Here is a 57,671-nt window from a genome sequence, read left to right on the forward strand (position 1 = left end):
CTGTCTATCCGGATCAGGGACGAATAATTTCCTCCCCATAGCTGACCTTCCCGGTCCTCCGCCAGGCACTGCATGTTTACCAGGCTGCTGTCGAAAAGCACAAACTGGTTTTCCCGGGGACTAAAACGATACAAAGTGCCGTTGTTGGTGGTGCTGGCCCATAGCTGTTGCTGACGGTCTTCATATACCAGCCACACATTGTTTTCGGCAGTATGGGTATACGGATTAAAACATACGTAATGTTCAAATTTCCCGGTAGCAGTACGATACCGGTTTACCCCGCCAAACCAGGTAGATATCCACAAGTCGTGGCGAACATCATGAATGATGGAGGTAATAAAATTGCTGCTGATGCTTTGTGGCTGCTGTGCATCGTGACTATAGGAGGTAATGGCCCCTGTTTCCCGGTTCCAGTATTTCAATCCCCCTCCATCGGTGCCTATCCAGATATTTTTGGCATCTTCTTCACAAAAGGAAAAAATGAAGTTATCGATGGCCCTGGCATCGGGATTCCTGTTTAATACATTTAGTTCAAATGGGTTACGCCTCGATTCCAGGATATTGATGCCCCCCCGCAAGGTGCCTATCCATTTGCGCCCTTCGCGGTCTTCATAAATGGAATAAACGGAGTTGCTGCTCAGCTGTGCAGGGCTGCCGGGATGGGTAAACGGACGGGCCGGAACATCCGCGCCAGATATCAGGTAGATGCCATTTCCATCAGAAGCACACCAGGTCAGTCCCATTCTGTCGGTATACAACACTACAATCTTACTGTTTTCCGGTAAGGCATTGCCCGAAAATTTTCCGGTAGCGGGAATATACCGGAATACACCGGTATCCGTACCCAGCAACAGGTTGCCGGATTGGTCTACATTAAGGCAATTAGCCCGGGGGATCTCCCTGGAAATAATATGTAGGGTCTGTTGACTGGCTTCATACCTGCACAGGCCAATATTCTGTACAAATACCCAGGCCGATTTACCGGTAAGTTTTATGCCGGTTACTTCATAGTTGGTAAGCGTAGTACCATCACTGGGCAAAGGTACCTGCCGGCCCTCGTGGAGGGTATTGTCAAATACAAGTAAGCCGTTTTTTTCGGTACCGATTAAGGTAAGCCCGTTTTCATCCGACTTAATGACGTGTATGTTTTCATTGGCTTTGCGTAGCGTGCGGCTATTTACCGGCCGGTACACAGGCATGGTAAATTTTTCGGTGGCAGGATTAAAAACGCTGACACCCCGCCTGCCGCCCACCCAAAGCTGGTGATGACTATCGTCGGCCAGGGTATAAATACCATTGTCGGCCAGGGAGGTACTATCTCCCACTTTGTTCCGGTAAATTTTAAACCTGTATCCATCATACCTGTTCAGCCCATCATAAGTGCCAAACCACATAAACCCTTTGTGGTCCTGGTATACAGAGGTGACAGCATTGTTGGATAGCCCATCTTCTATCCCGAGATACCTGATTGGATAACCTATGGCAAACGTGGTACTGGCGATCACCATCAGCAATAAAATAAAGCAACATTTCCTCACATCACACATAGGCTTATTTTAACGGCCATAAAGCTATTGAAAAAGACAGGGATTTTTTTGATTTTAACCACTAAATTTGAATGAAACCAACTACCCATGCCCATACAGCAAGCCGCACAACGCGGCGGAACACCAGCTGCAACAAATCCCGGGATTTACTAACTCAGTTCAGCGATAGTGGTGTTCATACGTTTTACCCGCGCGGCCCATACTTTCCATAGCAGGACGCCCTGTATGGCAACAATGCCGGCAATAGCCGCCAATGCAGCGTAGCGGGCATTATCCCATTGAATGCCTGCACCCAGGAAGAAAGAAAATATACCTGCCATCGCCAGTATTTTAGAAGAGATGGAGATCACTGCATACTGCTTTATCTGCAACGATTTCTTCCGCAGGTTATCTAATAAATTTTCCCCCAATACGGGACGTTTGGATAGCGTATAGCCAACAACGTTATGTACCAGGAGTAATAGCACTGCCGCTACCAGCAACAGGTTCAGGAAAAGCGGCTTTTTGTGGCCGTCAAAGAAATCGTAATACGCCAGCAGGAAGGCGCTGTAGCCCACTATCTCTATGGTGAGTTGCTTACGGATACTCCTGAGCACCGGGAATGTTTTCTTTTCAGCCAGCGCCTGTATTTCCAGGATGTTTTTGTTGGGGGTGGGTGTATTATCCCAGTAAGATTTAATGTGATCCATATGTTTATAAGTTTAAGAGGCTTTTGATTTTGTTTTTAATCCGGTTAAGCTTTACGCCTACATAATTCTCTTCTATCCCAATAATACCGGCGATCTCCTGGTAGCTCATCTCTTCCAGGTACAGGGCAATAATGGCCTTTTCTGCATCGCTGAGCTGTTTGAGCACCGCAAAAAACAATTCCTGTTGTTCGTTATCCCTATGATCGGCAGGTTGGGCTATTTCAGGAAAGGTATCGGTATAGGTAACGGGCAGACTTTTCTTACGGAAGCTGGCCAACGCCGTATTCAAGGCAATACGGTATATCCAGGTGCTGATTTTGGCGTTGCCTTTAAATGAGGGAAACGATTTCCACAACTGGTAAATCATCTCCTGGAAAAGATCTTCCCGGTCTTCGGGAGTATCCCGGTACAGGCGGCAGAGCTTATGCAGCATTCCCTGGTGTTGTGTAATGGTAGCAAGAAAGGCCTGTTTATCCATGAAACTGATTTTATGGAGTTAGTTGCAGTCCGGGTTAAAAACTTACAGTCTTACCAGATTACTTTATTCACCGTAGCCCAGTTGCGGGTGGTGCAGGGTACCCCCAGCTTTTTCTCCAGCCGGGCTACCACATCGAGGGGCTTGGTTTCCAGGTCTTTCCGGATCATGGTATATACTTCCGTGCCATGCATATGAAGCGTTTCGGCGGCCGATTGCAGTGAGGCGATGACTTCCGCCGCATGAGGACCCGCCGGCGCCGACAGGAAAGTAATGTACACCTGTAGCTTTTTATCGGGCACTACGCCGGGAAAAGGGGTATGAGCCACCACCGCCTCCAGCTCGGTTACCGACCGTATAATGACCGGCACTTCAAAACCGTAGGTACGAAGGAGCAATTGCTCCATTTTTTTGGATAAAGTAGTTGCCTTGCCGCTGGCTGTAAACATGATATTACCGCTTTGAATATAGGTGCTTACATTTTTATAGCCGGCTGTGGTGAGCTGCTGGCGCAGATCTTCCATTTTAATGATACGCTTGCCTACATTAACGGCCCTTAAAAATGCGACATACCTGGTCATATGGTTTTCAACTTTACTTTGTAAGTTTGTTGCATCATGCACTATCTACAAATCATTCGTAAGTTATATAACTTACCGGAAGCCGACAACCACGGTTATCCTGAATCTGCGCTGGCAGCCCTGGAAGAACGTTTACAGATCCGTATCCCGGCTATCCTCCGGGAATATTATCTCTCCCTGGGTGCTAACAGGCAAATCAATGATAGCTTTAACCGCCTGACTGCCTTCAACGAGATGGGCTTTTCGGAAGATGAACACCTGGTATTTTATGAAGAAAATCAGGGCGTGGTGTTATGGGGATTGTCCAAAACGGAATTGGCGGCCGGTAACCCACCGGTATATGGCACCTACGACAGCGCGCGGAAGGACTGGTTTGTGGATTCAGATACTACAGAAAATTTCCTGTTATCGATGGCCTGGTGGAATGGCGCTTTAGGGGGACTTACCCACACCGCATTTACCGACCTGGAAGAAGATCTTACCCCGAAGCATATAGCGGCAGTAACCGGCAACTGGCAGGAGCAAACAGGGATTTCCCACCAGCTGCTACGCTTCTTTACCAACGACTATGAAGATATTGTTGTATTCACTACGGAACAGGATGGTACGGTAAATGGGATCTACGCAGGTACCAACAATGAACAGCGGTATCAGCATATACTGCACACTCTTCACCTGGAATGGTGCTATCGTACCGACCGGGATGCGTAAATAACGCGGCTATACAGCCACACGGCGCCCACCAGTCCATAGAAAACGCCGCCTAATAAGGTGGCAAGGTAATCGAGCCGGTAGCAGTAAATATAATGCAGGTGTTCATTGGTTACCAGCACGATGGTACTCAACAGGCCTACTGTTAGCCAGAAGCCGGCAATTTGCGGCCAACTGGCGGTATCAGTATACGGTTCCGGTGATATTTTCAGGAAAACGAGCAGCAATATCAGCAAGCCCGCCATAGAAGTAAGGTATTGCATCCCATACCAGGTTTGGATAGTATGTCCGAATACAGTGATATTTTGTTGAAGAAAAAACCACCACCGCACAAAAAATCCATGTTCATGGGTAAAGGCGTCCAGGAAAAAATGAGTCAGTACCCCCAGTACGACAGAATAGATCACCACAAAATAATGTTGCCGGAAATAGCGGTGCCAGTTGAAACCCTGGAAGGGCAACAGCCTGCTGCTGATCCATTGCGGCAGGTAAGGCAGTAAAACCTGCTTCACCCTGTGATGATAGAGGTACGACAGCAGCAGCGCTAACGGTATATCATATACGAAAACTCCCCACCATAAATGTCCAAGATTGAAGTAGGGATTGAGAAAAATAAAATATAAAAAATCCGGTACCATACTGCCGACAATTAAACCGGTAGCAGACAAGTATTTGCGGGGGGCATAGGTAAGGGGGGCCACTATCGCCGCATGTGATATCGTAAAAGGCATCTTTAATGGTAATTGGATATAAATTTAATTAAACTATAATAAATAATCGCCGCATGATAAAGAAATGTTAATGTTACAATTGTCCATCATTTCCTGTAAAATGTCCAACGTTTTCCATGTGATAACACGTATTTTTATTTAGTCTTTGAAAACATAAAAACAATGTGCTATGACAAAATGGAAAATTGATGAATCACACAGCGAAATAGGATTCAAAGTTAAACACCTCATGATTACGAATGTGAGTGGATATTTTACCCGTTTTACCGGAAATATGCTGACCAGTAGTGATGACTTTCATGATGCTACTATTTCCTTCGAAGCGGCGGCTGATAGTATTGATACACAAAACAGGCAAAGGGATGAACACCTGAGAAACGGCGAATTCTTTGATGCGGCCAACCATCCCAAGATCAGCTTCGTTTCCAAAAAAGTAAAAAAGGTAGACGACGAGCAATATAAATTGTTGGGTGAGCTCACCATTAAAGGGGAAACCCATCCCATTGAACTGGACGTAGTACATGCCGGAACTACCGTAGATCCTTATGGTCAAACCAAAGCCGGCTTTGCGCTCAAAGGACGTCTTCACCGTGCTGATTATGGTCTTCGCTGGAATGCTACGACCGAAGCAGGCGGTATCGTACTCAGCGATGAAGTGAAGTTGAATATGGAAGTGCAGCTGATTAAAGAAGCATAATATAAGAAAGCATAAAGACAAAAGCTATTGTAGCGGGTGATCTTGGCGGATATTTAAAAATCGCGCTTTTCATCTGCTATAATAGCTTTTTGCTTTATGCTTTGCGCTTTATCCTATCTTTGTGCCCATGAAATTTGAACAATACAATATTTCTACTGAAATAAAGGACAGTCTGAAGGAAATGGGCTTTAAAAAGCCTACAGATATACAGTTTAAGGCCATTCCCTCCATTCTGAACGGGGATGACGTGATGGCGATCGCCCAAACCGGCACTGGTAAAACGGCAGCTTTTGCCATTCCTATCCTGCACCGGCTCCAGCAGCAGGACCGGCGCCACCGCAAGGCCCCTTACGAGGTGAAATGCCTGGTAATGGTACCTACCCGTGAGCTGGCTATCCAGATTGCAGAAGTGTTCCAGGGCATTGCGCAATATACAGATCTCCGTATCCTGGCGCTGGTAGGAGGTGTAGACCAGGGCCCGCAGATAAAAATGCTGGAGAAAGGCGTAGATGTACTTATTGCTACCCCCGGCCGTATGTTCGACCAGATTAATCAGGGACATATAGACCTGAGCCACACTCAAACACTGGTACTGGATGAAGCGGACCACATGCTCGACCTGGGCTTTATCCGGGATATCCGCGATGTGATCAAACATATTCCCCGCGAACACCAAACTCTTTTCTTTTCGGCTACCCTCAACAAGGATATCAAGGACCTGGCTTATTCTGTAGTGAATAATCCTATTCGCATACAGATATCTCCCAAAGACCCGGTATCCAAAAATGTAAGTCACGCTGTAGCCTACGTGGAAATGGACGATAAACGCTTCTTCCTGGAAAGACTGATCAAAGAATTTCCGGAAAGTAAGATCCTGGTATTTGTACGCACCAAAGTGCGGGCAGAACGTGTAATGGCGGCCATGACCCGCATTGGCATCAAATCCATCACCATGCATGGCGGCAAGGAACAGGACGATCGCCTCGACGTAATGGCTGCCTTCAAATCGGGCGATGTCAAGGTATTGATTACCACAGATGTAAATGCAAGAGGTATCGATATCCCCAATGTGGATTATGTGGTGAATTACGATCTGCCGGATGTAGCGGAAAACTATGTTCACCGTGTAGGCCGTACCGGGCGAGGTGTACAGAAAGGACAGGCAGTGTCTTTCTGCAGCACAGAAGAAAAACCTATGCTGGAAACTATCCAGAAATTTTTAGGGAAGAATATTACGGAGATGACCATCAACAAAGACGATTACCGTGAAACAATCAGCTTCTCCGAAGATATCCCCAACGATAACTGGCAACTGTTGCTCGATCAGCATAACAAGGAAATGGAAGAGTTAGAGAAAAAGGTGAAGAAGCGCGCTGCAGCTACAGCGAAGAAGAAGGCGAAGAAGAAATAATTTATTCGGGAGATAAAAGGCGAGAGAGGATGCGTAGCATCCTCTTTTTTATTTAGATTACAGGGTATAACATTGCACAATGGATTATAAAGAATTTATAGCGTCTGATGCTAACATAATGTTGGGAAAACCTATTGTAAAAGGAACCAGAATTCCAGTTGCATTGGTTTTACAAAAGTTATCGGAAGGAGCTATGATTCAGGATTTGCTCAGCGCTTATCCCGGACTAACTTATATGTCAATAAGTGCTGTATTGGCTTATGCCTTCGATGCCGTAGCTAACGGAAATATTATATCCTCAACGTGATATAACAACAATGCCGGCATTTCGCCGGCATCATTCCCCAATATATTTACAATCTCTTTTATTGTTTTACCGCTTCTACGTTCACAGTAATGTCAACAGTAGGTGCTACTGCATATACACCAGAAGGTAATTTATCCGCATACTTTACACCGAAGTCCAAACGATTGATGGTAGTTTTAGCGGTGAAGCCAGCTCTTCTCAGGCCCCATGGATCTTTAATTACACCATTGTAGGTAACGTCGAAGGTTACACGTTTAGTCGTATTTCGGATGGTCAGATCAGCCAGCAGTAAGTATTTGTTACCTGCTACTTTTTTCAGGGATACACTTTTTAAAGTGATGGCAGGATATTCAGCTACGTTAAAGAAGTCGTCTGTTTTCAGGTGGCCATCACGTTGATCTACACCAGTGGAAATGCTGCTGGCATCTACGGTGAAATCTACTTTTCCATTCTGGAAGTTAGTGCTGTCGGTAGTTTCAATGGTACCATTGAATTTGTTGAAATGACCCTGCACATAGCTCAGTCCTAAGTGTTTTACACCAAAGATGATGCTGGTGTGTGCCGGATCGGCGTTCCATTTTACCTGTGCAAAAGAAGCGATGCTGGCTAACACGAGGAGAGCCGTGAAAAAGAAACCTTTCTTCATGATTTGTTTGTTTTAAAAAATATTATAATGATGTTTTATTTTGAAAGTTGACGGTCTGCTGACCAGCGTCCGGCGCCTTTAATGATTAAGGCCAGGTTGATGCCGATAACCAGTAAGTGGTATTCAAATCCTTCCCCTGCTTGTGTACCGGTCCAGTTCATAAAGAACCCGTTGGCATGGTGCATATTAAGAGCCACCAGCATAATAACGGTTAACATAGCTGCCCATATACGGGTGGTGAAACCCAGTAATATCAACAGGGAACCAATACTCTCTGTGAAAATCACCAGGAAGGCCAGGATGGAGGGCGTACCGGAAGAAGTGAAATAGTTCATGGTAGCTTTAAATCCATAACCCCCAAACATACCCAGCAGCTTTTGAGCGCCATGTGGTAACATTACCAGTGCTACGGTAATGCGTATGATGAATGATACAAGGTTGTCGTCTGTTTGCAATAATCGTTTGAACATAAATGTAGGTTTAAAATTATCGTTGGTACTTTTATTGTATATACAACTGTTAGGACAAAAAAAATCAACTTCTCAGTTTATCCAATAATTCACTGAGGAGAATGGCTTCTTCTTTCGTGATTTTCTTTGTCAGTTCTTTGTGGCTCTTGTCCATCAAGGGGTCCAGCTCTTTTAATAAGTCCAGGCCCTTTTCTGTTACCTCGATTTCCACTTTCCGGCGATTGCTATCGCATTGCTTACGGGTCAGCAGGCCTTTCTGGCGTAGCTTCTCTACCAATCTTGTCGCATTGCTCATCCTATCCATCATACGCTCCTGTATGTCCAGCAAATTCAATGGCCTGGGATGGCTCCCACGAAGGATTCTTAATACATTAAACTGCTGAGGGGATAAGTCAAACTGCTTCAATATATGGGATGTCGCCACTTCCAGCCAACTACCCGTGAATATGATGTTCAGCATAGCATGTTGGTATTCATCCTTGAATTTTGTTTGTTTCAGTTCTTCCTCCAGTTTCATAATTACATTTACAACTGTTGTTTATACAACAAAGGTAGGTGTATTTTTTATTTCTCCAAATTTTTTTCACGCCAGGACGCAAAGAAGGGAAGACGCAGCGCACTTTAAATAATCTCCTTTGCGTCTTCCCTTCTTTGCGCCTTTGCGTGAAAAGCGTTCTTAGCTATTCAAACCGCCATCTATCGTGAGCGCAGATCCATTAATATAGCTGCTTTCCGGACCGGCCAGGAAGCTCACCAGGTCAGCTACATCTTCTGCCTTTCCATAATGCCCCAACGCAATGTGCTGGCGCTGGAAATCCGCATGCGGACCGTCCGCCGGGTTCATATCGGTATCTACGGGACCTGGCTGCACCAGGTTAGTGGTAATACCACGGGTACCCAGGTCGCGGGCTAACCCCTTATTGAAGGAGATCAACGCCGATTTGCTCATGCTGTACAGCGTACCATGCGGACCTACTACCCGGTCGGCCATACAGCTGCCAATGGTAATAATCCGGCTACCCGCGCTCATGTGCGGCAATGCGGCCTGGGTACCTACAAATACGGCACGGGTATTTACCCCCATTACATGTTCATAGTCTTCCAGGGTGTATTCGGTAAATGCTTTCATGACAGCAGTACCGGCATTATTAACAAGTATGTCGATACGACCGTGTTGCGCCACAGTTTCATTGACAGACGCGATCACCGCTGCGGGGTCGGCGCTGTCGGCCGCCAGGGCGCTGGCCTTTTCTCCTTTCGCCGTCACTTCCGCTACCAACGCTGCCGCCGCAGCTGCTCCTTTTACATAGGTAAAAACGACAGTGGCGCCTTCTGCTGCTAAACGCTTTACAATGGCGGCACCCATACCACGACTTCCTCCTGTAACCAGGGCTATTTTATTTTCCAGACGTTTCATAAAAAATATTTTATGACAGCAAAGCTAGCCTGGTCGCCGGTTGTAAAGAAGAGGGGCGTTAATTGTTAACTACTAACCTCTATGTTAGTTTTGTGCCTGCAGGTATCTTTCCCGAAGTATTTGCAGGTGATGCAGCTGGTGCCCTACGGTGGCAAATCCCAGTGCAAGTACCGACATTTCCGTTTTCCAGCTCATACCGGTTTGTTTCAGCACCTCATCGGAAAAGCTCTTGAACAGCGCGATGCTGGCCATACGCACAGCCTTTAACTCCTCCAGTACTTCCGCTACACTACGATGACTGGTGGCTGCATGCGCGGCATATTCATCCTGGTCCATGCCCGGTGGTACCTGCTTGTCGCCCCGTGCAAACATCAGGGCACGGAAGGTAAACACCCGTTCTGTATCGGTAATATGTTGCAATACTTCTTTAACGGTCCATTTGCCTGGTCCATAGGCATAGTTGCCCACAGGCTCCAGCTGGGCTGCATCGAGGGCCGCTAAGTCTTTTAATGCCTGGTCCAGTGCGGTGTTAAGGTCTGTGTCCGGCACCAGGGAAATATACCGGGTATAGTAACCAGGATCAGGGGAGATGGCATCTTTCTTCATCGGTGGTATTTTATAGGGTCAAGATACAAACAATTTTTACAGCCACCCGTGGCACTGGATGGGTATGTAATGTTATTATTATATTTAATATATTTGTGTATAACATATCCTGACTACCGATCACCTACAACTACCCTACTATGAAATATTTGCTATTATGGGCATTAATAGGGCTTTCCGTTACTACGCACGCGCAAACGCCGGAAGCAGCCAATACCGCGCCCGGGCAATGGGATGCCAGCTGGATTAGTCCCGTTACCAACACACCCCACGCCTACGGCGTATATCTTTTCCGTAAACAGTTTTCACTGCTGAATTATTCAGGCCCTTTTATTATTCATTTGTCGGCCGACAACTACTACCGTCTATATGTAAATGGGCGTTTCGCCGGCATGGGACCCGCCCGGTCCGACCTGGCCAACTGGTACTATGAAACGATGGATATCAGCCCTTACCTGAAATATGGCGACAACAGCCTGGCGATAGAGGTCATCAACTACGGTCCCGCAAGGCCACAGGGGCAATTTACGAAGGGCACCGCCCTGCTCGTGCAGGGACATCGTTCCCGGGAGGCCGCCATTATCAACACAGGCACTACTCCATGGCGGGTAACGGAAGACGAAGCCTTTAACTTGTTGCCGGTGAAGCCCGGCGCCCGCTTCTATGGAGCGTTCCCGGGCGACAGCATCGTGGCGCAGTATCATCCCTGGGGATGGGAACAAACAGCGTATAAAGATAGTAGCTGGGAAAAAGCGGTCATCGTGGCCGCCACGGTGCCGCAAGGCAGCAGCGCAGGAAACGGACGCCTGCTTACTCCCCGGCCCCTGGGGCCACTCTTCCAGGAGCGGCAAAACTTTTCCCGGCTGGTATCCCAACAAGGAACAGCCGCTGACGCCAGCTTTTTAAAAGGCACCGGCGCGATCACAATTCCGGCTAAACGAAAAGTTTCTTTACTCCTCGATGCGGGACAACCCACCACCGGCTTTCCGGAAATGTTGATCAGTGGTGGGCTCGATGCCACTATTCATATCACTTATAAAGCGATAGCGGACGGTAATGCAACGGTAAGGGATATCATTCGTCCTGATGGCGGAAACCGGCGCCGGATCAGCGCTTCCGGTTACCGCAGCTTTCGTTATGTGCAGCTGGATATTGAAACCGGCAAAGCCCCGCTTACCCTGCACGACTACTTTAACGTATATACGCAGTATGGCTTATCTGATAAATCTGCTTTTGCAGCCAACGCTGTGGCAGACTCACTGTGGAACAGCAGTAAGCGTATAACGTTGCTGGGTGCGCAGGACAACCTCTATAACGATCCCTTCCAGGAACAATTACAATATATTCAGGATGCACAAATACAGGGGCTGGCACTGGCATTTTTTTCCGGAGATCATCAGCTGTGGAGAAACGCCTTGCTGCAAACAGACCAGTCGCGCATTCCGGAAGGGCTGGTACGTACCCGTTACCCGTCAGACGACCGACAGGTAACGGTAACGGCCGCACTCTCCTGGATAGGCGCTATACAAGACTACCTTTTATACAAATCAGATAAGGCGCTGGCCAGGCAGGTATATCCGGGTATTAAGAGTATCCTCGACTGGGTAGACCGCTACCCCGATGCCAGTACCGGCCTGCCGGGCTATATGCCCTATAAAGACAGCCTGCCGCTTTGTCCGTTGACAGCGCAATACCTGTATGCATTAAGACAGGCGGCCCTCATTGCCGGCTACTGCGATAAGCCGGGCGACTCCCTGTCCTGGTCACGCAATGCCGACAAGCTCCGGGAAGTATTATACCAGCAATGCTATGATGCCGACAAGGGATGGTATGCTGAAATGCCCGGGGGGAAAAGCTATTCCCGCTACACCAATGCCATGCTCGTGCTGGCGCAGGCCGTGCCGCCAAGGCAGGTAAAGAGTATTATGCAACGTTTATTAAAAGAAGCGCCGTCGCCACAGGAATCCTGGCGGGAGAAATACTATATTTTTAAAGCCATGCAGGAAACCGGTGTTACGGCTACTTTCCCGGCAGAGTTACAGGTGTTGTTGCCGCTACAGGAACAACAATACCAGTCGGCCTGTGCAGTCACCAATATTTTCCTGCTGGGTATTATGGCGGGTATACAGTCAACCAGCTATGGTTGTAAAACCGTATTAATAGCGCCAGATCCTGGAGAATCAGCCTATGTAAAGGCTACCATGGCGCATCCGGATGGCGGCCTGTTAGAAGTAGACCTGGCATTTAAGAATAATCGTGTAACCGGCAACGTTAAGCTGCCTTTCGGGATTACAGGAAAGTTCCGTTGGAGAAACAAAGAAATTACCCTGCATGGAGGCCCCCAGGATATTAGCCTATAACAAGGGAAGTATAAAAACAGGAGGGCGGTGAATTTATTCACCGCCCTCCTGTTTTTATAAAGAGATATTTTCTCAGGCCCGGCCAGCCTTCATTTTCCACTTGCCGTAAAAGTAATTCATCAACAATGCACCAATGCAGATGAACAGACCGAAAAATTCACGGGTTTCTTCTATCCATGGTTTGGTAGCCTTCATTGTTTCAGCCAGGTTTTCTGCATGGTGTTTGGTAAACCAGTCCTCCACACCATTCTGATCAAAGAATTTATAGGTAGCATATGCCAGGTATACCAATATACCCGCTATATACCATTTTGGATAAAAACGTTGGCGGGCCGCCAGCCAGCAAAATACGGCGGCGTATAAATAGATAGGCATCCATACGTATGGATCGGGATCATTGTACTGTAAGCCGGCAAAGAGGACGAACATCAGGGAAAGGAAGATATTCAATGCTTTCATGACATAAAAATTAGGGCTTAAACATACACAAAAGAATTTCAAAAGTGTATTTCCTTGTATTATTTTATCTCCGCAGTGCGGAATAGTGGAAGAATGGCCTGCAAATTTGGCATTTTAAAAAAAATGTTAAAGTAGCATTTGTACAGACTGGAATAATGTTATATATTCGAAACTGATAACAGAATTCCACGTGAGAACCAAAATCTGAGCTAGAAAATGTTTGTAACAGTCGTCAAAGTTTCTCACACCCAGTAGTAATGTAGTCCAGTCACTAAACAACTTTAAACGAAGATTCACATGAAATAACCATCATTTGATCAGCGGTGTTTGTTTTAGTTAATCAATGCTTAACGGTTATAATTTAATTGTTGAACAGACACTTTATTTCTTATTCTGCTCCATGTAGCGCATCATGCATGGTTGCGGGGTAGTTAATGCTTTATATACATCTATAATCAATGACCTGTTATTGCTCATGCATAACGGGAAAGGGAGAAGTATGCAAGGTGGTGTCTGGTTAGCAGTGAAAGTATATACAAGAGGTACTCTTATTTTCTAACCATTTTTTCTTAAACGTTACCCTTAAATCACGTTATGAAAAAGCATTTTTACCAGGCCCTTGCCGCGCTATGCGGCATCCTGTTGCTGCTGGCCGGCGGCAACGTTTACGCACAAACAAAAATCACGGGAAAGGTGACAGACAAGGCATCCGGCAATGCGCTGCCCGGCGTCACCGTTTTTGTAAAAGGTACTAATCGGGGTACCGCTACAGATCCGGCAGGTACTTTCTCTATTCAGGCCAAATCAGGTGAAACACTCGTTTTCTCCTTCGTAGGGTACGATCCGCAGGAAGCCATTGTGGGCAGCGGACCAGTGAATGTACAACTCGGAGAAAAAGTGGGGTCACTGGAAGAAGTGGTAGTAACCGGTTATGCCAGCCAGAAAAAGAAAGATCTGACAGGCGCCGTTTCTATCGTAAAAGTAGAAAATCTCACCAAACAACCTACCTCGCAGATTGCCAGCCAGCTGCAGGGACAGGTATCCGGTGTAACCGTATTGGGCGGTGGTCAGCCTGGCCAGGAACCACAAGTGAAAATCAGGGGTATCAATACCTTTGGTAATAACACGCCGCTCTACATCATCGATGGAGTACCGGTGTCTAATCTCACCGACGTAAACCCTAATGATGTACAAACCATGCAGGTACTGAAAGATGCAGGCGCTGCCTCTATTTACGGTGCCCGCGCGGCCAACGGGGTGATCGTAATCACCACCAAAAGAGGTACCGGCAAAGTAAAGGTTTCTTATGATGGCTACTACGGCCGTCAGAAACCACAAGGCGGTAACGTATGGAACCTCCTCAATCCGCAGGAACAAGCCGATCTGAAATGGATGGCTATAAAAAATTCCCCCGGCAACCCTTTAACAGACGCGCAATACGGTAGCGGACCTACTCCTATACTACCAGATTATATTGCGCCGGTAGGCCTGAAAGAAGGCGATCCTGCTACAAATCCCAATTTATATTTCGTGAACCCGAACTATAAATCTGCAGCAGACCTGGCATCGTTTTATCGTATTACCAAAGCCAACAAACAAGGTACTGACTGGTTTCACGAAATATTTAAGCCGGCACCCATCACCAGCCACAATATCTCTGTTGGTGGTGGCAGCGATATTGGTAACTATTTCTTCTCCTTCTACTACTTCAATCAACAGGGTACACTTACCAATACTTATAACAAACGTTACGCGGTACGCGCCAACACCAACTTCAACGTAACCGATCATATCAGGGTAGGCGAAAACCTGGAATATTCCATTATCAACAACCCGCAGATTGGTACGCTGGTGGAAGGTAGCGGTATTGGTATGGCTTTCCGCGAACTGACCATCATCCCGGTGTATGATATCAAAGGAAATTATGCCGGATCCAGCGGAAAAGACCTGGGTAATGCCCGTAACCCGGTAGCTATACAGGATCGCTTCGGAAGAACCAAAGCACTCGCCAACCGCTTGCTGGGTAACGTGTATGCAGAGGCAGACATCCTCAAGAATTTCACGTTGAGAACCAGCTTCGGTGGTGAAATATATTCTTTTGATAACAACAGCTTTACTACTCCGGAATACGAAAACGCAGAAAATAATACCGTGAACCAGTATACAGAAACAACCGGCAACGGTTACGACTGGACCTGGACCAACACCCTGAGTTTTCATAAGAATTTCAATCAGCAGCATGATCTGAAAGTGATGATCGGTACAGAAGCGTACGATAACCATTTCCGTACACTGACCGGTACTACTACCGATTATTTTACCTTCGATCCCGACTTTACCAACCTGAGTACCGGTACTGGTACGCCTACCAATGGCAGCGGTTTTGGTACTGATGGATTATTCTCCCTGTTTGCCCGGGCCGACTACTCTTACAAAGACCGTTACCTCATCGGCGCTTTAATTCGCCGCGATGGTTCCAGTCGTTTCGGACCTTCTAACCGCTATGGTAACTTCCCTGCGGTGAGCCTTGCCTGGCGTATTTCACAGGAAGAATTCATGAAGAATGTTTCCTGGATTTCCGACCTGAAACTGCGCGGCGGCTACGGCATCATGGGTAACCAGATCAACGTAACCCCCAGCAACCAGTTTACCGCCTATGGCTTTGACAGAAGATCTTCCTTCTATGCCATTAATGGCGCTGCTACTACCAGCAAAGGCTTTATCAAAACACAACTTGGTAACCCCAACGCTAAATGGGAAAGCAATGTCAATGCTAACATCGGTGTAGATGCAACGCTGTTTAAAGGCAAACTGGAATTCACGGTTGATTACTACACCAAAGAAGTAAGGGATCTGCTGTATAATCCGGAGTTGGCCGGCGTATTCGGAGCGGCCACCACGCCGTATACCAACGTAGCAAAAATGAGGAACAAAGGATGGGACGCCTCCATCACCTCCAATACAGATCTGACCAGGGACCTGAAACTCACCGTTACCGGTACTTTAACTACGTATAACAACAAGATCCTGGCTATTTCTGAATCAGCTCCTTATTTCGACCTGGAAAGCCGCCGTTTCGGTTCTCCGATCATCCGCAATGCTATCGGACAGTCTATCAGCGAATTCTTCGGGTATAAAATTATTGGCTTCTGGAACAGTAAGGAAGAAGTAGATGCTGCCAACGCATCCGCTAAAGCTAAGTTCCCGGGCTTGAAAGAATACCAGATCGGCGCAGGTTTAGGTCGTTTTAAATATGCCGATGTAAATGGCGATGGCAAAGTAGACGCCAGCGACCGTACTTACCTGGGTAACCCCAATCCTAAATTTACTTATGGACTGAATATCGGTTTAACGTATAAACATTGGGATTTTAGCGCCTTCTTCTACGGCGTACAGGGAAATAAAATCTGGAACCAGGTGAAATGGTGGACAGACTTCTATCCTTCCTTTGTAAGTGCCAAGAGCAAAACAGCGCTGTATGATTCCTGGACGCCTACTCACCAGAATGCCAAGGCGCCTATCCAGGAAGTGGCTTCCTCTCCCAGTACTTCCGGTGCACCTAACTCTTATTTCGTGGAAAATGGCTCCTACCTGCGCGCTAAAAATATGCAGGTGGGATACACCTTGCCCACTTATTTGCTGCAGAGAGTAGGCATCTCCAAGTTCAGGGTATATGCCCAGGCGGCCAACCTCTTTACCATCACCAAATATTCCGGTATAGATCCCGAAGTAGCTGGAAATACACAGTCATTCGGATTGGATGAAGGCGCGTATCCTAATCAGCGTCAATACCTGGTGGGCGTAAACGTTACCTTCTGATCCTTTTGTTGAACTGTAAAAATGAAACAAATGAAAACATTAAGATATTCAAGTGTCGTTATAGTAGCGCTGGCAGGCTTGCTGACAGCCTGTTCAAAGAGCTTCCTGGAACGTGCGCCACAGGGTACGCTCACAGAAGAAATTGTGGCTAATAAAGATGGGGTAAACTTTTTGCTGATTGGCGCTTATGCCGTACTCGACGGACAAGGCAATGGCGCTGCCGTAGCCGGTGGTAACCCCTGGGAAGCATCACCTACCAACTGGATTTATGGTAGCGTGGTAGGCGGCGATGCACATAAAGGCAGTAACGCCGGCGACCAGGAGCCTATCAACGATATCGCTAAAAGTACTTACAATGCCAGTAACAGCTTTTTTAATACCAAGTGGAAAGCCGTGTACGAAGGCGTAAGCCGTTGTAACCTTACCCTGCAGAAAATGAAGCAGGCTACCGATATGACACCTGCCCAAAAGACCCAGGTGGAAGCGGAAGCACGTTTCCTGCGCGGACATTACTACTTTGAATTGAAGAAGTTCTTCAATAACGTGCCTTATGTTACGGATACTTCTGCTGATGTGAGGGTATCTAACGACAAGGATATATGGCCTTTCATTGAGGCTGACTTCAAATTTGCGGTAGACAACCTTCCGGGCGATTACGTGGCCAGCGGAGAAGTAACCCGGGCCAATAAATCGGCTGCGCAGGCTTATCTCGGTAAAACTTATTTATACGAGAAAAAATATGCGGAGGCCTTTACCCTGTTAGCTACCGTGGTGTCCTCCGGGAAAACCAGTGCAGGCGTGCCTTACCGGCTCTCTAACCGTTTTGAAGACAACTTTGATGCATCCAAAAAATTAAATAACCCGGAAGCAGTGTTTTATATCGAAATGACGGCTAACGATGGTACCAATACCATTGCTAACGCCAACTCCGGTGAAATGCTCAACTTCCCCTACGATCCAAGCCCATTCGGCTGCTGCGGATTCTTCCAGCCTTCCCAGGACCTGGTGAACTCTTATCGCGTAGATGCCAGCGGCCTTCCTTACCTGGATGATTATAACGATCACCCGGTAAAGTCTGATAAAGGGATTACCAGTTCCCAGGCTTTTGTACCAGATGCTGACCCGCTGGATCCCCGTCTCGACTGGACGGTAGGCCGTCGTGGCGTGCCTTACCACGACTGGGGAAATCACCCCGGCGCTATCTGGCAGCGTGACCAGGGCTATGGTGGTCCTTATTCTCCCAAGAAAATGGTATACTGGAAGAAAGACCAGGACAAATACCACGATGCACACACCTGGGCGCCAGGTTCCGCTATCAACGTAAACCTGATCCGTTTTGCGGATGTAGTGCTCATGTATGCAGAAGCCGCGGCACAAACCGGCAACCTGCAGATAGCTACGGATATGGTGAATAAAGTGCGCGACCGGATGAAGGATAATCCAACGGAATGGCTGCATAAGTGGGATGATGCTACTAAGCAATTCGTGCCTGGCGTAATGGCCGCCAATTATAAAATAGGTGATTACCCGCTATTCGGTTCCACTGCCTACGCGTTAAAAGCTATTTATTTTGAACGCAAGCTGGAACTGGCAACCGAAGGGCACCGCTTCTTCGATATTTCCCGCTGGGGTATTGCAGACCAGGTACTTACCGCCTATTATACTTACGAAACCACTAAGGCTGGCTTTCCTGATCTGATCGGGGCCCAGTTTACCAAAGGAAAGAATGAGTACTTCCCGGTGCCGCAACGTCAGATAGATTTGACGCTGCAAAACGGGCAGCCGGTGCTGAAACAAAATGCCGGCTACTAACAAGGATTTTGGTCACCTGATATGATTTGCGGATCTCCCTTTTTTGATTTTCCGGAAGATGGATAACTGACAGGTATTCCTTCTCCCAAAATCAAAAAAACAGGAGGTCCGTAAATATTTTATATTGTGATAGCTTGAAAAAAGAACCCATGCCCAATCAACCAAATAAATGGACGCGGATTTCAGCGGCCTTATTCCTGCTCCTGTCCGGCGGGTTGTTGCAAAGTGGATGTCATACCCCCACTCCGGAAGAAAAAGGAAAAAAACTGGCTGATAAGTATTGCTCCGGATGCCATTTACCGGTGTCTCCCGACTTGTTGGATAAAGCTACCTGGACCCAGCATGTATTGCCTGCAATGGCCCTTAAATTGGGAATCAGGGTATGGAGTGGCAATCACTATTATCCCCCAATGCCGGGCGAAAAACCGGCACTTATTTCTATTAAGGAATGGACAGCGCTGGTGGCCTACTATCAGGCACAGGCGCCGGAAAAGTTGATGCCCGCCAAACCGCCGGTACCTCTGCAACACGACTGGTCCATTTTTTCTTTGCAAACACCGGTAATGAAAGATAGCCTGGAGCCCGCTGCCACTACAATGGTGGCGTTTTTGCCCGATGGAAACGGTTTACTCACCAGCGACGGCAATAATAACACCCTTACACGGTGGAACCGCAACCGCCAGGTGGTAAATACCTGGAAGCTGCCTTCTCCGGCTGTAAATGTTTTGTTTACCAAAGACAGCAGCGGGCAGCAGGCCGGTATTTTAACCGAAATAGGCAACATGCGTGCTGTGGATGTGCCCGCTGGTATCGTGACCCGATTATCCCTTGATGATCCGCATAGCCAGCAAAAAGATCTCATGCCTTTTCTGAAACGTCCGGTACAAACCCTCACCGCCGATTTTGATAAAGATGGCCTGGAAGATATGCTGGTATGTGCTTTCGGGCATAACCAGGGGGGACTGTATTGGCTGAAACAGTTGCCGGACCATACGTTTAAAAACCTCCCTATATGGGAGGTGCCAGGCGCCTTACAGGCAATAACAGGCGATTTTAACCGTGACGGCTATACGGATATCATGGCATTGTTTGCTGCCGGCGATGAGGGGATCTGGTTATTTGAAAATGATAAGAAAGGCGGATTCACTTCGAAAAACCTCCTGAGATTCCCGCCCCTGAACGGTTCTACCAGTTTCCAACTGACGGATTTTAACGGCGATGGACAACCTGATATACTATATACCTGTGGAGACAATGCCGATTTTTCGATGGTGCTTAAACCTTACCACGGTTTATACGTCTATCTTAATGAAGGGAATAATAAATACAGGGAAACCTGGCATTACCCGGTGAATGGATGCACAAAAGCTGTAGCAGCAGACTTCAATCACGATGGGAAAATGGACATCGCTGCCATCGCCTTTTTTGCTGACTTTCAAAACAATCCGGCGGAGAAATTTATCTTCTTTGAAGGAGGGAATAAACCGCTTTCATTTACACCGCATGCACCTCCAATTGAAAAAGAAGGAAGGTGGATTTGTATGGATGTAAAAGACAGCGATGGAGATGGTGACCTGGACATTGTACTAGGAAACTATGCGAGAGGGTTTATCATACTTGATGACTATAAGCCCGACTGGAAGGAATATCAGCCGTTTATTGTATTGCAGAACAATTCTAAGCGATAAAATGGAACGTAAAAAACGTTTGTTTATTTGGAATGAAAGCAGAAATATGTATCTTACGGCCATATTTTATTGCAACGTGTATTAATCTTTTTTTTTCAAATCATTACTGTGGAGAACACTACCCATCATATGTTTTTGATTATTAATGCACAATCGTTCATAAACAACGTTTTCCCAAAATATACCTTATTGCACCGTGAATAACATACGTGTTCCGGTGACACAAAGAGATCCTGATGCATAATCAGGTTTTAGAATGGCGGAAGGAGAGGCAGTAATGCCTCTCTTTTATTTTATACTATTCACTGTACGATCCCTCCATCGCCCTATTTTGCCATCTATCATAAAAAAACAACCGAATGCAGAAAATCCCATTATTCCGGGGTAATTTTATTCTGAAATCAGGATTATTGTTTTAAACAGGATATGTCAGTGGCTGAATATGTATATGACCAGGATAAAGTGAACACGCTGCTTAGCACGATCATCAGGAATAACGGGAACGAAAAAGCCAACAACTGGCTACAGCAGCGCCTGGAGCTGCAACAACAAACCGGCGCTATCCCTGCTTTTAATCAAACTTTTACGGCTATTCCACGTTTCACTGGGAAAGGAATTATTACGCTTTCACCTGCAGAAGAAGCAGCGTTGGAGGCACTGGTACCTTCTTTTTTCGTACATGGGTGGACGTTAGACCGGCTGACGAGGGTCTGGTGGTTGTTGCAATTGCCGGTATCTGATAAAGCAGTTTACCTGGATACCCTGGAAAAATTGTTTAACGCCGCGGAAATGAATGAGCTGGCAGCCTTATATAGCGCGCTTCCCCTGTTACCGTGGCCGGAAGAATGGATAGGACGCACTTCTGAAGGCATCCGGTCTAATATTGGCCTGGTACAGGAAGCCATTATGCTGCATAATCCCTGGCCCGCCCGTTACCTGCCCGAACCCGCCTGGAATCAGCTGGTAATGAAAGCCATCTTTACCGACAAACCATTGCATCTCATCACCGGGCTCGATGAAAGAGCCAATATAGCACTGGTAAATATCCTGACAGACTTTGCCCACGAACGCTGGGCCGCCGGCAGAAACGCCGACCCAATGCAATGGCGATTGCTGATAAAATTTGTGACCGCAGATAATTTCCCGGATATTAGCCGCATCTGGCACTCGTTGAACAGTGTGGAAAGAGAAGCGGCCGCCCTGGTTTGCGCACAATGCAATTATGCGCCCGCAAAAGAGCTGCTGGCACAATCACCCGCGTTAACCGCTGCCATCGGGGATGGTAGTCTCACCTGGGATACATTGGCAGAGAAAATAGTAAAATGATAACATCACTAAATTGATTTGATATGTGTGGCATTCATGATTTAACAGAGAAAGATCTCCAACCGCTCACCTATACACCCGCTTATCTTAATAAAATAAAAGGCATGCGCTTCTTTGATCCGCATGTACATATGACCGCCCGTACTACCGACGATTACCAGGCTATGGCCGATGCCGGCGTGGTAGCCATCATTGAACCGGCCTTCTGGCTCGGACAACCCCGTACCGGTGTAGATACTTTCCGCGACTACTTCAGCAGCCTGCTGGGCTGGGAGCGTTTCCGCGCCTCCCAATTTGGCATTAAGCACTATTGTACTATCGGGCTCAATTCCAAAGAAGCCAACAATGAAAAACTGGCGGAAGCTGTGATGGAAATCCTGCCCCAGTTTATTTATAAAGAAGGCGTAGTAGGCGTAGGCGAAATCGGTTTCGATGACCAGACTCCCCTCGAAGAAAAATATTACCGTGCCCAACTTGAACTGGCTAAGGAGGCCGGTTTACCTGTACAAATACACACGCCTCACCGTGATAAGAAAAAAGGCACCCAAAGAAGCATGGATATCGCACTGGAGCATGGACTGGAGCCTCACATGATCATTGTAGATCATAACAACGAGGAAACCGTGAAAGAAGTGCTGGATCGCGGCTTCTGGGCTGCATTTACCATCTATCCCTTCACTAAAATGGGGAATGAACGCATGGTAGCCGTAGTAAAACAGTATGGAAGTGAACGTATTATGGTCAATTCCGCTGCCGACTGGGGTATCAGCGATCCGTTAGCCGTTCCCAAAACCGCCGCTTTAATGCACGAAAGTGGTATTGACATGAATGATATTCATTTGGTAACTTACACCAATGCTGTAAAAGCCTTTGCGCAGAGCGGACAAATTGACGAAGCTGACTTTGACAACACAAAAAATGTGGATCAAAGTGAGAAGTTTAATGGTAGCTCTGTATTGCGCGGCGGTCAGCAACCTCGAATCGATAAAAACACAACCATCATCCGGTAATGTCTGGCAGCTTTGTTCCTGCTGGCAATAAACCATGAAAACCTGAGTACACGGTGAGTTATATTGTTAGCAAATTGATAGGATACCTGCGCCTGATGCGACCCGCCAATATCGTTACTGCCATCGCAGACATACTGGCCGGGGTAGCTATTTCAGGTTATTGTATAAATGTTTCACTCAATAATGTTACGCTCGATGGCATATTACCTGTAATATGCCTTTGCTTGGCCACCATTGGACTATACGGCGGTGGCGTAGTATTTAACGACGTATTTGATGCCAGCCTGGATAGCGTGGAACGCCCCGAAAGGCCCATTCCTAGCGGATTAATCGCTAATAGCCAGGCAGTTATACTGGGTAGCTACCTGCTGTTGGTAGGGATCCTGGCGGCATTTTCGGTAGGAGGCCTTACCGGCTTCCCCGGATGGCTGGCGATTGGAGTAGCTGCCAGCGCCCTCGTATACGATAAATGGGGAAAACATCATCACTTCCTCGGCCCCTTTAATATGGGCCTTTGCCGCGGACTCAATCTACTGCTGGGTATCAGTATCGTACCTGATGCACTGGCCTCCTGGTGGTGGATGGGATTTATCCCCATTGCCTACATCGCAGCAGTTACCAATATCAGCAGGGGAGAAGTACACGGCGGCAGCGTTAAAAGTCTGCGCCTCACTGCTTGCTGTTATGCTGCTGTATACATCGCCATGGCCGTATTGGCCTTTTTACATCATCACATCTGGACGGCCCTTCCCTTTATTATTCTCTTCGCATGTATGATCAACATCCCACTTTTCAGGGCAATGAAAAACCCTGTCGGTCCCAATATTGGTAAGGCCGTAAAGGGAGGTATCATTGCATTGATTGCCATGAATGCCGCATGGGTGGCCGCTTTTGATACACTGTCGTTTGCATTGGTGGTCCTGCTGCTGTTACCTGTTTCTATGGTATTGGGTAAAATGTTTGCTGTTACCTGACACCAGCAGTTATTCAATGATACCGCGCTTGAGCGCTTCTTTTACCAGTCCCGCTGTATTTTTTACAGCCAGCTTCTGTGTAAGATTCAGCCGGTGCGTTTCTACTGTACGCAGGCTGATAAACAAGGTGGCCGCTATTTCCTGGTTGGAATATTCTTCTGCAATCAGTTTCAGGATTTCCACTTCCCGGCGTGTAAGCGGGATATCGTATCCCGACCGCTTTTGGCCGGTGAGCATTTCGTTCAGCAACTGGCGCCGGATAATATCATCCAGGAACTGATCTCCGGCATATACGGTTTCTATAGCAGTGATCAGTTTCTCCGGATTGGTATTTTTTAACAGGTAGCCCATAGCGCCATTGCGGAGCATTTGCTTTACGTAATGCGATTCCATAAAACTGCTGAGCGCAATTACTTTGATGCCAGGATAATTTTTTCGTACCTGCTTGCATAGCTCCATTCCGTCCAGGTCGGGCATCTGGATATCGAGCAGTAATACATCCGGTTGTACTGCAGGCAAGGCTGTCATCAGCGTGGTAGAAACATGGCTTTCATATACTACCTGTACCTGGCTATAAGGCGCCAGCATGGCCTTTATTCCGTTGATGACCAACAGGTGGTCGTCTGTTATGGCTACTTTGATCGGCATATAGCATGAATTAAAATGAAAGCTGCATTTCCATAGGTTGCATTACCCCTACATTGAACTCCATGTACGCAGTAGTGCCACAACCCGGAGAGGCCGTAATAGTGAGCTGTCCATCTAAGGACCTGACTCTTTCTTCCAGGCTGTTCAGTCCAATGCCGGTATGTTCCCCGGGAGTATTTTTAAAGCCAATGCCATTGTCTTCTACTGTAATGCTAACATATCCGCCGTGTTGGGTGATTTGTACCAGCGCCGTGGTGGCATAGGCATGTTTGATAATGTTATTCACCAGTTCCTGTACGATACGGTATACGGATAGTTCAAAGTTATTACGAAACCGGGGTAGTTCGCCGGAAGTATAAAAGCTGATTTGCAGTTTCCGTGAGTGGCTCACATTACGGCAGAAAAATTCCAAAGCAGCTGAAAGGCCTTTACGGGCAAGGATCTCCGGCGTCATGTTATGCGCTGTTTTCCGCACTTCTCCTATGGCATCATCCAGCATGCGCATGGCATGATTGAATCCCTTTTCCTGTTGCAGGGAAAGATCCGACTGCAAAGCGCGGAAATGCATTTTCACGGCGGATAACAGTCCCCCAACCCCGTCGTGCAGGTCTTTGGATAAGCGGGTACGTTCTTTTTCTTCTCCCTGTATCAGGGCTTGTAGCACCTGCCTGTTTTTTTCCAGCTCCAGGTTTTGCAACAGCTTCGCCTGTATATGTTGCCGCTGGCTCGATTTCTTCCATATTACAAAAGACAGGATCAGCCATACCAGCAGGTTAGCCAGGAAAATGGCCGTCCACATATTGCCATCGGCCATGGGATGCTTCCAGGGCAGCAATTGCGCCATCAATGCCTGATCTGGCCACAAGATAAAAACACTAACAAGAAATAATATTCTCAACATCTCAGATGTACTTTGGCAACCACCGGGTTGCTATGTTTAATAATACAATGTTCGTAGGTCAACAAATACAATGAATAAGCCCGGCAGGTGATAACATAGCTATCTCCAGCCACTCCAGTGCGTGACAACTGCTCAGCATGCAACAAAAGATGTGAAAAACAACCGATGTTACAGGGTTAACTACCAGGCAAACAATGCCTCATTTTTTGGTCAAACAATATTTTTCTTCCACTGTATAGGAAGCTTCATTTCTACAGCGATATAAAGGTCAATATTTCTGTTTTAATACACAATAGGCAACGGGATGAGTGGATGCGTTTGTGGACCAATAACAGGTAGCGATGTGCTGAAACTGTTTGTAGTAAAGGGTTTGTAGACAAACGGTTTATGTCAGTAGAACTACGCAATTTATAAATTAATGGTTTTTACCGTCTGTAGCTCCCCGGAAAAAAGATTCCTTTGTGTTCCGATAAATGATTCTACAGGCTAACCCCAAAAAAATAGGCTCCGCTCCCGGAGCCTTATTCTTTGTAAAAAATCACAATTTTCTATGTACTTTTAAAGGCTATAGTTTTTTTAAGTTAGATGATGCGGATTAAGCCATGGAATATATTCAACAAAATTTCAATGTCAACTTTTCTTACGGAGTGTTCTTCAGCAGTCATTTATTCGATCCTGCCAATAACTGTTTAGCGACTTTCCTGGAGTCGAAAGCGGAAGATGCTTATGTAAAGAAATTACTTGTAGTGCTCGATGGGGGTGTAGCGGCACATCACCCACAGCTAACCCAACAAATCCAACAATATTTCCGGCAGGTAAAAGGCTTTCAGCTGGCCCCGGAAATTATTACCCTGGCAGGCGGCGAGTCGGTGAAAAACGACCTGCCTTTGCTTTTTAGCCTGGTAGATGCCATCGACAAGTATGGTATTGATCGCCACTCCTATGTGATTGGCATCGGCGGTGGTTCCCTCCTGGATATGGTGGGATTTGCAGCCGCCATTTCCCATCGCGGAGTAAAACATATCAGGATCCCTACCACGGTGTTATCACAAAATGATTCCGGTGTAGGCGTAAAGAACGGCGTTAATTATAAGGGCAAGAAAAATTTCCTCGGCTCCTTTGCACCGCCGGCGGCAGTGTTTAATGATCCCGTATTTTTAACCACCCTCGATGCACGCGACTGGTGCTCCGGTATGGTAGAAGCAGTGAAGGTGGCACTTATCAAGGATGCGGCTTTCTTCGAACGGATAGAAGCAACTGCTGTAGCAATGACTGCCGGAGATATGCCCGCCATGCAGGAATTGATTTATCGTTGCGCGGAATTACACATACAACATATTGGCGGCGCCGGCGATCCGTTTGAAAGCGGCTCTTCCCGCCCGCTTGATTTCGGTCACTGGAGCGCACATAAACTGGAACAACTCACCAACTTTGAGCTACGCCATGGAGAAGCCGTATCTATCGGTATCGCCCTCGATAGCGTATATTCGTTCCTGTTAGGATGGTTGTCAGCACCAGACATGCAGCGCATTTTAACGGTGTTGAAAAATATGCATCTGCCGGTATGGCATCCACTATTGGAAAAGCAAGGCGACAAAGACTCTCCCGTGATAGCAGGACTGGAAGAATTCCGGGAACACCTGGGAGGACGCTTAACCATTTCCCTGCTCCGCGCTATCGGTAAAGGAGAAGAAGTACACCAGATGAACCTTGATTTGCTATACCAGGCAGTGGATATCTGCAAAAATAATCAGTGATGAAAACAGCGATTGGCCATCTTACCTACTGTACAAACATTCATCCCGGCGAAAGCTGGGGGGATCATTTTGCGCAACTGAAAAAATTTATACCTGCTATCAAGCAACAGGTATCCCCGGATCAGCCCTTCGGCATTGGGCTGCGACTGGCCAATACCGCCAGCCTGGAACTCAGCAAGGAAGAACACCTGAAAGTATTTCAGCAATGGCTGCAAGAAAATGATTGCTATGTATTTACGATGAATGGATTCCCCTATGGCGGATTTCATAACGTAGTGGTAAAAGACCAGGTACATGCACCCGACTGGACCAACGCCGACCGCGTAGCCTATACCATTCGCCTGTTCCGCATATTGGCGGCCTTATTGCCCGCCGGCATGGAAGGAGGTGTATCTACCAACCCACTCACTTATAAGTTCTGGTGCAATCGCTGTGAGGAAGAAAAGAATTCCTTCACCGAGAGCGCTACGTTAAATATGTTGCTGGTATTAGAACAGCTGGTACGTATTCACCGCAGCGGCGGGCCGCTGATGCACCTCGACGTGGAGCCAGAACCAGATGGACTGATGGAAAATACCAGTGAATATATCAGCTGGTATTTTGAAGAATTGTTACCCGCAGGTATTCCGTTTATTAAAGAGAAGTTTGACGTGGATGACCAGGAAGCAGCAGACATCATTAAAAACCATATCCAGCTGTGCTACGACGTTTGTCATTTTGCGCTGGTATATGAAGCGCCGCAGCGGGTGTTGGAAAGGCTGAGCCACTATGGTCTGAAAGTAGGTAAACTGCAGATCAGCGCAGCACTGAAAGCCGATATGCCGACAAACCCGGCCGCCAGGAAAGAAGTGACCGATGCATTCCGCCGGTTCAACGAGCCGGTATACCTGCACCAGGTGATTGCCCGGAAAAAAGATGGTAACTTTATCCACTATCCTGATTTGCCGCAAGCCCTGGCGGACGAGGATAACCCGGACGTAACAGAATGGCGCTCTCATTTTCATGTGCCTGTATTCCTCGATCAATTCGGCATACTGCAATCTACACAGGAAGATATTAAACAGGTATTGGCGTTACAACGGCAACAACCGTTTACCGCACACCTGGAAGTAGAAACATACACCTGGGATGTGCTGCCTCCTGAATTAAAACAGGAAATGTCGCTGTCGGTTTCGAGGGAGCTCAACTGGATCAAAGCACAGGCGTAACAACGGCAGGAAGCCGCTAAAAACTTGCTTTTCTGCCACCTGAATTATAGCTTTATACCGGAATTGTAACGGCGATCGTATTTATGAGAAAGACAGTAGTTATTGATGTAGTAGGGCTCTCCTCTTCTTTGCTGGAGCACCTGCCTTTTATAAAGGCTTACACACAGCAGCGGCACCTGGCCACGGTGATGCCGATGTTACCGGCGGTTACCACGTCGGTACAAAGCACCTATCTTACCGGCCAATGGCCCAGCGAACATGGTATTGTAGGCAATGGCTGGTACGACAGAACAGATGCGGAAGTAAAATTCTGGAAACAATCCAATAAACTGGTAGATGCCCCAAAAATATGGGACCGCGCCCGTAAACTGGATCCTTCCTTTACCTGTTCGCAAATGTGCTGGTGGTACAACATGTACGCCAATGTGGACTACTCCCTCACACCGCGTCCCAACTACCTGTCCGATGGCCGTAAAGTACCGGATTGCTACACTACTCCCGCTACACTCCGGGATTACCTGACCGAACAACTCGGCAAATTTCCCCTGTTTAATTACTGGGGCCCTACCGCCAGCATTAAATCCAGTCAGTGGATCGCAGATGCCACTATCCTGACCGATAAACTATATAACCCAACTCTCACCTTCGTATACCTGCCTCACCTGGACTACTGTTTACAGAAGTTTGGGCAAGACCCGGTGCGCAACGCAAAAGAGCTGAGCGAAATTGACGGGGTAGTGAAGCAGTTGATCACCTACTACCAACAACAAAACTGTGATCCGATTGTATTATCAGAGTATGGGATCACCAATGTGAATAACCCTGTTCATCTCAACAGGATCCTCCGGGAGCAGGGACTGCTGGCCCTGCGGGTGGAAAATGGGCTGGAGCTGCTGGATGCAGGTGCTTCCAAAGCTTTTGCGGTAGCAGATCACCAGATCGCGCATATTTATATCAACGATCCTTCCTGTTACAAGCAGGTGCGTAATATCCTGGAGAATGTACCTGGCGTGCAACTGGTACTGGACCGGGAGGGTAAACGGCAACACCACCTGAGTCATGCCCGCGCAGGCGACCTGGTGGCGGTAGCAGATGCTAACAGCTGGTTTACTTACTACTACTGGTTGGATGATAAAAAGGCGCCGGATTTTGCCCGATTGGTCGAAATCTTCCGAAAACCGGGGTATGATCCGGTAGAAATGTTTATGGATCCCGCAGATCCGTTCATTAAACTGAAGGCGGCGGGCAAACTGTTGAAGAAGAAACTGGGCTTCCGTTACCTGATGAACGTTATTCCGCTGGATGCTACGTTGATCAAAGGTTCTCACGGCAGGCAGGAAGAAAACCCGGATTATCACCCCGTGGTGATCAGCCCTGAACCGGCTTCCAAATCCCAATTACAGGCAATTGACGTATATGACGTAATATGGAACCAATTGACCGGTAAATAATCACTTATGTATAAATATGGTTGTGCCCTGATGCTGATGCTGCTCTTGTCGGTAAACTTGCTAGCGCAGGATAGTGCCTGGCTGGAATCGTTTAACCGGGAGCGTATTCATACCACCAAAACGGCCATGGTTGTGCTGGGAGGATGGTCGGTGGCCAATATCGCCACAGGACTGGCAGGTATGGGGCAAGCCGGAGGGGAAGCAAAATATTTCCACCAGATGAATGTTATCTGGAATGCCGTGAACCTGGGTATCGCTGCTGCAGGTTATTTTGGCAACCGCAAACTCAATCCCGCCAGCTATAACATGCAAGGCAGTATCCGCGAGCAAAATAAGATTGAAAAGATTTACCTCGTCAATGGCGCCCTCGACCTGGCCTACATCATGGGAGGACTCTACGCCCGGGAATACGGGAAAAACCAAACAGGGAAAGAGCAGGACCGCTGGAAGGGATACGGCTCTTCTATCCTCTTGCAGGGAGGGTTCCTGTTGTTGTATGATATCGTGAATATCAGTATCCATCACCGCCATGGCAAAGCCCTCAACAAAAAGTTTGATGGTATGCAGCTGTCCTTTGCCCCTGGCCGTATCAGCGCCGGCCTCACCTTCTAATACGTTCATCACAAAATATATGACTGGGAAGTTTATTCTGCTATATTTATGCAACCGATTGTATGTTTAAAATACCGTTAATAAAAACGCGTAAATAACAGGAACGTTATGAAAAGAAGAGATTTTCTAAAAACCGGCACCATGGCCGGTTTAGGAGCAGGATTAACCATTCTCAATTTCCCTGTTTTCGGGAAAAATGCCCCCAGCAATAAGTTGGTGCTGGGTGTAATGGGTGTTAATTCCAGGGGAAACTGGCTGGCCCAATGCGCGGCCAAGTTACCCGGTGCGGAAATTGGCTACATCTGCGATGTGGAAGACGGCGCCATCGCCAAAGGCCTCAAAGCCATTGCAGGCGCCCAGCAGAGGCAACCTACTGTGATCAAGGACATCCGCAAATTGTTGGAGCGCAAAGATTTTGATGCACTGTTTGTGGCCACCCCCGACCACTGGCATGCACCAGCGGCTATCATGGCCACAGCAGCCGGTAAGCACGTATATGTGGAAAAACCCTGTGCCCACAATCCTCATGAGGGAGAGCTGCTCACTGCAGCCGCCAAAAAGTATAACCGGCTGGTGCAAATGGGCAACCAGCGTCGTTCCTGGCCCAACCTACAACAGGCCGTAAAGGAAGTAAAAGAACAGAAAGTGCTGGGAAAAGTATATTATGGAAAAGGGTGGTATGTGAATAACCGTGCACCTATTGGCATTGGTAAGAAGATATCTGTACCGGCTACACTGGATTGGGATTTATGGCAGGGGCCCGCTCCCCGCCGCGACTACCTGGATAATATCGTTCACTATAACTGGCATTGGCGCTGGAACTGGGGCACCTCCGAAACCTGCAACAATGCCACTCATGAACTGGACTGCCTGCGCTGGTTTATGGACGTGGAATTCCCCACCAAAGTTACCTCTGCCGGCGGGCGCTATGCTTATCCGCCGGACGATTGGGAAACGCCCGATACACAGGTACTGCAATTCGAATTTGAAGGGAATAAGGCCATCACCTGGGAAGGCCGTAGCTGTAGCCCGTTTGAACTGGAAGCAGCAGGCCGCGGATTTGCCCTGTTTGGCGAAAACGGAAGCCTGTATAATTCGGGTGGCGACAACTATAAACTGATCGATCCTAAAGGAAAGGTGATTAAAGAAGTGAAACAATCTGCCAACCCCAACCAGAGCGTAACCAACACTGTAAGTCCCGCGGGTGAATTTTACGACGCCGTGCATATCAACAACTTCCTGGAAAGCATACGGGGCAATGCTACCCTGAATTCCGAGATTAATATCGGCTATCGAAGCACCCTGCTTTGTTTGCTGGGCAATATTGCACAACGCAGCGGACGCATATTGCATACCGACCCCACCAACGGCCATATCCTCAACGATCAGGAGGCCATGCAGATGTGGGAAAGAACCTATGAAAAAGGTTGGGCGCCCAAAGTATAAAACCGTTTTTATAAGAGGAATTCTGAGAAAAGGCAAAGGGCCGGATTTTTAAAAAATATCTCCGGAGGCTAACAACCTATACTCAGAATTCCTATCTTTACATATCTTGAAACCCTTTCTCCTATTAGGTTTATAGACTAGCAATAAATATAATAAGTTGTTATCTCCCATAACTTTTAGTTATCGCCTTTATTTGTTTATGGAATGTGGTTCCCCTAATTTTGATTACCTGTAATTTTTAATAACCAACCACACCAACCTGGTATATTCCCCCGGAGGGGATGATCGCATGGAGTTTTTACAACAATCTCAGTACCTGCCAGTATTACTGATAGGCTTAATAGTAGGTTATTTATCCGGTTTATTGGGTAAAGGAGGTAGTGCTATCAGTACGCCTGCTTTGCAAATATTTGCCGGGGTAAACCCCTTCTTTGCGCTGGCATCTCCATTGCCGGCATCTATTACCAGCACGCTATCAGCCACAGCAGTTTATAGTAAAGAGAAATTGTTTAACCGCCGGGTAATCCTGCTGGGCGCTGCTTTTGGCGTTCCGGCTACCATTTTGGGTTCCTGGTTGAGTAGTTATTTGCCGGGGAAGTCGCTAATGATCATGACTGCCCTCTTTATCATGATTACGGGCTTATCGCTGTTGTATTCCTTTTTGCGGAAGAAACCTGTTAATGAAACCCGCCTGGAAAGTGGCGAGGTGCCGGGAGGTAAACTGGTAGCCGCTGCCTTGTTTATTGGCTTCCTATCAGGCCTGCTGGCCAATGCCGGCGGGATATTATTCAGCTCTTTTTTTATAAAGCAATTGAAGATGCCCATTAAGCAGGCGCTGGCATGCGCAGTGGTATTATCGGCGGTATTGTCGATACCTGGCGCAATTACACACTGGTGCCTGGGGCATATAGACTGGAATATTGCTTTGCTGTTATCACTCACCGCATTTCCTGCTTCTTACCTTGGGGCTAAAACGGCCGTGAAAATGAAAACACCGGTGCTGGAAAAATTATTTGCACTTACCCTGGTCGTATTCGGTGTATACGACATATTCTTTACGATCTGGAAATAATCAGGCGTGGGCCTTCATTTTATGGATTGCTTCCTGTTCGAAGGGAGGCAGCGAATTTACAATCAGCTCATATGCATTCTGCAGGAAGGTCTCCAGTTCGGGTTCCGGCAGCATATCTTCCTGGCTTAATTGTACCCAATGGTAGCGCGCCAGGTGAGGTGCAGGCACAATTCCGGGCCGGGATATCAACTGGTGGAACTGCGATTGACTGCATTTGAAAGACACCCGGTGAGGAGGGTCGAGGGAAAGCATACAAAATAATTTCTCGCCTACATAGAAGCGCAGCTCGTTGTCCCACTTTTTTTCAGTGATGACCGCCGGGAGGGACCGGCACAAATCCATAGTATGATCAAACATAACAGCAGGTTTTTAAAGCATATTATTTAAAGCCGTTTTTTTAGAACGACTCATACCGACAACAAATAGCACACATTAACATATTAAAATATGACGTATGCGTGGCTAACATAACAACTAAGCTGTAAATAGTGATTGAAATTGCCTTATAAAAATAGGAAATAAAACGCAAAATACGGTGTTAAAAAAGTATTGCCGTGGTTGCTGGGAATGCCAGAACTAGTTACCATGCCTCATTCAGTACCGGTTGCCCATAATTTATTAATCAAAATTTAATTCCCCCGGAGCCGGCGAGCTAAATTCCCTTAGGCCTTTAGCCTTTGTGGCTTTGAGAAAGAAAAAAAAGTATCTTGCCCCTGGATTAATACTTTTTACAGCACATGATACTGGACTTACTGTCGAATGCTCCTCTTTACTACCGCTTGGGCGTTAAATTTATCAAGGCTTTTGAATACCTGGCACAAACCGACCTGGCGGCACTTGATAAAGGAAAATATGAAATAGATGGCAGCAATATTTTCGCAATCGTCAACGAATACGATACGGTGGATACGGTTACTGAACAGATGGAATCGCACAAGCAGTATATCGATATCCAGTACATGGTATCCGGGTCGGAGCTGATAGGGCACGACTTTCTGAAAGACCAGCAGCCTTCCAAAGCGTATGATGAGGCGTCAGACTACCAGTTATTTGCGGAAGATCCTATGTTTTTCTCGAGGCTGGAAAAAGGTATGTTTGCTATTTTCTTTCCTACAGATTTACATATGCCTAATATCAGGGTAAGTACACCTGCACCAGTAAAAAAAGTTGTGGTAAAGATAGCCGTTAACTTATAGTATATTGTTTCCGGCATCCTGGTCGGCGGTGTTCAGGATGCCCGTAATGCACACGACTTTGTTTTCCACTTATGAAATAGCAGTGACCGATGAACAGTGATCGATCAACACCATCTTCCGGACAAATTCCAGCCGATTTGCCGGCAGCCGATGCTGCTGCAAATGCGCTGCTGTGGAGTCGTGTACGGGATAGCCAGCAGGAGGCACTGGTACTGCTGTATGAACGACTGTATTTTTACCTGGTTAATTACGGCATCCGCATCTGTGGCGATATAGAAATTACGAAAGACGCCATTAATGACCTGTTTCTCGAAATATGGGATCAACGCCACAAGCAACCGGAAGTGGCCAATGTAAAATCCTATTTACTCACCTGGCTACGCCGTCGCATTTTTGCAGATATCCGCCATAGCAAAAAAACAACCGAAGCCGCCGGGGCCTGGTCAGATACGGCTACCCCACATGAATTATCGTATGAGGAATGTATTGTAGCCATCCAGACATCCGATGAAATAAAGCAAAAAATCAGGCGCGCCATGGCAGCACTCACCCCCCGGCAAAAAGAACTGATTCAGCTCAGGTACTTCGATGGCCTTAGTATGGAGGAAGTGAGCCAACGTACCGGTATTAGCGCCAAAACCGCCTATAACACCCTGGGCAGCGCCCTGAAATGCCTCTCAGCAGAACTTTCCGTCCTGGTTATTTTGCTCTGGATGCTTTATAAATAGCCATTTTCCCCCTATTCTTTTCCCTCTCAAAAAAAAACTAAAAAAAGTTGGCTTTTTCTTGGGAATAAATCACCATTTCTTACACTAGTTATTACTAAGCGTCACAATGAACCATCAATTTAATGTTGCCGAAGACTTTCTGTTGGACGATTCTTTCCTTCGTTTCTGCATCGGGATTAATGAAAACGATGTAGCCTACTGGGAGAAATGGATCTCCGAAAACCCGGACAAACGCCCCGTGTTTGACCAGGCATGCAGGATGTTTGCCATTATCAATGGGCAACAGGGGAAGTTGGATGTAGAAGTGAACAAGTTCAGAACCCTGTTGCAACAGCATATCGATACTACTGCCCCAGAGGCGGCTCCTAACTCTTCCATCCGTTATATGACCCGCTGGCGCGCTGCTGCAGCCATTTTATTGCTGGCAGCAGGAAGCGCTGCGTGGTTTTACTATGGCGGTAAAAAGACGTCGACCTCCACGCCCGCTGCCATTGCACAAAATGATGTGCTGCCGGGTGGCGCCAAAGCCAGCCTGGTATTGGGAGATGGTACCTCCGTGTCGCTCGACTCCCTGAATGAGCAGGGCCTGAAAGAAAAAGATGGTACCCGGATTGGCAACAACAACGGAAAGCTCGTATACGATGTATCCGGCACTTCTGGCGACAAAGTTACTTTCAATACCCTGTCGACTCCCCGTGGTGGCGAATACCAGCTGGTATTACCCGATGGCTCTAAAGTATGGCTGAATGCCGCTTCTTCCCTGCGCTTTCCTACCCGGTTTATAGGCGCCGACAGAACGGTGGTGCTAACAGGAGAAGCCTACTTTGAAGTAGCTGCCAATGCAACGCAACCCTTTCAGGTTCAATTAAATAATGGGCTGAAGGTGGCAGTATTAGGCACCGCATTTAATGTAATGGCCTACGACGACGAAAAAACGGTGAACACCACCCTGGTAAGCGGAAAAGTAAAAGTAAACCAGCAAAATGGTAATAGTGTATTGCTCCAGCCGTCAGAGCAGGCGGTACTCACCAAAAATAACCAGCAACTCCAGGTCAGCGAAGCAGATATAGATAAAGCGATATCATGGAAAATGGGAACGTTCGAATTTGATGATGATGATTTAGCGTCCGTTATGAGACAGCTATCGCGCTGGTACGATGTGAATGTAAAATTTACCGGACCGGTACCGGATAAGCATTATACCGGGTCAATACGTAAACAGGCCACGTTATCCCAGGCATTACAAATTCTGAAAACTGCCGGGGTACAATTTAACATTGAAGGAAAACAAATCATCGTTGAAGCAAAATAATAGCAAAACTTAAGGATGTAACAACCAAGATCGTCGTGTAATAATGCAACAAACAAAAAAACCGGAAACGCGGCAACGTTCCCGGTAGGATTGTTTGGCGGGCGCTTACACGCTTATTTGACCTAAACAGCAACGCTCACCTAAAACTTAACAAATCTATGCTATTTAGACATGTTGGCAAACACCCCGGAAATTCGGTGTTCGCGCAAATGCTGAAAGTTATGAAACTAGCTGCTTTTTTGCTGCTGGTACTGGCTATGCAGGTAAGTGCAACCGGTTACTCGCAAAAACTAACCCTTAACATGCGCAATGTGTCGCTGTCTAAGGTGTTTAAGGAAATCCGGAAACAAACCGGGTATACCTTCTTTTATAACACAGAGATGCTGGAACAGACCGACAAGGTATCTGTGGCGGTGGTGCAGGCTGACCTGGAGTACGTATTGGGCAAGTGTTTGCTCAATAAGAAGCTCAATTACAGCATCGTAGACAACACCATTATTCTTTCTGTAAAACCTACTCCACAAACGGAAGAAGTGATCCCGCCGGTAGCTAATATCTCCGTGTTTGGTAAAATCACAGATGCCACCACCCACGAGCCGCTCAGTGGCGCCTCTGTAAAGCTGAAAGGAACTACTAAAGGCGCCAGCTCCGATGGTAAAGGGAACTATACCCTGCAGCTGCCCGACAACGGCGGCGTGCTGGTAGTCACCTATATCGGGTATGAGCCGGTGGAAAAAACGGTTACCACTGCCGGTCAGCTGGATATTGCCCTGAAACCCAAGGCAGTGCAAACTGAAGAACTGGTCGTAGTAGGTTATGGTACCCAGAAAAGAAAAGACGTTACCGGTGCTGTTTCTTCAGTAAGAGTGAGCAACATCAGCGCCAACGTATCCAAAAATATCAGTTCTGCGATCCAGGGCCGTGTAGCCGGCGTTTCGGTAGAATCTTCCAGCGGCGCCCCCGGTGCTGGTATGATCATTACCATCCGTGGTATGAGCACCCTGGGTAACAATACCCCCCTCTATGTTGTAGACGGTGTGTTTGTAAGCAATATTGATGGTGTAAGCCCCAACGATGTAGAATCTATCGAAATCCTGAAAGACGCAGCTACCGCCAGTATCTACGGTTCCCGCGCTGCCAACGGCGTAGTGATTATCACTACGAAAGGTGGCCGTAAAGAAACTGCCCCCAAACTGAGCATCGATACCTGGTTCGGTGTTCAATCTATACCTAAGAGAATGAACTTACTCAATGGCCAGCAATGGACTGACCTGATGAGCAAATATGTTACCGGTATCCCCGCTTATGCTGGTGTAAACACCAACTGGCAGGATGCGATCTTCAGACAGGGACTGCTGACCCGTACCAATGTGAACTTCAGCGGTGGTTCCCAGAACTTTACCTACGATTTATCCGGTGGTTACCTGAAAGAAGATGGTACTATTATCCACACCAATTATAATGCAGCTAACTTCAGAGTAAAAACGGAGTACGATAAAGGCCGGTTCAGGATAGGCGAAACCGTTATGATTAAGAGAGGTAATACCCTTACCAATCCCGGTGGTGGCGACCAGGTACACAGTATCGTTGGTAGCTCCCTCATGATGCCGGCCACGGTACCTGTGTATGATCCTACCCAACCCCTGGGCGGATACGGCAGAAGGCCCACATTCATGAAGAACCTGTCGAACCCGGTAGCTCGTCTCGAAAACATAGAAAATACTTCAAAAGAACTTTCCATTCTTGCCAATGCTTTTGCCGAAGTAAAGCTGATCGAAGGCCTCAAATATAAATTCAATGTGGGCTTAACTCAGACTCAAACAGATGGTCGTTTGTATACAGGCGTCTTCGACGATGGTAACTCCGCAAATCCGTTACCGGATCTGTCGCAATCCACTGGTACTGTCAATTCCTGGTTGGTGGAAAATACCCTGAACTACAACAAGAAACTGGGCAAACATAACTTTGATGTATTGCTGGGTTATAGTGCTCAGAAAAACCTCTATTCCGGGTTTAGCGCCTCCCGCAACGATTTGCCGGTAGGTACCTATACCCTCGATGCGGGACTGGCTGGCTCTCAAAAGAATGGGGGTGATGCCAATAACAGCAGCATGGTTTCCCGTTTTGGCCGGGTCACTTACTCCTACGATTCCCGTTACCTGTTTTCTGCTTCCATCAGAAGGGATGGTTCTTCCCGCTTTGCACAGGGCTACCAATATGGTTCTTTCCCTTCTGTATCACTGGGCTGGAACCTGCATAACGAGCACTTCTTCTCTTCCCTCACTAATGTGATCAATACCTTTAAACTGCGTGGTAGCTGGGGTGGATTAGGTAACCAGGAAATTGGTAACTATCTCACGCAAAACAGTATCACCAGCGGTCTTAATTATGTACAGGGCGGCGTATTATGGCCTGGCGCTACCGCCAGCAGTTATGCTTCACCAATAGACCTGTCATGGGAAGAAACCAAGATCACCAACGTGGGTGTGGATGCAGGTTTCCTCAACAACAAGTTGTTTGTAATTTTCGATGTTTTCAATAAGAAAACAACCGGTGTACTGCTGAGCGTACCATTCCCGCCATCTGTGGGTAAAACAGGTTCACCTACCCTTAATGCCGGTGAAATCCAAAACAAAGGGTTTGACCTGGCCCTGGAATACAACGACAGAGTAGGTGAAGTAGGTTACCGTCTCGGTTTCAATATCTCCCATACTGCCAATAAAATGACGGCTATCAGCGTGGGTTCTGGCCGCCAGGAATTTGGCGGAATTTCCAGGGCAAAAGTAGGATACCCCATTGGCGCCTTCTTCCTGGTAAAAACGGATGGTATCTTCAACTCTAAAGAGGAAGTGGCCGCACACAGCAAAAATGGTACACCTATCCAACCCAATGCACAACCAGGCGATATCCGTTATGTGGATTATAACAACGATGGTATCATCGATAACCAGGATGAGCAATACCTGGGTAGCCCTTTCCCTAAAGTAAATATGGGGCTGTCTGCCAACCTCAATTGGAGAGGCTTTGACCTGGGCCTGTTCCTGGAAGCGGTAACCGGCAATAAAATTTACAATGCCCGCAGAAAGTGGATGGAAAAAATGAATGAGGTGACCAACTTCTCTACCGATGTATTAAATGCCTGGACGCCTGAAAATCATTCTAACTTCCCCCGTTTCACTTTATCCGATCCAAATAACAACAACCGCGATAACAGCGACAGATGGCTGGAAGATGGTTCCTACCTGCGTCTCAAACGCGTAGAGCTGGGATATAATATTCCCAAGTCGTTAATGAACAAATGGGGCATTGACAAAGTAAGAGTATATGCTTCCGGAGAAAACCTGTTTACTATTACCAAATACAAAGGCTACAACCCGGATATTGGTGGAGCTGCACTGTCAAGAGGTATGGACAACTCCTGGGATATATATCCATTATCCCGCACAGTACTGGTTGGATTGAATCTTACTTTTTAATCGTTTAATGGCTTTGCAACATGAAGAAATCAGTTAAATATATAAGTGCACTCGCGTTGGTACTGGCTACTGCGGCGGGATGTAACGAAAAAAACTTCCTTAAACAAACGGATCCCAACAAGATCACAGATGCTACTTTCTGGAAAGACGAATCCAGTGTAAGCCAGGCGCTGGCAGCTACCTACAGCCCCCTGCGTTCTTCGCTCTACGGCTACTGGGGTTCTTTCCTCGGTATCCAGGATATTAATACACTGGGTGATGATGTATTTACCCTGCCAGGGGAAGAACCAGGTACATGGGCGGTAGCTACTTTCGCTAACGATGAAAACAACGGTGACCTGAGCAGTATTTTCGGTAGCCTCTATCAGTGTATTCATCGCTCCAACCTGCTGATAGCCAAGATCGGCAGCGTAAACATGGATGCTAATAAAAAGACCCTCTATATCGCAGAGGCGAAGTTTCTCCGCGGCTTGTCTTACTACCTGCTGGCTTCCAACTGGGGCGGCGTACCTGTGAGAACTACGCCTTTGGAAACAACAGATGGCTATGATACTCCTTGCAGTTCCAAAGCAGATGTATGGAAACAGGTGATAGCCGATTTCACCGATGCGATCCCCGGGCTTCCGGTTACACGTGATCCCAAAGAACAGGGAAGAGTAACCAGCGGTGCCGCCGTAGCTTATCTCGGTAAGGCATATATGTTCACCGAAGATTATACCAAGGCGGAAGCTACTTTTGATATACTTACCAAAGCGCCGTACAATTACGACCTGGTGGCTAATTACGAAGATAACTTCACCGACAAGAATGAGTACAACGTGGAATCCGTTTTTGAATGGACCTTTGCTCCTATCGGAGACCAATACGGCGCCTGGAATACAGAAACGCCCAACTCACCGATGTATAACTACCTGCCACAGTTCATTGGACCTCCCGCAGGTGGTGGCTGGTTTAAATATGTTCCCTCCAATTACCTGGTGAACGAGTTCCTGAAAGAACCTCGTGCAGCCGGCTCCGATACCAAATTCGATAAAAGGATGTACGCTTCCCTGATGTGGAAACGTTCTTCCCTGGGCGAAAGCGATACTACCTGGTATGACGGTAAAACCTTTGACCAGCTGTGGAACTCCGCCCTGTCAAAAACAGTGCGCCTGTATCCGGATACACAGCTGGATACTGTTACCCATGGCCGTTTCCTGATTAAAAAAGGAACCAGCGCCTGGCGTAATGTGGCCAACGCCGATAACTATTGGGGACCTACTCCTTCTACCGCCAACTACCGTGTATTGCGCTTTGCAGAGATACTGTTGCTGCGTGCAGAAGCTGCTGCCCAGAATGGTAACAATGGTAAAGCACTTACCGATATCAACCGGATTCGCCAGAGAGCTGGTCTGAATGATAAAACAGTAGCAGATTTGCCCGGCAAAGACCAACTGCTCGCGGAAATTGATCACCAGAAATTACTGGAGTTATTCTTTGAGCAGAACCGCGTATATGACCTGAGAAGATGGAATAAAGCTGCAGGTACCTTATCTGCAATTTTAAAGACCAGGCAAAAACAGGGCGCTAATGTATTCCAGGCAAAACACTATGTTTTCCCAATACCAGCCAGCGAACTGAAATCAAATCCTAAGGCAACGCAAAACGATCTCTGGAAATAGTAGTTATTGTCGAAGTTATTTATCCCCAATAAAAAAAGCATCGCGCCGGCCGGCGCGATGCTTTTTTTATTAAGTAGCCCGCTACTTCCAGCCTTTGTCGAAATATCCTTTTTTCAAAACAGCTTCACTAATCAGATTTTTTACTTCGTAGTCATACCACCCGGTATACTGTAAGTCCGGCGCCATATGCGCTATAGATGAGTTGTTGGAGCCAAGCAGCAGAATATATTTTTTAGGATTTAAAGGATTAGGATAGATAAGTGTATACCCTAAAGAATTGCCATCAATATGCCGGGAGCCAATATCTAAAGAATTGGCGTCAATTTTTAGGGGAAGTTTAGGCGCCAGGCGCTTAATGAAAGAATTGGTAGCGGGATTGCCGATAAGTATCAGGTTGCTACGGGCAATATCTCCCTTATTCACAACCGCAGCTGTTTTAACAGGGCAAGTGTTGAGGTTGTTTTCCTGCCAGTTTTGAATAAATTTATTCACCATCATTTGGTTGACAAGCCTTTCTTCTTTGGTGCCGGCATCGCCGCTTACCAACAGGAAATTGTCTTTAAAGATATCGTTGACAGGGCCTTCTACGTCGTGATTCTTTTCCAGGAGTCCCGGCTGCTGTTGTTTACCAATGGATAAGTGCAGGGCATCTGCCTGTGGGGCAATGTTAAAGTAAGCGGTGTCATTGTTGGTAATCACCAATAACTTTTTGTTTCGCTGAAGTCCGGGTAATTGCGTTAAGTCGATCGAATATTGCAGTATGTTCTTCGTTGTTATTTTGAGCAGGTTGTTACTGTGGAAGGTTGCCTGGATATTAGCCAGCGCATGTAGCGTATCTATCTGATCAATGGTCATCCAATAAGCCCGGTTATACTTTAGCTGAAAGGTGGAGAAGTTGATGGATAGCGGTGCTGTAGTTACTTTATCCTTGAAAAAGGAAAACATCTTTCGCAGAATGAGTGCATCAGGATATAGATCCAGGTTGGGAGTTTTGGTAATATTACCTACACTGTCCAGTATGATATTAAATCCCTGCGCTTTCGCCTGGTTGTATATTGTTTTTGAAATAGCATAATCAGATTTATGGTCAGCGGGTGCATGGCCGATGTATAAGGGGATATGCTGATAATTATTAATCGTTTGCAGGAGGTTGTTTTCCTTTACCCATTCTGTTGGAAAACGAAATAAGTCGGAGCTCGGATCCAGCAGCGTTTTACTTTTGGTGTAATTAAGTTCCGGGCCTTCTACGCCAATGGCTGCAAAGTATTCCGGAAACCTGTTTGCCAGCAGCATCGCAAACATACCTCCCGAACAAACGCCATACAGGTAAACACGATGCTGATCGATGGCATAGTCTTCACTGACTTTCTTCATCGCTTCAAAAATGCTGGTGGAAACAACCGGATTTAGGTTATATCTTTCAAAGATCCTTGCAGCAGGCCACAGGATAGCATACCCAAATTTATCGGCAAGCCTTGTCAGCGCATCAATTTTATCTAAATAAGCTACATGGGGACTCTGGATGAAGGGTACTCTTTGGCTCACCCATGGAATGACCATCACCAGCGGAATCGGAACGTTTTTTCGGTAACTGCCAGGAACATAAACCATATAGTTTTCAGTCCCTCCATCTACCTTCGAAATATAACCACGTAAATGCCTCCCTGGCTTGTTGGAAAACCCTGCGTCATTTACAATACCGGCTATGTCGAATAAGGTAATAGCAATTTTTCGGTATAACTGGTCATCGCATCCATACCGGGTACCAAAACTTTCCAGGTACCGGAACCTGGAGAAAAGTGTTTGGGTATTCACCAGGAAATCCCCGTCCGGCCTGCCGGCCGATAATTTGACAGAGTCCGCATCGTACATGTCGTGGTAGTTTCCTATCATGAATATTTCGCTCAAGGTGTCCCCTGGTACCAGTATTTTGCATTTATAGGACCCCTTATCAAGATGGTGTAGGGGGATTTGCCAGTTGGATCCCCGGGGTAGTTTGGTGGAGAGCATCTCTTTCCCTGCCGGACTGAAAACCTGTAAGGTCGTTGAATCGCGCAGCGGTGTGAAGCAAGGGTTGAGGTTTATTTTTAAACTATCGTTTGCGCCCAGCAGACAGTGCTCCAAAAAGTCGTACCCGAATTTATGCTGGTAAAATTCCGCGGCATAATCGATACGGCTCATATTGAGGTAGAAAGCCCAATATCCTCCGCCATTATTACACTTTAACAAAACAAAGTTGGGTCCTTTCTTCAGGTGAACGACAAAGATGTCTGTATTTCGCTGCATAGATCTTGCATCATTTACCCGAAAGCATAACTGTTGATTTACCCATATTTTCATCCCATCGTCGCTACCCAGGAGAAACGCAATATCCTGATCCACAGGACTGTTCACGGAAAATATGGCATAGCAGTTGGCATGAGGGAGTGCTGTAAATAGCTCCACGCCATCTACATAAGAGTGAGGTGTTTGATACAGGAAACTCTTCTTCCCTGCTTTATCCCTTAGCCGGGAAACGTTATCAAAGTTGATCTGCTCTTCCCGGAGTCCATACTGGATAAACTCATCTGTATCGATATGATGTAATGATCCTGAATTACTTGTAAATGGACCAAATAGTATCATGCGGCCAACGTTCACTTCAGTATTGAATTTTTCAGCTGCCGGCAACTGGATATTCGGAATCTCTGAAGCGTTGGAACAAGCGGTAAATAAGGCTGCCAGGAGCAACAAAAGGCTGGCGTACTTACCAGGGAAGTATAGGGGTGCAGACTGCTGCCTGCCGGGGCGCTTTCGTAGGGATATCATTTTGTGGGTTATGATTTTGATCTTAGAGAATAGAGTTTTAAATTACACACAATTATTCCAATTGTCAAGATTTCACGAAGTGGAAATATAATTTGCCGCTGATACTAATCCTGATCTCATACCAGGGAGTTTTTATATCACAGAACAATGAATTTTTACTAATTATCAACCTAATGAATTTACGCCACTGGCTTTTAATTTTATTTATCTTCTGCGCTTGCCGGCAACCAACCACCAAAACCTTGCCCTACTGGGTACAGGAAGCATTTAGCATCGATAGTATGCAGCCGGCAAAGTTATCGCCCCGTTTCCGGGATGGCTATGTGTTGGTGAGCCAGCGCGATGATCCGGGAGCGCTATTTCTCCTTAACAGCAAAGGACAGGTGGTTTGGTTCCACCAGGTAAAAGGCACCGGTTTTAAAACCGCGCATCTTACGGCCAACAAAACATTTCTCTGTATCCTGGGAGGCAAAGAATACGCCACCAGTTACGGCAATCAGATATTGGAAATATCGCTGGAGGGCGATACCCTGTTAAACCTGCGCAAAGGACAGGGCGACTTTACCGCCAATGCACATCATGAAGTGCTGCTAAATCCCGATAATAACATTGTGCTGTTAAGTATCGTGGAAAAAGTTGTTGACCTCAGCGCTGCTGGTGGCAGTACCCGCGATACCGTTAAAAGCGATGGTATTCTCGTGCTGGATCGAAAAGGTCATAAGCTATGGGAATGGACGGTGTTTGATGCTTTAAGCCCACTAACGGATACGGCTATACTGCGTACCCGTACGGACTGGATGCATGCTAACAGTCTTAGTTACGATAAAGATGGCAACTATCTCATTTCCTTTTACAACAACGGACAAATATGGAAGCTGGATGCCAACACAGGTCGCGTAATCTGGAAATTTGGCCGTGGCGGCGATTTCAGCTATCCTGATTCGGCTGCTTTTGATATGGGGCATGCGGTACATATTAACAGCGAAAATGACCTGATGTTGTTTGATAACGGCGTGTCCCGCCAACTGTCACAAACACTCAGTTTCCACCTGGATGAGCAGACTAAAACAGCTACGGTAAATATCCGTTCTCCCTTACCTGGTTATTTGTTTAACGATCGGATGGGAAGTGCTTATCTGGTGGATAAGGACAACCTGTTGCAATGTTGTTCCAAACGCAATACGGTTTTGCTGACCGACCGGCATGGTACGCCGCTGTGGCAGCTGCGTTGCACCTTTATTCCTTACCGGGCAGAGTTTATTCCTAAGGAAGCCCTCCCTGGTTTATAGTATAATTTTTTTTGGAAGATAAATACCTGGCCTATTATGAAGAGTTTATTACGTATCGCTACCGGTGGTTTCCTGCTGGCTACTGCCGCCACCGTATTTTATTCCTGCCAGACAAAGGTGCAGGGAGAAGAAAAAGAAAAAACGAAAACACCGGCAGTGGCAACTGCGCTGTTGCAAGTCGATAGCACGGCCATTCCCAATGATAAGTTTGGAAAGGAAGTAAAATATGGGCAGCAGCTGATGTATAATACAGCCTATTACATAGGTCCGGAAGGCATCAATGGGAAGTACCTTGGCAATAAAATGAATTGTACCAACTGTCACCAGCAGGGAGGTACCAAGCCTTTTTCCTTTAATCTCATGTTGTCGCATGAAGACTATCCCCAGTACCGTGCCCGGGAAGGAAAAGTATTGACCCTGGCGGAAAGGGTGAACAATTGCGTTACCCGCCCGCATAATGGCCGTCCACTGCCGCTCGACAGTAAAGAGATGGTGGCGTTCCTGTCATATTTCAGGTGGATCAACAGCTTTGTACCGAAGGACAAGCCTTTTAAAGGCCAGAAAAACCTGTCGGTAACGTTGCCTGATATAGCGGCTAACCCGGAGCATGGCGCGCTGCTGTATGAGCAACATTGCGCCCGTTGTCATGGGAAAGAAGGAGAGGGACAATTACGCCCCGACCAGCTAACCTACACCTATCCGCCCTTATGGGGAAAATATGGATACCAGCCGGGTTCCAGTATGCACCGCATTATTAAACAGGCGCAATGGCTGAAAGCCAACATGCCATATGATAAGGCTACCTGGGATAAACCTTTCCTCAGCGATGCCGAAGCCATGGATATTGCCGCTTTTGTAAACGACGATAGCCGTCATCAGCGCCCCGATGTAAAGAATTTTGATTATCCGCATATGGAAGAAAAAGCATTGGACTATGATAAAGGTCCTTTTGCTGATACTTTTTCCGTTGCCCAGCATAAGTTTGGCCCTTATCAACCGGTAATCGATTACTGGAAAGCCAAGGGTATGAAAGCCAGTTATTGACCCCCTATTTAATCCCTATGTAAGCAAAAAGGTTGTTCCATCGTGGAACAACCTTTTTTTATGCCCGTAGTTAACCCGGATTATTTTTGTGCAGCTGCCCAGCGGGCCATTTTCTGTTCCAGTACAGAAAGGGGCACACAACCGTCTTTCAGTAACTCATCGTGGAAAGAAGACAGGCTGAATTTACTACCCAGGGCAGCGGTGTATTTATTGCGTAGCTCACGTATTTTCAGTTCCCCGATTTTATAAGAAAGTGCCTGCGCCGGAATGGCCATATAGCGCTCAATTTCAGCGGTAGCTTCCTGTTCGGATAACGGTTCGTTATCCATCATGTATTTGATGGCTTGTTCGCGGGTCCAGCCTTTGGTATGCAAACCAACGTCGACGACTAAACGAATAGCGCGATGTATTTCGTCGGTCAGTCGACCAAAGTACATGTAGGGGTCGGTGTACAGGCCCAGTTCTTTACCCAGGCTTTCGCAATAGAGTGCATATCCTTCGCCATAGGCGCCAATCCAGGAGAAGCGGCGGAACCTGGGCAGGGAATCATTTTCCTGTTGCAGGGAGATCTGGAAATGGTGTCCGGGAATGGCTTCATGCAGGAAGAGGCATTCCATGCCGGTGTAAGAAAACTGTGTAGCATCGAGGATGGGCACATAAAATACGCCGGGGCGGGTACCATCGGCGCTGCCCTGCATATATTCGGCCGACGCGGAGGCTGCCCGGTAGGCTTCGGTTTGCCGGATTTCGAATGGTGTTTTAGGGAGATGACCGTACATCTTTTTAACACCGGGCATGATTTTATTTTCGATGGCTTTGAACGAATCAAGAATAGCCGCGGGTGTTTTAAATATGCGCAATTTTTTATCCGTACGAACGGAGGCAAAAAATGCTGGTAAGTCGCCCTGGAAGCCGGTGCTGTTTTTCACCGTTTCCATTTCACCCCGGATGCGGGCTACTTCTTTTTCGCCCATGTTGAAGATAGCTTCTGGGGTGAGATCGGTAGTGGTCCAGGTTTTAACGAGGTAGGCATAATAGGCTTTACCATCTGGTATGCCGCTGATACCACTGCTGCTGCGGGCTTTGGGCAGGTATTCGTTCTGCAGGAAAGCCTGTAGTTTAGCGAAGGAGGGTAGTATATTTTTTTCAATAGCTGCTGTATAATCCTTTGTCAGCTGTACTTTCACCTCAGCGCCGAGCGAGTCGGGGATCATTTTCAGCGGGGCGTAGTATACGTTATTAGCGGGGTCTTTTTTGGCCAGGTCGGTTACCTGGGGAATCACTTTTACCACCAGGCTTTTGGGCAATACATAGCCGGAGGTCATGCCACGGCGCATGTTGGCGATAGCGGTATCGGTCCATATCGCAAAGCGTTCCATACGATGCATGAAGTTGCGATAGTCTTTTTCTGTTTTGAATGGCTGAGCTGAGGTGCCGCCGGCCAGCTGGGTGAGGGTGAGTGGCAAACAGGTAAACTGTTGCACTGGCATCAGGTAGTCATGGAAGGTAAGCCCTTCCCGGTTGACGTCGAATTCTCTCCGTAACATATCGTAGGTGATGCGGTCGTTACCGGAGAGGGCGCTGTTATCAATTCCTTTGATGGCTTGCTGGTAGCTGGCGAAGAACGAATCGGCTTTAGCGCGATAGCTTTCACTGATATCTATCGGCAACTGGTCGTTGTATTGGTTTTCGCCGTTTTGGGTGGCCTGCAAGGGGTTGAGGGCCATGTTTTCGGCATAGTAGCGACTGGCCAGATGGTGAAGGGAATCGGCTGTGGCTGCAGGATTGCTATGATTCCCGGGCGATTGACAGGCGCCCGCGAAAAGCGAGGCTGCGATCAACAGGTAACGAGGTTGTTGTAACTTGATCATGTGTGTGGGTTGTGAATAAGGACTAATTTACCGTTTTATCTAAAGAAAAAAGCTTTCCGAAGAATCGGAAAGCTTATTTAGAACAGTGAACAATGAAAAAAAAGATAAAAAATATTATTTAAGATTTTTTATACGAATACTTTTGAAAGAAACCTCATTACCGTGATCCTGTAACAGGATATGTCCTTCCGGCCACAACCCAAAATTCTTCCAGTTTTTATACTTGCTGATAGCTACCAGGTCTTTGAAAGCTTGGGAGCCGCGCTCATATTCCAGCACTTTAAACCCATTTAACCAATGCTCTACGTGGTTATTTGGATACACAATAATACGACCTTTGTTCCATTCTCCAATAGGGTTGATGGCACGTTTTTCCTGTTTTCTTGTCATGAGATCGTAAAGGCTTGCTAACGTGCGGTTTCCGTCGCGTCCTAATTTGGCATCCGGGTGCTTTTCGTCGTCCAGTACCTGGTATTCCAGCCCGATAGCCGACTTACCCCCGGTTTCGTAGGTCTCGCTCACAAAGTATTTTACGCCGCTATTCGCGCCTGGCGTGAGTTTGAACATAAATTCCAGTTCAAAGGCGCCATATTGTTTTTCCGTAACAATGTCGCCGCCGCTGCCTTCCTCATCCCCATTGGAATGTTGGATGGTCAATACCCCATCGTTGATCACCCAGCCTTTTTCAGGGAAGGTTTTCTTGTACACGCCTCTCCAGCCTTTGGAGGTTTTACCATCCCACAGCAGTTGAAAGCCGTTTTTCTTTTCCTGGCCGGAAATGGTGTTATCCACATTGTTAACTACGTAGATATTGTCGTACGACGAATACTGGGAAGGGGCCGGGTTTTCGATGATCCGTATATTCTTCCAGTAGATATTTTTATTGTCATCTTCTGCTTTTTTGCCGATACCATGTACCTGGAGGGCGATAAAGCCTTTAGGCAGGGCGGTATCCACCAGGTGGGCGGTAGGTACGCCGTTTACCCAGGTACGCATTTCATTGCCCCGGCACTCGATACGGTATTTATTCCAGCCGTCTTTTTTAAAGGCTTGTTGTCCCGCCGGGTTTAACTCCATCGGATATTGCCAGCCCCTGCGGCCTTCTTCATAAATACCACCGCTCCATTTGCGGTCAGACGGGTCTATTTCCATCTGGTAGCCGAATACACGTCCGTTCTGGTAGTCCGGCCTGCTCTGGCTGCGGAATTGGATGCCGGAGTTGAATTCCTTTCCCAGCTTGAATTCCAGCTCCAGGATAAAGTCGCCGTACTCTTTGTCTGTGGCCAGGAACGAATTTGGTGTATTCATTACCGTGGTACCCACAATTTCGCCGTTCTGCACATTGTATTTCGCCTCACCTCCCAGCTGTTTCCAGCCTTTCAGGTCTTTACCATTGAAAAGTTGGTGCCACTGGGCTTTCTGAGCATACAGGCCGCCATACATACATAGCAGGGAGCCGCATAAAAGGATCGCTTTTTTCATAACTAAAAAGGAATAAGGAGCCCAAAATAATCAATGGAAATGATTTTTACAACCGATTGCAAAACATTTTTATTTTATATATATGACGTAGGGACCCCGGAAACCGATAATTGCCATGATTTTTAAAATAATGTTTGCAAACGATTGCAGAAATGTAAAATTGTCTTATTTTGGTTCATCGAAGAACCTGAAGCGACGGCCAAAATCTAACTTAAGTATCCTTTATTCCACTTATCACAAACTACGTTATGAAAAGATCTTTCTCACGTTTTGTCTGTATGATAGCATGCCTGCTATTCCAGCAACTCACCATGGCACAGGGAAATTCCTCAACGGTGGAGGGAAATGTACTGGACGCCCAAAAAATGCCACTTGTAGGGGTAACTGTTTCTGTCAAAGGAAGAAGTTCCGGCACCCAAACAGATGCCAGAGGACATTACCGGCTACAGGTAAAAGACCCGGCTAATGCCACGCTGGTATTTACTTTTATTGGTTTTACATCGGTAGAAGAACCTATCAAAGGTCGCACTACGATCCCGGTCATTCTCCAGGAAGACCGTAAAAAACTGGAAGAAATCGTGGTAGTAGGTTATGGTCAGCAAAAGAAAAAAGATGTGACCGGCGCCATCTCCTCTGTAGGTACCAAAGCCATACAAGACGTACCGGTTACCAACCCGCAACAGGCCCTGCAAGGCCGCGCTCCTGGCGTGGAAGTTATTAACAACAGCGCCAAACCAGGCGATGAACCACAGGTACGTATCCGCGGTACCCGTTCCCTGTCGGCCGGCAACGACCCACTCTATGTAGTAGATGGTATTCCTTACGCCGGTAACCTCAGCGATATCGGTACAGGAGTAATACAATCGATGGATATTTTGAAAGATGCCTCTGCTACAGCCATTTATGGTTCCAGGGGCGCCAACGGCGTGGTGCTCATTACTACCCAACGCGGCAAGCTGGGCAAACCCGTGGTGTCCTACAGCGGCTCCTATGGTTATGTACAACAGCTGGGGGAAACAGATATGTTGGACGCCAACCGCTTCATAGAAATGCGTCGCGAAGCCAACCGCACCATCGGCAAGTACAACGATAATAACCGCGACTCCTCCGACGCCGTTATCTTTAACGCCACCGAACTGGCCAATATCAAGAAAGGAACAAACGTAGACTGGCAAAAGCTCATGATCTCCCCGGGATACCAAACCAACCACGCTATTTCTGTAGCAGGGGGTACGGAAAAAACAAAGTATACCGTGGGACTCGGATACTTTAAAGACCAGGGCGTATTGAAATTACAGAGCTACGAACGCTATAACATCAACCTGGGCATCGACCAGATGATAGGCAACCGGGTACGCGTAGGAGCATCCCTGTTGGGCGCTTATAGTCTGCGCAACGGCGAAACCTACAACGGTATCGACAATGCCCTGAAAATGTTGCCCATCGCATCGCCCTACGATGATAAAGGCAACCTCATTATCCTGCCTACCGGCGATAGCCAGCAACCCAATCCACTACTGGATTATGTACCCGGTAACCGCGTGGAGCTGATGAAACGTTTCCGCCTCTTTACCAGTTTATACGGAGAAGTGGAAATCGTTAACGGCCTGAAATACCGCCTGAATGTAGGTCCGGACCTGCAATACTATAACTATGGTCTTTTCCAGGGTAAAAATAATACTAACCTGCTGATAGGCGGCGGCGATGCGCAGGCCAGCAAAGGCAACGCATCTACCCTGGCCTATACTATCGAAAACGTGTTGACTTATAACAAGTCTATCAAAAAACATAATCTCGCTGCCACCGGTTTGTACAGCGTACAACGGCAAACAGCGGATATCATGACTACCAACGTAAGAGGGATCCCGGTGGAAACACAGCAATATTTTAACCTGGGACAAGCACTCTCCGTAACAGGCGTAACCAGCAGTCTCAGTACCTGGACTATCCTCTCTTACATGGGGCGTATTAACTATGGTTATGATGACCGTTACCTCTTAACACTTACCCTCCGTGCCGATGGTTCGTCCCGTTTTGCACCCGGAAAAAAATGGGGTTACTTCCCTTCCGTGGCAGTGGCCTGGAATATAATCAACGAAGCACCATTTAAAAATCAGCGTACCCTGGATAACTTAAAACTCCGCGCCAGCTATGGCCGGATCGGTAATACCGGTATCAACCCTTATGCTACGCAGGGATTGCTGACCAGGATTCCCTATTCCTACGGTGGAAAGGGCTCCCTGGGCTTTGTACCGGGAGATCTGCGCAATCCTAACCTGACCTGGGAAACCACTACTTCCACTGATATAGGCCTGGATTTCGGCTTCTTCAATGGCCGCATTACCGGTGTGGTAGAATGGTATAACCAGAAAACCACCGACCTGCTAATGCCACACCTGCTCCCCTATAGTAATGGCTTCAACCAGGTACTCGAAAACCTGGGTACTTCGAGAAACCGTGGATGGGAAGTAGGGCTCTCTGCTATCATCATCGACAACCCTAAAGGCTTTAGCTGGAAGATGGATGCAAACGTTTTCAGAAACCGTTCCAAGATCCTTTCCATTGGTGGTGGAAGAAGTGCAGACGTGGGTAATGGATGGTTTGTAGGCCAGCCTACCTATGTGTATTACGACTTTAAGAAGACAGGTATCTGGCAGGTGGAAGACGCTAAGCTGGCCGCTAAATATGGCGTAAAACCAGGAGAGATCAGGTTGGAAGATGTGAATAAAGACAGCACGATCGATGCCAAAGACAGGCAGATACTCGGTTCCCCGGAACCTAAATGGTCGGCCGGTACTACGCAACGCTTTTCCTATAAAGGCTTTGAATTGTCGATCGTAGCATTTGCCCGCATAGGCAGTATGATACGGAGTGATTTTTATTCTAACTATAATACCCTCTTTGGTCGTTACAATAACCTGAACATTGATTATAACACGCCTTCCAATCCTACTAACGATTTCCCAAGGCCTAATGCCAACCAGGAAAGACCCAGCAACTACCAATCGCTCAGCTATTTCGACGGCTCTTACTTCAAAATCAGGAATATTACCCTGGCTTATAGCTTGCCGGATGCACTCGTAAAACGCATGCAGATGCAGGAATTACGCTTTAGCGTAGGGGTAAAGCAACCGCTGATCATTGCGCCTTACCGTCAACAGTGGAAAGGAATAGATCCGGAAGATGTGAATGTAATCGGTATTGACGCACCAGCCACCTGGATGCTGCAGTTTGGATTGAATGCGAGATTTTAATCAACTCTTAAAAGGAAAACGTTATGAAATATATAGTGCCTATCATGTTGCTGGCTTTGACAGTAAGCTCCTGTAACAAAATGCTGGATGAAAAAGTAGTCACCAATGTGACAGACGATTTTTATAATACCAAAGCAGGCTTTCAAACCGCCGTTACCGGCTCCTATGTGGCGATGCGCAACTTTTACAGTACAGAAAGAGGTATGACGCTCACAGAAACCGGTACCGATATTTATACCAACGGCTCCGATGGTAATTACAAATTTACCAGTCAATATACTTCGCAGCTAGACGCCCGCTATGACCATGTGAGGGAAGTATGGAATAGCTTTTATCAAACCATCAATACCTGTAACGTGGCGGTAGACCGGGCCAATAACATCCCGGGCCTGGACGATGCCACCAAAAAAACAGGAGTAGCAGAGGCGTTGTTCTGCCGCGCACATTACCATTTCATCCTGATGGAAATGTTTGGCGCCATACCCTTACAGCTGCACGAAAACACTAAAATTGTAACAGAGTCGCACCGCGACAGCGTTTCCGCCATATACGATGCCGTGATTGCCGACTTGCTGGCGGCTGATAAGGACCTGCCCGCAGCAGCTGCCAATTGGGGACGGGCTACCAAAGCGGCCGCTGAACACCTGCTGTCCAGGGTATACCTCACCCGCGCTTCTTCGCCCCAGGCTAAGCCTACAGATTATGCCGATGCTGCAAAATATGCCGACCAGGTGATCAAAAACTTCGGATTCCGCCTGCTGGATGATCCCGGACAAGTGTGGGCACAGGGCAAGGAAAATAATTCGGAAACAGTATTTGCCGCACAATATACTGCCGATCCGCTATATGGCTATCCCGACAACAATGCCTGCCGCTTTTTCCTGATGCAGTACGATGTATTGGCCGGTATGAAGCGCGATCTGCCTAATGGCACGCCCTGGAAGCGTTTCCGGCCTACAAAATTCCTGATCGACACCCTGTATAAAGACCGCGTGCATGATGTACGTTACGAAAAGTTCTTTACTACCGTATGGTACGCCAATACCGCCACAGCCAAGTTAAATGTAGGAGATACCGCAGTGTACCTGCCGGGCTATGATGTTACCAAGGCAGAAATAGAGAGTAAAAAATACATGCTGGTGCCGCCCAGGTTGTATACCGAACGCCTGTATCCTTCCCTGAATAAGTTTGCCGATTCCCTGCGCCCGGATAACCAGGCCTCCGGGGTAAGGCCCTTTATCGCTTTCCGCCTCGCAGAAGCTTACCTGATCGAAGCCGAAGCCAAAATGATGCAGGGCGACAATCAGGGCGCTGCCGACCTGGTAAACATAGTACGCTGGAGAGCTGCCAGGGTAGGTGCTACACCCGCCGAAACACAGGCCAACCGCGATGCGCTGACTGCCAAAGCATCCGATATGACCATTGATTTTATATTGGATGAAAGAGGACGGGAATTGGTAGGCGAGCAAATGCGCTGGTTTGACCTCACCCGTACCCACAAATTATTGGAAAGAGTACAAAAGCATAATACCGAAGGGGGACCCAACATTCAACCTAAACATGTACTGCGCCCGATTCCACAGGACCAGATAGACAGATCGTCTAATCCATTCCCACAGAATCCAGGCTACTAGCAGCTGAAGAAGCAAAAAGCTATTGAGGCAGATGATCAGCGCGAATATTAAAAAATCGCTAAGGTCATCTGCCTCAATAGCTTTTTGCTTATCTTCAGTTGCCTTTTTAAACTCAAAAAACCTTCGTCCTATGGCACAAAAAAAGATATTGTTACTTACCGGTGATTATGCAGAGGATTATGAAACCATGGTACCTTTCCAGATGCTGCAAATGATTGGCCACGACGTACATGCTGTTTGTCCGGATAAAGCTGCCGGCGATAAAATCAAAACAGCCATCCACGATTTTGAAGGTGATCAAACCTATAGCGAGAAGCCAGGACATGGTTTTGTACTGAACGCCACTTTCAACGATATAGCAGGCGCCGATTATGATGCGCTTGTCATTGCGGGTGGCCGGGCGCCGGAATATCTGCGTTTAAATAAGAATGTACTGGAGCTGGTAAGACACTTTTTCCTGGAAGATAAACCGGTAGCGGCGGTATGTCACGGTATCCAGATCCTGACAGCGGCTGATGTGGTACGGGGTAAAAAATTAACTGCTTACCCGGCGGTAGGGCCTGAAGTAACGGCTGCAGGTGGTACCTATGTATCAGTGAATGTATATGAAGCGGTGGTTGATGGTAAACTGGTGACGGCGCCGGCATGGCCAGCTCATCCGCAATGGATAGCGGCATTTTTACAGGTGCTGGGAACCAGTATCACGCTATAAATTTACATATTTGTAAATAATTGATTATAAAAGAGATAAAGAAAGTTTAAATTATCTTTCTACGGATTTTCAAATTAAACGTGCATTACTTACCTTTGCAGCCAAATTCAGGAGGCTATCCCTGCATTGGCAATTGATAATTCGTAATTTGTAATTGATTTTTATAATATGTCCGGACAGCTTAAAGAAGTTCGTAACCGAATCAAATCTATTCAATCTGGTCAGCAGATCACCAAAGCCATGAAAATGGTAAGTGCTGCTAAATTAAGACGCGCCCAGGATGCGATCATGCTGATGCGCCCTTATGCTGTAAAGCTCCAGGAAATGTTGCAGAATATTGTTTCCAACAGCGAAGGCAATATCAATACACCACTGGCGGCACAGCGCCCTGTTGAAAAAGTATTGATCGTGGTTATTACGTCTGACAGAGGTTTGTGCGGTGCTTTCAACTCTAACCTGATCAAGACGGCTAAACGCGTGATCCGCGAAAAGTACGCAGAGCAGTTTGAGAAAGGCAATGTAGAATTGTTACCAATTGGTAAAAAAGGATACGAGCACTTTGTGCAAAACGGTTATAAAGTAAACGGCAAATTCTGGCAGATTTTCTCCAGCCTTACTTTCGATCACGTAAAAGAAGCTGCAGCCGTAGCCCTGAATGGCTTTACCAACGGTACTTACGATGCAGTGGAAATTGTGTACAGCGAATTTAAAAACGCCGCTACACAAGTATTTGTAACAGAACAGTTCCTGCCTATTGCTAAGGTGGAAAACCAGGATAAAAGCGGTTTGAAAGCCGACTTCATTTTCGAGCCTGAGAAAGAAACCCTGATTGCGGAACTGATGCCTAAAATTCTGAATACCCAGTTCTTTAAAGCCATCCTGGATTCACATGCCTCTGAGCATGGCGCCCGTATGACTGCAATGGACAAGGCTACAGAAAACGCCAGCGAAATGCTGCGTTCCCTGAAAATCTCTTACAACCGCGCCCGTCAGGCAGCAATTACCACCGAGCTGACAGAAATCGTGAGCGGTGCTGCAGCATTGGCTGGATAAGCAGTGTAAGACACTTTTTAACATTAAGTCAACAACTGAATTAATATTTTCAGATTAGGGTCAAAGACTGTATTTTCGGTCTTTGACCTTTTTTTATAAAATCCACCTCCTGTTAACGTATGGAAATATCACAGATCATCCCGCACGTGGAAGCATTAATTTTTGCCGCCGACAGGCCCTTGCCTTTGCTGGAAATAGTGGATCTGCTCAACAATGCCTTGGCTTTCCTGGAAGACCGCACCAACCTGGATCAGGTAGAAGCCGCCATGGAGGCTATCCGGGAAAAATATAGCTCGGAGTTTTATGCGTTTGAAGTACGTAGCAGCGGTGGTGGTTATCAATTCCTTACCAAGAAAGAATATTATCAGACGGTAGCCCAGCTGAACGGCGATAAATTCCTCAAACGCCTGTCTACCGCAGCACTGGAAACCCTGGCTATTATTGCCTACCGCCAGCCTATTTCCAAAGGAGAAATTGAATACATCCGTGGGGTAAGCACCGATTACTCTATCCAGAAACTCCTGGAAAAAGAACTGATCGTTATTACCGGCCGTAGCGAAGACCAACCAGGTAAACCCCTGCTGTACGCTGTGTCCCGCTCCTTCATGGATTATTTTGGCCTCGCCTCTGTTGCCGATCTGCCTAAGCTGAAAGAACTGTTTGATGAAGAAATCGTGCAGCCCACCCTGATCAGCGATGAAACAGCCACCCTGGGCAGAGGGGAACATAGTCAACATAACACAGAAAGTATTCATTCCCTGATGGTATCGGAAGATGGAGAATTACTTGATCCCGACCACCAGCTCGATCATATTGCCGCTGCTCCACCTGAAGATGAAACTCCAGCCTCGGAAGATGAAGAAGTAGAACCAGATGATGAAATTGTGCCCCTCGATGATTTTATTGAAGAAGCCAACGAGGAACTGGAAAATAACGATGAAGAAACCGGTAGTGCAGAAATTACTGATATCCCCGCCCCCGAACCAGAAGCTGCACCCGATGAAGAAATAGCTGATGGGGAAAGTAATGAAGATCCGGATGGCATCATGGAAGATGCTATCTCTCATATGCCCGATACCACAGAAAACATACCTGCACAGGAAGAAAAAGTCGATAAAACGGAAGAAACAGACGAAACGCCGGAAGATGATGATGGATTGGAAGAATTCGACAACTCATTTGAAGAGCGGCTTTTCGGGGAAAAATTATTGCAGGTAAATGGTCCCGATGCGAGTAACGAAGAGGAGGAAGAAGAGGAGGATGACGAGGACGAAGACGACGATGATGATGATTGGGATGATGAAGATGAGGAGGACGATG

At 47.1% G+C, this 57,671-nt stretch carries 46 protein-coding genes (2 of these 46 cut by a window edge); 29 read left to right on the plus strand and 17 right to left on the minus strand.

Annotated features, from left to right (window positions below; all coding sequences use genetic code 11):
• The 4 genes from HGH91_RS13115 to HGH91_RS13130 form a co-directional block, all read right to left on the minus strand.
• Positions 1 to 1,547 carry the beginning of a two-component regulator propeller domain-containing protein gene (locus HGH91_RS13115; RefSeq protein ID WP_168738857.1) on the minus strand. Its footprint begins 2,524 nt before the window's first position, so the window shows 1,547 of its 4,071 coding nt (coding positions 1–1,547); it begins with the start codon at positions 1,545 to 1,547; the stop codon falls past the left edge of the window.
• Between the two features lie 149 nt (positions 1,548 to 1,696).
• Positions 1,697 to 2,236 (minus strand): hypothetical protein, encoded by a 540-nt coding sequence (locus HGH91_RS13120; protein ID WP_168738858.1) that lies wholly within the window; start codon positions 2,234 to 2,236, stop codon positions 1,697 to 1,699.
• A gap of 4 nt (positions 2,237 to 2,240) precedes the next feature.
• Positions 2,241 to 2,714 (minus strand): RNA polymerase sigma factor, encoded by a 474-nt coding sequence (locus tag HGH91_RS13125; RefSeq protein WP_168738859.1) that lies wholly within the window; start codon positions 2,712 to 2,714, stop codon positions 2,241 to 2,243.
• Positions 2,715 to 2,764: 50 nt separating this feature from the next.
• Positions 2,765 to 3,292: a DUF1697 domain-containing protein gene (locus HGH91_RS13130; RefSeq protein ID WP_168738860.1), complete on the minus strand. Its 528-nt coding sequence runs from the start codon at positions 3,290 to 3,292 to the stop codon at positions 2,765 to 2,767.
• Positions 3,293 to 3,328: 36 nt separating this feature from the next.
• Between HGH91_RS13130 and HGH91_RS13135 the strand changes: the two genes are divergently transcribed.
• On the plus strand, positions 3,329 to 4,003 hold the full coding sequence (locus HGH91_RS13135; protein WP_168738861.1) for a hypothetical protein: 675 nt from the start codon (positions 3,329 to 3,331) through the stop codon (positions 4,001 to 4,003).
• Here the strand turns inward: HGH91_RS13135 and HGH91_RS13140 are convergent.
• Positions 3,979 to 4,734, minus strand: a complete 756-nt coding sequence (locus tag HGH91_RS13140) for a DUF4184 family protein (protein WP_168738862.1) — start codon at positions 4,732 to 4,734, stop codon at positions 3,979 to 3,981. The two genes, HGH91_RS13135 and HGH91_RS13140, sit on opposite strands and share 25 nt — an antisense overlap.
• Positions 4,735 to 4,903: 169 nt before the next feature.
• Here HGH91_RS13140 and HGH91_RS13145 point away from each other — a divergent pair, with 169 nt between their 5' ends.
• From HGH91_RS13145 to HGH91_RS13155, 3 genes are all read left to right on the plus strand, one after another.
• Positions 4,904 to 5,431 (plus strand): YceI family protein, encoded by a 528-nt coding sequence (locus tag HGH91_RS13145; protein WP_168738863.1) that lies wholly within the window; start codon positions 4,904 to 4,906, stop codon positions 5,429 to 5,431.
• Between the two features lie 127 nt (positions 5,432 to 5,558).
• Complete coding sequence (locus HGH91_RS13150; RefSeq protein WP_168738864.1) at positions 5,559 to 6,842, plus strand: DEAD/DEAH box helicase; 1,284 nt, start codon at positions 5,559 to 5,561, stop codon at positions 6,840 to 6,842.
• Positions 6,843 to 6,921: 79 nt separating this feature from the next.
• Complete coding sequence (locus HGH91_RS13155) at positions 6,922 to 7,149, plus strand: DUF433 domain-containing protein (RefSeq protein WP_168738865.1); 228 nt, start codon at positions 6,922 to 6,924, stop codon at positions 7,147 to 7,149.
• A gap of 58 nt (positions 7,150 to 7,207) precedes the next feature.
• Here the strand turns inward: HGH91_RS13155 and HGH91_RS13160 are convergent, their stop codons facing one another.
• From HGH91_RS13160 to HGH91_RS13180, 5 genes are all read right to left on the minus strand, one after another.
• Positions 7,208 to 7,795, minus strand: coding sequence for a YceI family protein (locus tag HGH91_RS13160; protein WP_168738866.1), 588 nt, complete (start codon positions 7,793 to 7,795; stop codon positions 7,208 to 7,210).
• A 35-nt stretch (positions 7,796 to 7,830) separates the two neighbouring features.
• Positions 7,831 to 8,265: a DoxX family protein gene (locus HGH91_RS13165; protein ID WP_168738867.1), complete on the minus strand. Its 435-nt coding sequence runs from the start codon at positions 8,263 to 8,265 to the stop codon at positions 7,831 to 7,833.
• Positions 8,266 to 8,329: 64 nt separating this feature from the next.
• Positions 8,330 to 8,782 (minus strand): MarR family winged helix-turn-helix transcriptional regulator, encoded by a 453-nt coding sequence (locus HGH91_RS13170; protein ID WP_145663879.1) that lies wholly within the window; start codon positions 8,780 to 8,782, stop codon positions 8,330 to 8,332.
• A 159-nt stretch (positions 8,783 to 8,941) separates the two neighbouring features.
• Positions 8,942 to 9,682, minus strand: coding sequence for an SDR family oxidoreductase (locus HGH91_RS13175; protein ID WP_168738868.1), 741 nt, complete (start codon positions 9,680 to 9,682; stop codon positions 8,942 to 8,944).
• Between the two features lie 84 nt (positions 9,683 to 9,766).
• Complete coding sequence (locus tag HGH91_RS13180; protein WP_168738869.1) at positions 9,767 to 10,288, minus strand: DinB family protein; 522 nt, start codon at positions 10,286 to 10,288, stop codon at positions 9,767 to 9,769.
• A 140-nt stretch (positions 10,289 to 10,428) separates the two neighbouring features.
• On the opposite strand from HGH91_RS13180, the gene HGH91_RS13185 reads away from it, so the two are divergent.
• Complete coding sequence (locus HGH91_RS13185) at positions 10,429 to 12,648, plus strand: hypothetical protein (protein WP_168738870.1); 2,220 nt, start codon at positions 10,429 to 10,431, stop codon at positions 12,646 to 12,648.
• 72 nt (positions 12,649 to 12,720) lie between these two features.
• On the opposite strand, the gene HGH91_RS13190 is transcribed toward HGH91_RS13185, so the two are convergent.
• Positions 12,721 to 13,107, minus strand: coding sequence for a transmembrane 220 family protein (locus tag HGH91_RS13190; RefSeq protein WP_168738871.1), 387 nt, complete (start codon positions 13,105 to 13,107; stop codon positions 12,721 to 12,723).
• A 594-nt stretch (positions 13,108 to 13,701) separates the two neighbouring features.
• On the opposite strand from HGH91_RS13190, the gene HGH91_RS13195 reads away from it, so the two are divergent.
• From HGH91_RS13195 to eboC, 6 genes are all read left to right on the plus strand, one after another.
• Positions 13,702 to 16,926 carry a SusC/RagA family TonB-linked outer membrane protein gene (locus HGH91_RS13195; RefSeq protein ID WP_168738872.1) on the plus strand — a complete coding sequence of 1,075 codons (3,225 nt, stop codon included), beginning with the start codon at positions 13,702 to 13,704 and terminating at the stop codon, positions 16,924 to 16,926.
• 30 nt (positions 16,927 to 16,956) lie between these two features.
• Positions 16,957 to 18,738 (plus strand): RagB/SusD family nutrient uptake outer membrane protein, encoded by a 1,782-nt coding sequence (locus HGH91_RS13200; protein ID WP_168738873.1) that lies wholly within the window; start codon positions 16,957 to 16,959, stop codon positions 18,736 to 18,738.
• 149 nt (positions 18,739 to 18,887) lie between these two features.
• Positions 18,888 to 20,426: an FG-GAP-like repeat-containing protein gene (locus tag HGH91_RS13205; RefSeq protein WP_168738874.1), complete on the plus strand. Its 1,539-nt coding sequence runs from the start codon at positions 18,888 to 18,890 to the stop codon at positions 20,424 to 20,426.
• A 426-nt stretch (positions 20,427 to 20,852) separates the two neighbouring features.
• Positions 20,853 to 21,752, plus strand: a complete 900-nt coding sequence (locus HGH91_RS13210) for an EboA domain-containing protein (RefSeq protein ID WP_168738875.1) — start codon at positions 20,853 to 20,855, stop codon at positions 21,750 to 21,752.
• Between the two features lie 23 nt (positions 21,753 to 21,775).
• Positions 21,776 to 22,762 carry a TatD family hydrolase gene (locus HGH91_RS13215; RefSeq protein ID WP_168738876.1) on the plus strand — a complete coding sequence of 329 codons (987 nt, stop codon included), beginning with the start codon at positions 21,776 to 21,778 and terminating at the stop codon, positions 22,760 to 22,762.
• Positions 22,763 to 22,815: 53 nt separating this feature from the next.
• Complete coding sequence (eboC, locus tag HGH91_RS13220; protein WP_317166829.1) at positions 22,816 to 23,736, plus strand: UbiA-like protein EboC; 921 nt, start codon at positions 22,816 to 22,818, stop codon at positions 23,734 to 23,736.
• A 9-nt stretch (positions 23,737 to 23,745) separates the two neighbouring features.
• Here the strand turns inward: eboC and HGH91_RS13225 are convergent, their stop codons facing one another.
• Together HGH91_RS13225 and HGH91_RS13230 are read right to left on the minus strand one after the other, a co-directional pair.
• A complete protein-coding gene (locus tag HGH91_RS13225; protein WP_168738877.1) occupies positions 23,746 to 24,384 on the minus strand; it encodes a response regulator in 639 nt (212 codons plus the stop codon).
• A 10-nt stretch (positions 24,385 to 24,394) separates the two neighbouring features.
• The gene (locus HGH91_RS13230; protein WP_168738878.1) at positions 24,395 to 25,285 is read right to left on the minus strand and encodes a sensor histidine kinase; all 891 of its coding nucleotides are present in this window, start codon (positions 25,283 to 25,285) and stop codon (positions 24,395 to 24,397) included.
• Between the two features lie 602 nt (positions 25,286 to 25,887).
• Here HGH91_RS13230 and HGH91_RS13235 point away from each other — a divergent pair.
• From HGH91_RS13235 to HGH91_RS13260, 6 genes are all read left to right on the plus strand, one after another.
• A complete protein-coding gene (locus tag HGH91_RS13235; RefSeq protein WP_168738879.1) occupies positions 25,888 to 27,042 on the plus strand; it encodes a 3-dehydroquinate synthase in 1,155 nt (384 codons plus the stop codon).
• Positions 27,042 to 28,250 carry a metabolite traffic protein EboE gene (gene eboE, locus HGH91_RS13240; RefSeq protein WP_168738880.1) on the plus strand — a complete coding sequence of 403 codons (1,209 nt, stop codon included), beginning with the start codon at positions 27,042 to 27,044 and terminating at the stop codon, positions 28,248 to 28,250. The genes HGH91_RS13235 and eboE overlap by 1 nt, the downstream gene beginning before the upstream one ends.
• Before the next feature lie 83 nt (positions 28,251 to 28,333).
• Positions 28,334 to 29,701, plus strand: coding sequence for an alkaline phosphatase family protein (locus HGH91_RS13245; RefSeq protein WP_168738881.1), 1,368 nt, complete (start codon positions 28,334 to 28,336; stop codon positions 29,699 to 29,701).
• Positions 29,702 to 29,707: 6 nt separating this feature from the next.
• Positions 29,708 to 30,313 carry a DUF6992 family protein gene (locus tag HGH91_RS13250; protein ID WP_168738882.1) on the plus strand — a complete coding sequence of 202 codons (606 nt, stop codon included), beginning with the start codon at positions 29,708 to 29,710 and terminating at the stop codon, positions 30,311 to 30,313.
• Positions 30,314 to 30,421: 108 nt separating this feature from the next.
• On the plus strand, positions 30,422 to 31,759 hold the full coding sequence (locus HGH91_RS13255) for a Gfo/Idh/MocA family protein (protein ID WP_168738883.1): 1,338 nt from the start codon (positions 30,422 to 30,424) through the stop codon (positions 31,757 to 31,759).
• Positions 31,760 to 32,048: 289 nt separating this feature from the next.
• Positions 32,049 to 32,831 (plus strand): sulfite exporter TauE/SafE family protein, encoded by a 783-nt coding sequence (locus tag HGH91_RS13260; RefSeq protein ID WP_168738884.1) that lies wholly within the window; start codon positions 32,049 to 32,051, stop codon positions 32,829 to 32,831.
• Here HGH91_RS13260 and HGH91_RS13265 read toward each other — a convergent pair whose 3' ends face one another.
• Positions 32,832 to 33,188, minus strand: coding sequence for an MmcQ/YjbR family DNA-binding protein (locus HGH91_RS13265; RefSeq protein WP_168738885.1), 357 nt, complete (start codon positions 33,186 to 33,188; stop codon positions 32,832 to 32,834). It abuts the gene before it with no gap.
• Positions 33,189 to 33,568: 380 nt separating this feature from the next.
• Here HGH91_RS13265 and HGH91_RS13270 point away from each other — a divergent pair, with 380 nt between their 5' ends.
• From HGH91_RS13270 to HGH91_RS13290, 5 genes are all read left to right on the plus strand, one after another.
• Positions 33,569 to 34,027 (plus strand): YhcH/YjgK/YiaL family protein, encoded by a 459-nt coding sequence (locus HGH91_RS13270; RefSeq protein WP_168738886.1) that lies wholly within the window; start codon positions 33,569 to 33,571, stop codon positions 34,025 to 34,027.
• An 89-nt stretch (positions 34,028 to 34,116) separates the two neighbouring features.
• Positions 34,117 to 34,755, plus strand: coding sequence for an RNA polymerase sigma factor (locus tag HGH91_RS13275; RefSeq protein ID WP_168738887.1), 639 nt, complete (start codon positions 34,117 to 34,119; stop codon positions 34,753 to 34,755).
• A gap of 106 nt (positions 34,756 to 34,861) precedes the next feature.
• Positions 34,862 to 36,067: a FecR family protein gene (locus tag HGH91_RS13280; RefSeq protein ID WP_168738888.1), complete on the plus strand. Its 1,206-nt coding sequence runs from the start codon at positions 34,862 to 34,864 to the stop codon at positions 36,065 to 36,067.
• Positions 36,068 to 36,288: 221 nt separating this feature from the next.
• Positions 36,289 to 39,543 (plus strand): TonB-dependent receptor, encoded by a 3,255-nt coding sequence (locus HGH91_RS13285; RefSeq protein WP_168738889.1) that lies wholly within the window; start codon positions 36,289 to 36,291, stop codon positions 39,541 to 39,543.
• A gap of 20 nt (positions 39,544 to 39,563) precedes the next feature.
• On the plus strand, positions 39,564 to 41,204 hold the full coding sequence (locus HGH91_RS13290) for a RagB/SusD family nutrient uptake outer membrane protein (RefSeq protein ID WP_168738890.1): 1,641 nt from the start codon (positions 39,564 to 39,566) through the stop codon (positions 41,202 to 41,204).
• Positions 41,205 to 41,285: 81 nt separating this feature from the next.
• Here the strand turns inward: HGH91_RS13290 and HGH91_RS13295 are convergent, their stop codons facing one another.
• Entirely contained in the window at positions 41,286 to 44,012 is a 2,727-nt protein-coding gene (locus tag HGH91_RS13295) for a PHB depolymerase family esterase (protein ID WP_168738891.1), read from the minus strand.
• 173 nt (positions 44,013 to 44,185) lie between these two features.
• Between HGH91_RS13295 and HGH91_RS13300 the strand changes: the two genes are divergently transcribed.
• Positions 44,186 to 45,301, plus strand: a complete 1,116-nt coding sequence (locus HGH91_RS13300; protein WP_168738892.1) for an aryl-sulfate sulfotransferase — start codon at positions 44,186 to 44,188, stop codon at positions 45,299 to 45,301.
• A 36-nt stretch (positions 45,302 to 45,337) separates the two neighbouring features.
• Positions 45,338 to 46,345, plus strand: coding sequence for a c-type cytochrome (locus HGH91_RS13305; protein WP_168738893.1), 1,008 nt, complete (start codon positions 45,338 to 45,340; stop codon positions 46,343 to 46,345).
• An 80-nt stretch (positions 46,346 to 46,425) separates the two neighbouring features.
• Here the strand turns inward: HGH91_RS13305 and HGH91_RS13310 are convergent, their stop codons facing one another.
• Positions 46,426 to 48,216 (minus strand): DUF885 domain-containing protein, encoded by a 1,791-nt coding sequence (locus HGH91_RS13310; RefSeq protein ID WP_168738894.1) that lies wholly within the window; start codon positions 48,214 to 48,216, stop codon positions 46,426 to 46,428.
• A 114-nt stretch (positions 48,217 to 48,330) separates the two neighbouring features.
• A complete protein-coding gene (locus HGH91_RS13315) occupies positions 48,331 to 49,698 on the minus strand; it encodes a DUF1080 domain-containing protein (protein WP_168738895.1) in 1,368 nt (455 codons plus the stop codon).
• 248 nt (positions 49,699 to 49,946) lie between these two features.
• On the opposite strand from HGH91_RS13315, the gene HGH91_RS13320 reads away from it, so the two are divergent.
• The 5 genes from HGH91_RS13320 to scpB form a co-directional block, all read left to right on the plus strand.
• Positions 49,947 to 52,952, plus strand: coding sequence for a SusC/RagA family TonB-linked outer membrane protein (locus HGH91_RS13320; protein ID WP_168738896.1), 3,006 nt, complete (start codon positions 49,947 to 49,949; stop codon positions 52,950 to 52,952).
• Positions 52,953 to 52,975: 23 nt separating this feature from the next.
• The gene (locus tag HGH91_RS13325) at positions 52,976 to 54,586 is read left to right on the plus strand and encodes a RagB/SusD family nutrient uptake outer membrane protein (RefSeq protein WP_168738897.1); all 1,611 of its coding nucleotides are present in this window, start codon (positions 52,976 to 52,978) and stop codon (positions 54,584 to 54,586) included.
• A gap of 130 nt (positions 54,587 to 54,716) precedes the next feature.
• Entirely contained in the window at positions 54,717 to 55,298 is a 582-nt protein-coding gene (locus HGH91_RS13330) for a DJ-1/PfpI family protein (RefSeq protein WP_168738898.1), read from the plus strand.
• A 168-nt stretch (positions 55,299 to 55,466) separates the two neighbouring features.
• On the plus strand, positions 55,467 to 56,351 hold the full coding sequence (gene atpG / locus HGH91_RS13335; RefSeq protein ID WP_168738899.1) for an ATP synthase F1 subunit gamma: 885 nt from the start codon (positions 55,467 to 55,469) through the stop codon (positions 56,349 to 56,351).
• A 119-nt stretch (positions 56,352 to 56,470) separates the two neighbouring features.
• Positions 56,471 to 57,671 carry the 5' portion of an SMC-Scp complex subunit ScpB gene (gene scpB / locus HGH91_RS13340; protein WP_168738900.1) on the plus strand. Its footprint extends 92 nt past the window's final position, so 1,201 of the gene's 1,293 nt are visible here — the first part of the coding sequence; the start codon lies at positions 56,471 to 56,473; its stop codon lies off the right edge, out of view.

Source organism: Chitinophaga eiseniae (assembly GCF_012641265.1).
Classification (GTDB): Bacteria; Bacteroidota; Bacteroidia; order Chitinophagales; family Chitinophagaceae; genus Chitinophaga; species Chitinophaga eiseniae_A.

Excerpts from the sequence above, each read along its gene's own strand:
- HGH91_RS13120 (WP_168738858.1), bottom strand. The coding sequence starts at position 2,236 with ATGGATCACATTAAATCTTACTGGGATAATACACCCACCCCCAACAAA.
- HGH91_RS13165 (WP_168738867.1), bottom strand. The coding sequence starts at position 8,265 with ATGTTCAAACGATTATTGCAAACAGACGACAACCTTGTATCATTCATC.
- HGH91_RS13270 (WP_168738886.1), top strand. The coding sequence starts at position 33,569 with ATGATACTGGACTTACTGTCGAATGCTCCTCTTTACTACCGCTTGGGC.
- HGH91_RS13150 (WP_168738864.1), top strand. The coding sequence starts at position 5,559 with ATGAAATTTGAACAATACAATATTTCTACTGAAATAAAGGACAGTCTG.
- HGH91_RS13145 (WP_168738863.1), top strand. The coding sequence starts at position 4,904 with ATGACAAAATGGAAAATTGATGAATCACACAGCGAAATAGGATTCAAA.
- HGH91_RS13255 (WP_168738883.1), top strand. The coding sequence starts at position 30,422 with ATGAAAAGAAGAGATTTTCTAAAAACCGGCACCATGGCCGGTTTAGGA.
- HGH91_RS13170 (WP_145663879.1), bottom strand. The coding sequence starts at position 8,782 with ATGAAACTGGAGGAAGAACTGAAACAAACAAAATTCAAGGATGAATAC.
- HGH91_RS13235 (WP_168738879.1), top strand. The coding sequence starts at position 25,888 with ATGGAATATATTCAACAAAATTTCAATGTCAACTTTTCTTACGGAGTG.
- HGH91_RS13175 (WP_168738868.1), bottom strand. The coding sequence starts at position 9,682 with ATGAAACGTCTGGAAAATAAAATAGCCCTGGTTACAGGAGGAAGTCGT.
- HGH91_RS13130 (WP_168738860.1), bottom strand. The coding sequence starts at position 3,292 with ATGACCAGGTATGTCGCATTTTTAAGGGCCGTTAATGTAGGCAAGCGT.
- HGH91_RS13125 (WP_168738859.1), bottom strand. The coding sequence starts at position 2,714 with ATGGATAAACAGGCCTTTCTTGCTACCATTACACAACACCAGGGAATG.
- HGH91_RS13285 (WP_168738889.1), top strand. The coding sequence starts at position 36,289 with ATGAAACTAGCTGCTTTTTTGCTGCTGGTACTGGCTATGCAGGTAAGT.
- HGH91_RS13180 (WP_168738869.1), bottom strand. The coding sequence starts at position 10,288 with ATGAAGAAAGATGCCATCTCCCCTGATCCTGGTTACTATACCCGGTAT.
- HGH91_RS13195 (WP_168738872.1), top strand. The coding sequence starts at position 13,702 with ATGAAAAAGCATTTTTACCAGGCCCTTGCCGCGCTATGCGGCATCCTG.
- HGH91_RS13265 (WP_168738885.1), bottom strand. The coding sequence starts at position 33,188 with ATGTTTGATCATACTATGGATTTGTGCCGGTCCCTCCCGGCGGTCATC.
- HGH91_RS13280 (WP_168738888.1), top strand. The coding sequence starts at position 34,862 with ATGAACCATCAATTTAATGTTGCCGAAGACTTTCTGTTGGACGATTCT.
- HGH91_RS13140 (WP_168738862.1), bottom strand. The coding sequence starts at position 4,734 with ATGCCTTTTACGATATCACATGCGGCGATAGTGGCCCCCCTTACCTAT.
- HGH91_RS13190 (WP_168738871.1), bottom strand. The coding sequence starts at position 13,107 with ATGAAAGCATTGAATATCTTCCTTTCCCTGATGTTCGTCCTCTTTGCC.
- HGH91_RS13295 (WP_168738891.1), bottom strand. The coding sequence starts at position 44,012 with ATGATATCCCTACGAAAGCGCCCCGGCAGGCAGCAGTCTGCACCCCTA.
- HGH91_RS13160 (WP_168738866.1), bottom strand. The coding sequence starts at position 7,795 with ATGAAGAAAGGTTTCTTTTTCACGGCTCTCCTCGTGTTAGCCAGCATC.
- HGH91_RS13210 (WP_168738875.1), top strand. The coding sequence starts at position 20,853 with ATGTCAGTGGCTGAATATGTATATGACCAGGATAAAGTGAACACGCTG.
- HGH91_RS13205 (WP_168738874.1), top strand. The coding sequence starts at position 18,888 with ATGCCCAATCAACCAAATAAATGGACGCGGATTTCAGCGGCCTTATTC.
- HGH91_RS13245 (WP_168738881.1), top strand. The coding sequence starts at position 28,334 with ATGAGAAAGACAGTAGTTATTGATGTAGTAGGGCTCTCCTCTTCTTTG.
- atpG (WP_168738899.1), top strand. The coding sequence starts at position 55,467 with ATGTCCGGACAGCTTAAAGAAGTTCGTAACCGAATCAAATCTATTCAA.
- HGH91_RS13330 (WP_168738898.1), top strand. The coding sequence starts at position 54,717 with ATGGCACAAAAAAAGATATTGTTACTTACCGGTGATTATGCAGAGGAT.
- HGH91_RS13155 (WP_168738865.1), top strand. The coding sequence starts at position 6,922 with ATGGATTATAAAGAATTTATAGCGTCTGATGCTAACATAATGTTGGGA.
- HGH91_RS13225 (WP_168738877.1), bottom strand. The coding sequence starts at position 24,384 with ATGCCGATCAAAGTAGCCATAACAGACGACCACCTGTTGGTCATCAAC.
- HGH91_RS13300 (WP_168738892.1), top strand. The coding sequence starts at position 44,186 with ATGAATTTACGCCACTGGCTTTTAATTTTATTTATCTTCTGCGCTTGC.
- HGH91_RS13325 (WP_168738897.1), top strand. The coding sequence starts at position 52,976 with ATGAAATATATAGTGCCTATCATGTTGCTGGCTTTGACAGTAAGCTCC.
- HGH91_RS13200 (WP_168738873.1), top strand. The coding sequence starts at position 16,957 with ATGAAAACATTAAGATATTCAAGTGTCGTTATAGTAGCGCTGGCAGGC.
- HGH91_RS13230 (WP_168738878.1), bottom strand. The coding sequence starts at position 25,285 with ATGTTGAGAATATTATTTCTTGTTAGTGTTTTTATCTTGTGGCCAGAT.
- HGH91_RS13310 (WP_168738894.1), bottom strand. The coding sequence starts at position 48,216 with ATGATCAAGTTACAACAACCTCGTTACCTGTTGATCGCAGCCTCGCTT.
- eboE (WP_168738880.1), top strand. The coding sequence starts at position 27,042 with ATGAAAACAGCGATTGGCCATCTTACCTACTGTACAAACATTCATCCC.
- HGH91_RS13315 (WP_168738895.1), bottom strand. The coding sequence starts at position 49,698 with ATGAAAAAAGCGATCCTTTTATGCGGCTCCCTGCTATGTATGTATGGC.
- HGH91_RS13275 (WP_168738887.1), top strand. The coding sequence starts at position 34,117 with ATGAACAGTGATCGATCAACACCATCTTCCGGACAAATTCCAGCCGAT.
- HGH91_RS13250 (WP_168738882.1), top strand. The coding sequence starts at position 29,708 with ATGTATAAATATGGTTGTGCCCTGATGCTGATGCTGCTCTTGTCGGTA.
- HGH91_RS13320 (WP_168738896.1), top strand. The coding sequence starts at position 49,947 with ATGAAAAGATCTTTCTCACGTTTTGTCTGTATGATAGCATGCCTGCTA.
- HGH91_RS13260 (WP_168738884.1), top strand. The coding sequence starts at position 32,049 with ATGGAGTTTTTACAACAATCTCAGTACCTGCCAGTATTACTGATAGGC.
- HGH91_RS13215 (WP_168738876.1), top strand. The coding sequence starts at position 21,776 with ATGTGTGGCATTCATGATTTAACAGAGAAAGATCTCCAACCGCTCACC.
- HGH91_RS13305 (WP_168738893.1), top strand. The coding sequence starts at position 45,338 with ATGAAGAGTTTATTACGTATCGCTACCGGTGGTTTCCTGCTGGCTACT.
- HGH91_RS13290 (WP_168738890.1), top strand. The coding sequence starts at position 39,564 with ATGAAGAAATCAGTTAAATATATAAGTGCACTCGCGTTGGTACTGGCT.
- HGH91_RS13185 (WP_168738870.1), top strand. The coding sequence starts at position 10,429 with ATGAAATATTTGCTATTATGGGCATTAATAGGGCTTTCCGTTACTACG.
- HGH91_RS13135 (WP_168738861.1), top strand. The coding sequence starts at position 3,329 with ATGCACTATCTACAAATCATTCGTAAGTTATATAACTTACCGGAAGCC.